The sequence below is a fragment of the Bacteroides finegoldii DSM 17565 genome, assembly GCF_000156195.1.
Taxonomy (GTDB): domain Bacteria; phylum Bacteroidota; class Bacteroidia; order Bacteroidales; family Bacteroidaceae; genus Bacteroides; species Bacteroides finegoldii.
This window is the reverse complement of the sequence record NZ_GG688328.1, coordinates 118,448-172,384: the sequence shown is the minus strand read 5'-3', so window position 1 is coordinate 172,384 and position 53,937 is coordinate 118,448. Positions and strand designations below refer to the sequence as shown.

The following is a 53,937-nucleotide window of genomic DNA, read 5'->3' as shown; positions in this document are numbered from 1 at the left end:
CTTTGGTACCGGTGATTCTCTTGGTATAATTCCATATAAGCTTGATCATCGCCCGTTCTTTTCCGCTCGGGCTATAAACCTTGTATAATTTCCTAAGCAATTCCATAATTCTTATTTTTTGTGGGTTAAACATTTATTTCATTCATCTCGTATGCATAAGGCAGTCCTGTTTCCTCATCTATCCCGTCATAAAGCATGTCATTCAATTTATGAAGTTCTCCCGTTTCCAGCAGTCTTTGTGCCGACTCTACGGATATTGTCTTTCTTTCATATTCACAGAGGATATTGTTCCATACCTGGTATATGGTTATGCTTTCTGTATGCTCATAGTATTCCTCATCATAATCGGAATAATGCCAGTTTTCCTGCTTGTATGCCTGTTCCGCTTTCTTCCGACATTCTTCACAGCAATAGTACTCTTTCGTTATGTCCGAATAAAGATTATCCTCTTCCAGAAAATACCCGCTACATTCCAGACATTCTATAACATCCGACTCATGATGGTATTCCCCGAGTTTTTCTATCCATATGAATTCGTCCAGATTTTCCACGTCACAGTAATACTCGCATCCGTGGCAATATACGGGACGTGTTTCATAGCAGTGGTATCCATGAAAATCATCGTATTCCTCCTCACCATTCAGAGAACCGTCAGTAATATCAAGTGCGATGTCACCACTTCCGTAATTATCTGCTGTCCCCTCGGATTGATTGTACCATTTGAATGAATCCTGATAACTTAGGGTGTCATTCCAGTCCAGGTCACATTCTATCCTGAATTTTCTGTCCGACAATGAATTCTCCTCAAGGTCAACAAAAGCCCTTGTATCACCCGCACCTGCACCTACCTTTTTGTAGCCGTCAATGTATCCCCCTTTGATCAGGGCATCTATTAAGGCACGCTTCAGGATATCATTTTCATTACTGGCATATTGTCTTTCCGCCAGTCTCCATATTTTTCCGTCCTGGTCCGTAACCCTGTTGTAGATGACACATCTTGCAGTCACCTTTCCTTTTTCATTGGTCAGGTATGCGGCGCTTGCATCGACCGATTCTGTATAGAAATAATGCAGTTTCCTGTCCACCATGCAGGAATAAAAATCTCCCACGCAAGAGGAGGATGAGTATATCTTCTCGAAATTCTTGTCCACACATAACCTGTTTTTAGGGAGTCGCCCCGTTGTATAAGTCTGCCAGTCCGCCGAGAACTCCTCACACAGATAGGTCACTACCTGTTCAGGAAGGGTTTTACCGAATTCAGTTTCCAATATGAGCGAGCGGTAGAGTTTTCCCGCTTTCATTTTAAACGTTTTTCCTCCGTTTTCATGGTTAATGTAGCGGATTGACCTGGTATCCCCGTCCTTACATAGCCCTTTCATATCGTCCGTTTCAAAATTCCTAGAGTAAAAGAATTCTCCGTCCAACTCCAGAACATAACGTAATGACATATCTGAGTGCCCGCTTATAATTATTGCCCGTGTAATGGTCTTCTTCAGTTCCGCCATTGAGGAAATATGAAGCAGTGTATAATTGTTTGTCTCTATTGCTTCATGTAGCAATCTCCTGTTCCTGATATATGCCAGCAGTATTCTGTTCTTTCTGCTGCATACTCCGTTTCCATGCTTGACAATTCCAAACATGTCCTTGAATTCTTCGTAATTTTTAAATTTGTAGTATAACATAATCTTTCTTGTTTTAAAATGTTGGTAAATAAAAAAGGAGGACACCACGTTAATTGTGATATCCTCCTCAGATACAATTCCGGTATGTTTCAACCGTTTCTCAAATGAATGGAATGTGTAGTTCCTCCAACACTTCCATTAACTTTTTTGCACCTTCTTTGGATGCTTCATTTCTTAGGTCCGTCCTTCTTTGAGGATCTGCATACACCTTCAATATCTCTACAATAGTCCTGAATAACGTCTGTTGTAGAGTTTTGTGAAATGTTGTTGTTGCAAGGGCGAATCGTTTTTCGTTCCACCCGTAATCATTCAAGGCTCTTGCCAGTTCCTGTGCCGCCTTGAACTCCCTGCTGTTTTCAAGTTCAAATCTTTCCACATTTCTTTCTGATTTGTTTTTAGTTAAAATATAGTTGTATTGACCGGCCATTTTTCCGCGTCAGTATCAATGAGCTGGTGTACATATTTATCTGACGGATGCACCTTTTCGACTTTTAAAGTGGCTGCAATATAATTTGTTGCTTGTACCGTCAGCGAGGGCATCATTTCTATGAAGTTCTTGTAAGTTTCCCCCTCTTCGGTAATTAAACTGTATTTGATTATATCAAAAGTGTAATGTGCCATACTTTATTCCTTTATATTTTATTCAGGACCATTCCCGCTTTACTCACCGGTGTGCTCCGTCCGTTCATTTTCTTTCTTTTGCAGTTGAAGTTTTACCTTCTCCGCATCAAATTCATAATTCATGCATCTGTCAAAATTTCCCATCAGAAGAAGCAGGGGAAATAACATTCCGTGCCTGCAACTCCTTCCGTGCTCGTCTAATGCTGATTTACAGGTGTCACATTGATATATGTCCTGTATACATGCTACGCTCATATATTTTCTCCTTTCTTTTTTTAGTTAAATTTCTGATAACAAAAAAGAGGATACCACCTTTCTTCCCTGGTGATACCCTCTTCGGATATGTAGTTCAAATCATATTTCTTCCGGTCATTCTATAAACCAGGAATATGCTTCGTCCCTGTGATTCAATGCTTCTGTCAGTCCTACCGAAATTTCCGTCGCATTTACACTACGTCCTAGAAATGAATCGAGATAGCTGTTTTTGTTTGCTCCTGTTATAAGGTTGTAGAACATCCACATGCTCAGTTCACCGTTATTCCCGGCAAAGTTCTCATCGTGGATATATTGTTTTGCTACATTGTTGATCTGACTGTCCGTAATAAGCAGTCTCGGTAGCATCCTCTGTTGGTGCTGGGGGAGGTAGTTATACAGCCTCATTCTTCCCAGTATCTGGCAGAACTGTTTTTCACTCAGCATTGTATCACCCAGCGATTGCATCAGGTGAATATGTTTTGCTACATTATATTGTCCGAACAAGTCCAGGGTAAATTGATATAGCCCCCTCGAACTTGTTGCTTTGATTTCTTCCTTGTACCCGTCCGTTGATAAACACTGGTTGGTACAGGCCAGATTGAGAAATCCGACAGCGATATTGAATTTCTGCGCTGTCATTTTTCCGCTCAGATTATCCCTTGCATAGCTTTTACAGCCTGTGATGCATAGGTTCAGTCGATTTCCGTTTACATTCCGGCTGATGCTCGGAATCTCTATGTTGAAAATCATCCTTTCATAATACATTGTCTTGTCTGATTCCAATAGTTGATCCACTCTTTTGTTGATTGCTTCCGGTATTCTTCCCCTGACAATGTGTGATGTTCTTATTTCCGGGGTACAAATCGTTTCCCCGTGATAAAAATCTCTGGCCGCCTCATAGACTGATTCTATGAAACTCTGATGTGATATGCATACCTCGTTGTCCTTGGCAAAGGTAGGTATGATACAATCGTTCTTGAGATGATCCAAAGTCACCTCTGTTGTATTCGCTTCAATGAATGGTGAGCGTTTTGCCGGTTGTTCCGTAATGATAACCGCTTCTTCCACGTCCTGCTTCCATTCGTTTGCTTTTGCCGCCCTTTGTGTGGATGGCAATAATAAATTGGTTGTTTCCATATTGTAACTTATTTTAATTGGTTGATAAATAAATTCCGATAAAAGAAAAAGCCAAGAGGGTTATTTCTTTGCTTTTACAAATATTCCTCTTAGCTTCTTTATTCCCTTGAGTACTGCTGTCGTAACTTCAAGGATTGTGATTATAACGTCCTGTGCTTTATTGTATTCCATTTATAAGACGCTCTATTAGTTTTCAGTTGCTACGTTAACTGTATCAACTTTAGCGGCAGCATCTTTTTCTTCCTCTTTTTGCCGCCATACTTTTCAACAAGCTCTACGATAACCGAGCTTGCCACGATAATCTCAGCCACATTAGCCGCGATTCTGATTCCTTTCATTAATTTTCCCATTGTTCTTTTGATTTTAAATTGTTAGTATTCTATTTTATTGTTCTCTTATATATTATTCTCATATATAAGGGTTTGAGGGGGAATGGGAATGGTGGGGAAGAAAAAAATAAAGAGCCGTTATCAAGACTCATCGTTCTGACTTAGCTCTTCGACAGATCCACATGCTTTCATTACCAAGACTAGAGCTGTGATAATTACTTGCATCGTTTCTATCCCTCGAATTGAATGTTTCAACCATCTTCTGCAATTGAATTCAACCCGGAAATTTGTTTATTATAATGCCTGAAGCTGACGCACTTCTTCATTCCAAGTGCTGTTAATGCCTCAAGCTTTTCTCATATATAAGGGTTTCAGGGTTTTAAGGAGGGAATTTGTTAGTAAATAATCTGCATATTAATAAAAATGATACTTAGAAGAAATAATTATAGATGAATATTAAAAATAAAATAAATATACGACATTTTTAGTTATCAGGTTTTGATATAAAAGATCTGTTTTTTGCTATCTTTGGGCCAGATATATTAAATATATGGGATGTTGGGAAAATACAAACACCATGTTCATTGAAATAAGATAATTTATTGTATATATAATTTGTTTGTGATGTCTATTAAAGCATTATACGTAAAAGAAGTATTTGATACTAAATGTGGTAGTAGAAGATATAATTATGGGGTGGCTACATTTTTAGCAAAGCCTGAATTGATTATTCCTACTACAGGAGAACATGATTATAGAACATGTGAATGTTGCCAAAAGAACAGGTTGCAAATTCTTGAAAATCTAAAAAACAAGATGGAAAAATTTCCATTCTGTTGTGCGCATCATAAAAAGTTATTGACCTTGAAAGAGTTTGATAAGAGGGATTATTATAATGCTGATGTAATGTGTGCTGATAAGGTGATTTTTTGTTATCAGCATATTTTAAATAATCAATATAGGACAGATTGGAGAAGTGATATTGAGAACTATTTGGAGTATGCAATAAATAGCTTTGGTTTATTTCCAGAGGGTTATGGAGCACCTTTATTTATTGGCGAATTTCTTGATTATCTATCTCAACTAATAAAAGGGAACTCAGATATAAAGCAGGAAATCCGTTCTTTTATCAATTCATATATAACTGATTTAAAAAAGCCCATAAAATCTGTTACTAAAAATCCAATAAATTTTTTATTGTCTAAATATGATGTATGGCTTAAATCTTTTCCGTTCGATTTTCCTGAATTTCAAAATGCAAAAAAGTATTTTGAACAACGTTCTCCCATAATGTTTACAGAATCAGCTTATAACCCCTACACACAATTAACGAAAGCACATTTAATAACAGAAAAAGATTTGGTTAATTATTTATTAGGTTGTACCCAAGCGCTAATTAAGAAGATTGATCTCCGTAGTTTAGAGCAGAACCCAATTCTCCTACAATATCAAAAACTTATAATAGACAAATCTTATCAAATTGAAAATGAAGAATTGTTTGAGTCTTATAGTAAGGAGGAGTTACGGTATATTGGCTTAATAAAAAAATGGTTAAAGATTCAACAACATTATATTGAGCAAACAAAATCAGTATTAGACTTTAATAAGACCATCTCCCAAGGGGATACTTATGATACATCTTATTCAGAAGCTATGCATAGGATAAAATTCTTCAAAAACTTTATAGAAGATAAAGATGGATATAAATTATTTAATAGGAATGATGGTAAATGTAAAGAAATGGATGTTCAGTTGAGTTTTAAGTTAGTTTGGTATAAGACAAAATTTGCAGTTGATAGTGAAGTCGGAAATGGCAGAGGTGTTGTTGATTTTATAATTTCTAAAGGTGCTAATGATAAGACACTGATAGAATTTAAACTTGCTTCAAATTCAAAATTAGAAGCTAATTTGCTACATCAACTACCTGTTTATGAAAAGGCCAATAATACAAATAAATCTATAGAAGTTATTTTATATTTTAATGAACAAGAAAAGAAGAAAGTGGATAGAGTTCTAAAAAAATAGATTCCCTTAATAAAGAGAATATGATAATAATTGATTGTATGAATTGTAAACTATCAGCATCTAATATAAGATAAACAAATGTTAGCTTATGGTAAATAATCTACAACTGTTTAGTGATAATCCTCTAAGAGTCATCTATAAACCTTCAGAACTACTTGGGATGTTTACATCTTATCTGTCTAAACAAGATGTAAATTTAAAAATAATATATCTTCGTGGAATATATTTAAAGAACCCTAAACACGACCCGCGTTGGATATATAGATATGATATTTTAAGAGATGAAGATACGCAAACAGAAATCACTCTTCAAATTTCGCAAAAACTATGTAGTGAGTTGAAAGATGGCAACCTTGTCACAGTAGGTGGAGTCTTAGGAAAAAGGGTACAAAACAATAGTCATATTCAGCTAATGTTAGTTGTTAGTCGCGTAGAGATAGTGCAAGAACAAGTTGTTGATGAAGAAGAACAGAAGCGTATAGAATTTCGTCGAAAGAAAGTTCAAATAGGATATAAAAATATAGATGGAGTTTTAGAACAAAAGCTATTTATTGATGAAAGGCCTAGGGTTGCTTTAGTTTTTGCTGCTACTTCCATAACTATGTCCGATTTCAATGCTGGTATTAATGCTGCAAAAAGTGCTATCGATTTTTACGAACAACGTGTAAATTTTGCTAACACAAAGGAGTTGACTGCTCTTTTAAAAGAACTTGATCAACAAAAATATGATGTTATTGCTCTTGTTCGTGGAGGCGGTGGTGGTATTGAGAGTCTCGATGAGCTGGATGTCTTAGACATGATAGTGGAAATGCAAACTCCAATTATCGCTGCAATTGGTCACGTTGAAGAGAAGTTGTTTATAAAGCAGATTGTGGATAAGGAAGCCCCAACTCCAAATGGTTTAGGACAATACTTTTCAGATTTGGTTGAAACTGTTAGTGAAAAGAAAAATAAATCTCGTGCTGTTTTAACAGAGCAAATAAAAAAGCAGTTTCAAGAGCAACTCATAGCAGCTCAGAGGCAAAATAAGGAATTACAAGAGAAGTTAGTTTTCCTTACTAAAGCTCAGGAGGCTGCTCAGAGATTACATAAAGAACAAGTAGAAGTTGCCCATAGACAGAATCAAGAACTGCAAAAGAAACTTGTAGGAATAAGTAAAGCTAACGAGGCTGCTCAGAAACTACATAAAGAACAAGTAGAAGTTGCCCATAAACAGAATCAAGAACTGCAAAAGAAACTTGCAGGAATAAGTAAAGCTAACGAGGATATCCAAAAAGCTCACGTAGAGCAAATAAATAAGCAATCTAAGGAATTTAATGCTAGTTTGAAAATGATGCAAGAGATCAATGATAATCTAAACAAGTCTCTTCAAAAATTGACTGCTCAAAATACACAGGCTACAAAAGACTTAAATGAAGCGAAAGAAAGAGCGAGGGAATTACAAAGGCAGCTTGAAGGGGCTAGGTTAAAAACTAATAAAGGATGTTTGAGTATGGTCGTAACTATTATAACTATATTAGGAGTGGCTTGTTATGCTATATGTTTGATTCTATAGAAGTTGAACTTATGGGATTGTTAGAGAAATCTTATTGAAATAACTTTTAAATACAAAAAGATTAATTATCAATTTATTACTGAATTGTACATGTATAAATAATCATAGAGATTCTTATTTTGTTGTATTGATAATAGTAAGATACATATAAATAAAAAAGAGTATAATTCTTGTATATTATTGGGGAGAATAAATTAATCTATGGAATAGTTTCATTTGAAACTTTATGTTTCGAAAACTATCTGCTTCTTTGTTTATCTAATGCATTTTGTTTACCTTTGTGTCTAACAATATGTTAAGTTGAAGAATATGAACAATAATAATCAGATAATTCGTTTTGACTGGGCAATGAAGAGACTGCTCCGGAATAAGGCAAACTTTAGCGTACTTGAAGGTTTGTTGACTACGTTGCTGGGTGAGAGGATCGTTATCCAAAAACTCCTTGAAAGTGAAAGTAATCAGGAGGACGAATTTGACAAGTATAATCGTGTAGATATGCTTGCCGAAGATTCTAAAGGTGAGCTTGTTTTGATAGAGGTGCAGAACAACAATGAGTATGCCTACTTTCAGCGAATGTTGTTCGGTACTTCTAAATTAGTGACTGAATATATCAATAGAGGAGAGAGTTATGACAAAGTACGTAAAGTTTATAGCGTCAATATTGTCTATTTCTCATTAGGGCACGGAACAGACTTCGTATATCATGGAAAGACAGAATTCAGGGGTATTCATCAAGGGGATATTTTAGAACTGACTCCTTTCCAGAAGCAGACATTTAAAGTAGATACAGTTAGTCAGTTATATCCTGAATACTATATCCTGAAAGTGAATGGCTTTAATCAGGTAGCCAAGAGTCCATTGGAAGAATGGATTTACTATTTGAATACAGGTGAGATCCCTTCTAGTGCTACAGCTCCCGGACTTGAAGAGGCACGTGAAAGACTAAAACTCGATAGTATGACGAAAGATGAATTGGCGGCTTATTATCGTCACTTGGATAATATTGTGATACTCCGAGATAATATTTATACAGAACGAGAAGAAGGAAGAGCAGAAGGTCTTGAGGAAGGATTGAATAAAGGGAAAGAAGAAGGAGTAAGAGAAGCCAATTTGAATAATGCTCGTAACCTGAAAAAGCTGGGAGTAGCAATTGATATAATTTCACAAGCTACTGGATTGTCTAAAGAAGAAATAGAAAAGTTATAGTGTAAACTTGAATATGTTATTGATTGAGGGGATATACGGCTTACTGTGTATTCCCTTTTTTATTGTTATTGGGATAGGGATGATAGGAGCGAAAAGGAGGACTTTTAGTGTAATTTGTTGGGAGGAGGGGATAAGTTGAGTTAAAGTAATATAAATATAGTGCTTTTTAGTGGGGGAGTAGAATGAGGGAGTAAGACTGTATATTGAAAATAATATTATTGATAATCAGTGGTTTAAATCTCGTGTAAGTGGAGCGTATCGGACTCGAACCGATCACCTTAACACTGCCAGTGTTACGCTCTAGCCAGATGAGCTAACGCCCCTTTTTTCTCTTATATGATAACGTTTGTAAACGAATCTCTTTTGTTGCCGCAAATATAATGCAATATTCTGAAATAATTGCTATGTTTGCGGTAAATAATCTATTAGAAGGAAAAATATGTTGATTTATAACACCACTTTTCAAGTGGACGATGATGTTCACGATAATTTTTTGATTTGGATAAAAGAATCTTATATTCCCGAGGTACAGAAGCACGGAGCGCTGAAAACACCACGTATTTGTCGTATATTGAGCCATCGGGAAGATGGGAGCGCCTATTCTTTACAGTGGGAAGTAGAGAGTAGTGGATTGTTGCACCGCTGGCATTTGGAACAAGGGATACGATTGAATGACGAACTGACTAAGATATTTAAGGATAAGGTAATCGGATTTCCCACATTGATGGAGGTGATAGAGTGATTCAACCGGTAAAAGAGAAGATAATTCTGGGGATAGACCCCGGTACGACAATCATGGGATATGGAGTGCTGAGAATAAAAGGAACCAAACCAGAAATGATTGCTATGGGGATTATCGACTTGCGTAAGTTTGCCAATCATTACTTGAAATTGCGCCATATCCATGAGCGGGTGCTGAGTATTATTGAAAGCTATTTGCCTGATGAACTGGCTATTGAAGCTCCTTTCTTCGGCAAAAATGTTCAGTCTATGTTGAAATTGGGACGTGCGCAAGGAGTAGCGATGGCAGCAGCGTTAAGTCGTGATATACCGATCATCGAATATGCCCCGTTGAAGATAAAGATGGCTATTACCGGAAACGGACAAGCATCGGAGGAGCAGGTGGCGGATATGTTGCAGAGAATGCTTCATTTCTCAAAAGCGGATATGCCCACTTTTATGGATGCGACCGACGGTCTGGCTGCCGCCTATTGCCATTTCCTGCAAATGGGACGGCCTGCTGTAGAGAAGGGATATAGTAGCTGGAAGGATTTTATAGCGAAGAATCCGGATAAAGTGAAGTAAACTTTAACAATAAATCAGATTACGAAAAATAGTATCATAGGAGAGCTTGAGATGAAGATAGGAATTAATTCAATAATAGGAGTGACTACAGTGGCAACAGTGATGAGTTGTTCTTCTGCGAAAAAGGAATATGCTTCCTTCGAGTTGTATCCCGTCCGTACGGGAAGCCTTATGGAAATGGAATATACTCCGGAAGCTACGAAATTCACCCTTTGGTCACCGACAGCAGAAGAAGTGCGCCTGATGCTTTATGATGAAGGTGAAGGAGGTCATGCTTATGAAACAGTGAAGATGGAACTTGGAGAGGATGGAACTTGGGCAACTGTGGTTAACAAGAATTTGCTCAATAAGTTCTATACTTTCAATGTGAAAATCAATGATAAATGGCAAGGGGATACTCCGGGAATTAATGCTCATGCTGTCGGGGTGAATGGAAAACGTGCCGCTATTATCGATTGGAAAGCAACGAACCCGGAAGGATGGGAGAATGATCAACGTCCTCCGCTGAAATCTCCTGCCGATATGATTATCTACGAAATGCATCATCGTGATTTTTCGGTCGATTCTACTTCCGGAATAAAGAATAAAGGAAAGTTCCTTGCTTTGACCGAGCATGGAACGATGAACTCGGATAAATTGCTGACAGGAATCGACCATCTGATAGAGTTGGGTGTGACGCATGTGCATCTTCTTCCTTCCTATGATTATGCTTCCGTAGATGAAACAAAATTGGATGAAAATCAGTACAATTGGGGATATGACCCGTTGAATTACAATGTTCCGGACGGCTCATATTCAACAGATCCTTATCAACCCGCCACTCGCGTGAAAGAATTCAAGCAAATGGTACAGGCGTTGCATAAAGCCGGCATCCGGGTGATTCTGGATGTGGTTTACAATCATACGTTTAATACGGCGGAGAGTAATTTTGAACGTACAGTACCCGGTTATTTTTATCGTCAGAAAGAAGACGGGACATTGGCGAACGGTTCGGGTTGTGGAAATGAAACGGCTAGTGAACGTCCTATGATGCGTAAGTTTATGATAGAATCCGTGCTTTACTGGATGAAGGAATATCATATCGATGGTTTTCGCTTCGATTTGATGGGAGTGCATGATATTGAAACGATGAACGAGATTCGGAAGGCAGTGGATGAAGTGGACTCTACTGTTTGTGTTTACGGAGAAGGATGGGCTGCTGAAACGCCTCAATATCCTGTTGATTCTTTGGCTATGAAAAAGAATGTGGCGTATATGCCCGGAATTGCAGTCTTTTCGGACGAATTTCGTGACGGACTTTGCGGTTCTGTTTGGGAGAAAGGTAAGGGAGCTTTTCTTGCCGGAGTGCCGGGAGGGGAGAACAGCGTTAAGTTTGGTATTGTGGGAGCTATCGAACATCCGCAAGTACGCTATGATTCGGTGAATTACAGTCGGCAAGCCTGGGCCGGACAGCCTACCCAAATGATTAGTTACGTTTCCTGCCATGACGGTTTATGCCTTGTTGATCGCTTGAAAGCAAGTATGCCAGAAGCTACTCCCGAGCAACTGGTCCGGCTTGATAAGCTTGCGCAGACGGTAGTCTTCACTTCGCAAGGTATTCCTTTTATCTATGCAGGAGAAGAAGTGATGCGCGATAAACAAGGGGTGGATAATAGTTATAAGAGTCCGGATGCAGTCAATGCTATCGATTGGCGACGCAAGACGATGAACGGAGATGTTTTCATGTATTATAAGAGGCTCATAGATCTGCGTAAGTCCCATCCCGCTTTCCGTATGGGAGATGCGGAAAAGGTTCGGAAGCATCTGGAGTTTCTTCCAGTGGAAGGACAAAACCTGATTGCATTCCGCCTGAAGGATCACGCGAACGGAGATAGTTGGGAAGATATTATCGTGGCCTTTAATTCCCGTATGACCCCTGCGCGTTTGGCAGTGCCTGCCGGAAAGTATACAGTGGTGTGTAAAGACGGGGTGATAGATGTTCGCGGACTGGGAACACAGACGGGAACGGAAGTGATTATTCCCGGCCAATCGGCTTTGATTATGTATCGGTAGCCAGCTTTTTCAGCTTGAATGTAACATAACAACAACTATTTGTAACATATGCATACGATGATGTAACAGACGGGAAACAATCTGAATCGTAATTCTTCGGTGGAGGGCAAGAAACTTCTTAAGTTTGCAACGTGATAGTCGGCAAGATTCGTCATTTTTTCTAACTATCGCGAAATAACTAAGAAGTAAAAGAAAAGACAGAATGAAATGGACTCTACAATGAAAATGAATGACGCTAAAGGTTTCTACAAGCTCTCCTGACTCCAGCGTATAGGATTCGGCTCCGGTGATTTGGCGCAAAACCTTAATCTATCAGACCGTATGTATGTATTTGCTGATTTTTTATACGAATGTATATGGTCTCAAACCGGAGGTGGCAGCCGTGATGTTCCTTATCGTCAGGATAGTGGATGTCATTTGGGATCCTCTTGTAGGGGCTTTTGTTGATAAGCACAATCCTAAACTCGGCAAATACCGTTCATACCTTATATTGGGAGGGATTCCATTGACAGATATTTTCTACAAAGCGGGTATGGCTCTTGGAGGTGTGGTGCCGGGACTTGTCATGGCATTTGTCGGATTTGATCAGACTAATGAGGTGCCACAATCACCTTTTGCCGAACAGGGGATACTGTGGCTTGTAGCTGTTATTCCTGCCTTGCTGCTTCTGGTGGCTATGTTCATTATATCTAAGTATGGACTAGAGGACGATGTGATTGATAACATCAATAGAGAGATAAAATTACGCCACAAAGGGGGCGAATAAATAAAAGAATATTTACTTAAAAATTGTTGTATATAAAAACAAACGGATCAATATTTTTTTGCTTGTGATGGCGGCATTTCTTACTTATGGTGGTGAAGTAGCTTTTGCGCAAAACAATTCCGTTGGCTTTTCAATATGCACATGAGGCTGATCCGGATTCTTGGCGTAATGATTGGCCGATGGCTGGGCGTAACTATTATATCTATTTTGGTGGATTGTGGGGCGGTCAACTCCAACGTTACAGGAATAATAAGGCGTTGGAATCTGCCATTTTGCCGGAAGGTACAGAAGAAGCCTTGCCCACACGTGTAGCCCGTTTGAGAGAGGACATGATGGAGTTTGCCGAAGAACCACGCGGTGGTGATAATCGATAAAAATGGGAAACCGTTGACAGCCGGAGATACGGCCGCTGTTTTTTTGAAGCTTCGTGGATGCACAAGTATAACGGGAGATATTATTTCTCTTATTCTACGGGAGATACCCATTTGCTTTGTTATGCGATAGGTGATAATCCATACGGACCATTCACTTATCAGGGAGTCATTCAGACTCCGGTAGTAGGATGGACTACACATCATGCCATTGTTGAATTCAAAGGAAAGTGGTATTTGTTCCATCACGATTGTGTGCCATCAGGAGGGAAAACTTGGTTGCGCAGCATGAAGGTTTGCGAACTGCAATATGATGCGGACGGGAAAATCATTACTATTGACGGAATGGATGAATAACCCCGTTGGATAAACAAATCGGTTGTATGAATGGAAAAATGTTCGTGATAGGTCTTGTTTTGCTGTAAAATTGTTACCTTTGCGGTCGATAATTAAACAGAATATAAGAATATGAGTCAAAATACATTTAGCATGGCGGGGGGCGTAGCACGCAACCCGCTTGTGCGTTTAGCCAAACCCATCACGTCAACTATCGGAGCGAATGAACATATAGCTATTGTAGGTCCTAATGGTGGTGGTAAAAGTCTTTTTGTAGATACTTTGATAGGAAAATATCCTTTGCGTGAGGGAACGATTGAATATGATTTTTCTCCTTCGGCCACTCAGACTGTTTATGATAATGTGAAATATATTGCTTTCCGTGATACTTATGGGGCAGCCGATACCAATTACTACTATCAGCAGCGTTGGAATGCTCATGATCAGGATGAAGTGCCGGATGTTCGTGATATGTTGGGCGAAATCAAAGACGACAAGCTGAAAAATGAATTGTTTGAACTTTTCCATATCGAACCTCTTCTTGACAAAAAGATAATTTTACTTTCCAGTGGTGAACTACGTAAGTTCCAACTCACTAAAACTCTGTTGACAGCACCTCGTGTGCTGATTATGGATAATCCGTTCATCGGTTTGGATGCACCTACCCGCGAATTATTGTTCTCCTTGCTTGAGCGTTTGATAAAGATGTCGTCGGTGCAGATCGTCTTAGTCCTTTCTATGCTGGATGATATACCTTCGTTTATTACTCATGTCATTCCTGTGGATAAGATGGAGGTCTTTCCTAAAATGGCACGTGAGGCTTATCTGAAAGCTTTTCATGACAGAGATACGGTTGATTCTTTTGAGGAGTTGCAGAAACGGATTATCAATTTGGCTTATGACGGAAATACCTACGACTCGGGTGAAGTCGTGAAATTGAATAAGGTGAGTATTCGTTATGATGACCGTACTATCCTGAAAGAATTGGACTGGACAGTTCGTCGTGGTGAGAAGTGGGCATTAAGTGGGGAAAACGGAGCGGGTAAATCGACTTTATTGAGTCTGGTTTGTGCAGATAATCCGCAGTCGTATGCCTGTGATATCAGTCTTTTCGGGCGGAAAAGAGGAACGGGAGAAAGTATTTGGGAGATCAAGAAACATATCGGTTATGTCAGTCCGGAGATGCATCGTGCCTATCTCAAGAATTTGCCGACTATTGAGATTGTGGCCAGTGGTTTGCACGACAGTATCGGTCTGTATAAACGTCCTCAACCGGAACAGATGGCTATCTGTGAGTGGTGGATGGGTATATTCGGTATTGCAGATTTAAAAGATAAACCATTCCTGCAACTATCCAGTGGAGAACAACGTTTGGCCTTGCTGGCAAGAGCTTTCGTCAAAGACCCGGAACTGCTGATTCTGGATGAACCGCTTCATGGATTGGATACCTATAATCGTCGCCGGGTAAAGAAAGTGATTGAGGCTTTCTGCCGACGCAAAGATAAGACGATGATTATGGTGACACATTATGAATCGGAACTTCCCGATACAATTACAAACCGTATTTTCTTAACGAGAAACCGATGAAAGAATAAAATCAGCATTTTAGGTATTGGCAACTCCTTCTTCTTTGGTGAACTTTGTAGCGAAACAAACTGTTCTATATATAACTAAAGAAGAAAGGAGACCAATAAAAATGAGAAAAATAGTATTGCTTCGTCATGGAGAAAGTGCTTGGAATAAAGAAAACCGCTTTACGGGTTGGACAGATGTCGATCTGACCGAAAAAGGAATTGCCGAAGCTGAGAAAGCAGGCGAGACATTGAAGGAGTATGGCTTCAATTTCGATAAAGCCTATACCTCTTACTTGAAAAGAGCTGTCAAGACGCTGAATTGTGTACTTGATAAAATGGATCTCGACTGGCTACCTGTTGAAAAAAACTGGAGTCTGAACGAAAAGCATTATGGCGATTTGCAAGGATTGAATAAAGCGGAAACTGCCGGGAAATATGGTGAAGAACAAGTGCTGATCTGGCGTCGTAGCTATGATATTGCCCCTAATCCGCTTTCGGAAAGTGACTTGCGGAATGCGCGTTTTGACTACCGTTATCATGAAGTTCCAGATGCCGAACTTCCCCGTACCGAATCATTGAAAGATACCATTGAACGTATTATGCCTTATTGGGAATCGGATATATTTCCCAACCTGAAAACAGCCCATACTTTATTGGTTGTGGCTCATGGTAACAGTCTGCGAGGTATCATCAAACATCTGAAACATATTTCTGATGAGGAAATTGTAAAACTGAATCTGCCTACTGCCGTTCCTTATGTATTCGAGTTTGACGAGAACCTGAATGTCTCTAATGATTATTTTCTTGGAAATGCGGAAGAAATCAAAAAAAATGATGGAAGCGGTAGCCAATCAAGGAAAGAAAAAATAAAGTGTTGTATATTAAAAAAAGTAAAGTTATGAGTAAAGTAATTGATTTGTTAGGAGATAAAGCCGGATATTATCTGGATCACACTTGTAAGACGATTGATAAGTCTTTGATTTATGTGCCTTCTCCCGATACGATAGATAAAATATGGGTTGATTCCGACCGTAATATAAAAGTGCTGAACAGCTTGCAAGCTATTCTCGGACATGGACGTTTGGCTAATTCCGGTTATGTATCCATTCTTCCTGTCGATCAGGATATTGAACATACTGCCGGAGCGTCTTTTGCTCCGAATCCTATCTACTTCGATCCGGAGAATATTGTAAAATTGGCTATTGAAGGCGGTTGTAATGCGGTCGCTTCTACATTCGGCATTTTGGGAGCGGTGGCACGCAAATATGCCCATAAAATTCCGTTTGTGGTTAAACTGAATCATAATGAATTGCTGACCTATCCTAATTCGTATGATCAGGTGATGTTCGGCACAGTGAAAGAAGCATGGAATATGGGAGCTACGGCTGTCGGCGCTACTATCTATTTCGGTTCGGAACAAAGTCGTCGCCAATTGGTGGAAATCGCTGAGGCTTTCGAGTATGCTCACGAATTGGGGATGGCCACTATCCTGTGGTGTTATCTGCGTAATAGTGATTTTAAGAAAGATGGTGTGGATTATCATGCTGCTGCCGACTTGACCGGACAGGCTGACCGTCTCGGAGTTACGATCAAAGCAGATATTGTCAAACAAAAACTTCCTACGAATAATGGTGGTTTCAAAGCAATTGGTTTCGGTAAGACGGATGAACGTATGTACACCCGACTGGCTTCGGAACATCCGATTGACCTTTGTCGTTATCAGGTTGCCAATGGTTATATGGGGCGTGTCGGTTTAATCAATTCCGGTGGTGAGTCGCACGGAGCTTCCGACTTACGTGATGCGGTTATTACAGCCGTAATCAATAAGCGTGCCGGAGGTATGGGGTTGATTAGCGGACGTAAAGCGTTCCAAAAATCGATGAATAAAGGTGTCGAATTATTGAATGCTATCCAGGATGTTTATCTTGATCCGGCAATTACTATTGCCTGATTCCTGATTATAGGAAAGTGAATATTCCGGTGACTGTGTCAACAGTCGGTGAATATTCACTTTTTTCGTTTCTCTTTGTATTGTGTGGGAGTTTCCCCTGTATATTGTTTGAAGGCTGTACTGAAATAACGTGAAGTGGTGAAGCCGACCTTCTCAGCTATTTCTGTAAATGTCATATCCGTTCCGGTAATGTATGCTATTGCTTTCTCCATTCTGAACTTATTGATATAATCATTAGCCCCCATATCGGTCAGGGCTTTCAACTTATTGTAAAGTGAAGCCCGGCTCATACCGATTTCTTTGCAGATAAAGGCTATATCCAAACTGCTGTTGTCCAGATTTTCTTGAATGATCTTATTCAACTTGAGCAGGAAGGTCTCGTCTGCCTGGCTGAACGTACTTTCTTCCGGTGCAGGGATTACTCCGGCATTTAGGTATCTTTTCTTGGTAGACTCACGGTTTTTCAATCGGTTACAAATGATTTCCATAAGCATTTCTATTTCAAAAGGCTTTGTTAGATAGGCGTCCGCTCCATTCTTGTAACCGCTTAATTGACTTTGCTGGTCGTCTCTTGCCGTCAGCAGAATAATAGGGATATGGCTGATTGTGATATCTTCCTTGATACTTTTGCAGAGTTCATATCCATTCATTCTAGGCATCATTACATCGCTGACAATTATGTCCGGAGTGTGACTTCTGATAAGTTGAAGGGCTTCTGCGCCATCCGAAGCTATCACTACCCGTTTAAAGTATTCTCCCAACGATTTTTTCAGGAAATCTGTTAAATCCGGATTGTCGTCTACAACTAAAACTGTATATGGAGTTGTATCGAAATCATCATTGCCGGGTGCTTGTTCATGGCTGTCGTTACTCATCAGTTCGTTCAGATAGGCTTTTGGTTGACAGATGATTTCTTCTGATTCTCGTCTCAACGGCAATTCAATGAAGAAAGTCGCACCTGCTTCCTGATTGTCGTATGCGCCAATGGAACCACCTTGCAATTCAACCAGAATCTTTGAATAAGACAGTCCGATTCCTGTTCCGTTTTGTTCTCCCGTGCCTTGATAGAAGCGTGTGAAAAGTTTTTGTGTGTTGACTTGTTTCAAACCGCTTCCTTGGTCAGTGATAGAAATACGTACTCTGTCTTTTTCAGGAAGCAATTCTGATATAATAGTGATTTCCGTATTCTCCGGGCTGTGTTTCAATGCATTGATAAGCAAGTTACTCAAAATAATTTCGCATTTGTCTTTATCGAAACTTACCGTTTCTATTTGCGGATCCAATTGATATCGGATACGTACGTTCTTGGCTTCTCCTTCACTGATGAAATCCTGTGAGATGTGTTCTATCCATTGGTTGAGGAAGTGAGGCTGTATCTGTATTTTACTTTCGCCCACTTCCATCTTTCGTACGTCAAGTACCATATTAATCAGGTTCTTCATCCGTTGTGACTGCCTGTAAATCGCCTTTATAGGAAGATATTGCGGCTCTTCGGGAGAAAGTGATTTCAATATCCGGCTAAGTGGGGCGTGTATCAATGTCAACGGTGTGCGTAGTTCGTGGCTGATATTAATGAGGAAACGTACTTTTTCTTCGTATACCTGTTGCTCATGCTCTTTCATCGCCCATTTTAACTTTTCTTCTTTGCGCTTCAAAGTCCTTCTGAAAGTCTCGATAATAACGACAGTAATGAGAATCGCACAGCTAAGGATGAACCACCATGTGCGGTACCAGGGAGGAAGAATAGTCAATGCCAATACTTGCTGATTGGGAATCCAACTACCATCTTTTGCTGTGCAGGACGCTGTGATTTTATAACTTCCCGGAGGAAGTGAACGTATAACCAATTCAGGGTTGTATGATTCTATTTGTTGGTCGTTCAGTCCTTCTATTTGATATCGGTATACTTTCTGTCGGAAGATGTCTTTTTCTTTTGACATGATCCGAATGATTATATTGCTGTTCCAAGGAGCGGAAATACTCGTTGGATTATTGTTTAGCTTATCATTGACGGACTCACCATTGATGATGACATCCGATAGTTGAAGTTGGGGTATTTCGGTAGTGATTAAGGGTAGGGTACTATTGATGTGTAATAATCCTTTCACTCCGCCCATATAGATATTGCCTTGTGAACTTAACAAACAGGGTTTGGATAGGTACTCGTTTTGAATGACACCGTCCGATTCGCCGAAAAGCACAAATTTCTGTTCTTTGATTAGCCAGGCGAACAGCATATTATTGGTTCCTATCCATACTTTTCCTTGTTGGTCACACACAATCGATGTGACTTCCGAGAAAAGGGAGGTAGATATGGGAGTTTGTATTTTTTCATCGGGATTATAATGAAACAGCCCGTAATTATTTCCTATCCAGAAATGCCCATGTTCATCTAATGAAACAGAATTGATAATAGTGTCCTTGTGGCATTGATACAGAACTTCCAATCGGTTGGTGCGGTTATCCAACCGATAAATGTGCTTTATGTCGTTCAGATAAGTATAATTCCCATAATTTGTTATTGGTAAGAAAGTGCCGATAATGTCCAGTCCTTCTTGTTCGGTTGCAATATTGAAAGTGTGTTTCTTCAAGTCATATTGATAGACATGGTCTCCAAGTAACAGAATGCTATGAGGGTTATTGGAAAATAAATTGACTGTCTTTCCCCGCTTTCCGAGACGCATGGAAGTTTCCGAATCTATAATCATGAATGGCGTTTTCTTGCCTGTTGTCGGGTTGAATACGAATATTCCTTTTGAGAAAATGGAAACTAACAGATTGCCGGAAGTGAATGGACAAATGGAAGCGATTTTGTCTTCCCAAGTGGATGAGTAATGGGTGAATTTCTCTGTGATAGGATTAAAGAGATTAATACCTCCACCGTCTGTGCCCACCCAGATGCGGTCGTTCGATTCCTGATAAAGACTGAGTACGGTATTATTACTTAATCCACGATTGCTGCCCGTCAGGACTTCCGTATAGGTTTTCATGGAAACTTCCCGGATATTGATCAATCCGTTGCGGATACTTCCTGCCCACATATTATTATTCCTATCATTGTAGAGACAAAAGATAGAGGTGGCGGGAAGTGAATAGTTATCACCTCCGGGAATGTGTTCCAACAAGGATAAACGTCCTGTTTCAGGTTCAAGGATATTGATACCGCCTCCGTCTGTTCCTATCCATATTTTTCCTTCCCGTTCGGCAAGACTTAAAACGACGTTGTTACTTAGGTCGGAATTGTGAGTAGTATAGGCTTTTACCAGTTCTCCGTTATGGGTGAAGCATTTTATTCCTTCATTGTAAGGGGCGATCCATATTCTGTTTTGTGAATCGATCAGCATATTCATGATTTCCTTTCCGCAATCGAAAGGCGGAAGGCGATGCTTTCCCGTTTTCAGATCCAGTAAAGCAAGACCTTGCCACCGGCTGCAACAAAGAACAGTATGTTCGTTCCATAGGCTTAGTAAAGAGATATTAAAATTATTCCCTTTATTCAACTTTTGCAGAAGGCGAAGAGAAGAATCCCGATAACTATAAAAGTATACTTTGTCTTTAGAACCAAACAATACCCCGTCTTTGGTCAGGCAGGTTGAATAGGCGATAATAGGATTACCTTTTTCATCCGTAGGTAAGAAGAAGTCATCACTTTGACGTTGATAGCGGGCTATTCCTTTGTCGGTCAGAATCCAAATATTGCTCATTTCATCTTCTGCAATCTGATGGATTAAGTTATTGGGAATCGAATGAGGATTGTTTGGGGAATAGACGTACTTCTTTAGCTCATGTCCGTCATATCGGCTTATTCCAGCCTTCGTTCCTATCCATACAAATCCCTGTTTGTCTGTCAGGATACATCTCACGGCTGAAGTCACCCCATCTTTTAAGGAGAGCTGTTTATAGTAATAATGGCTGGCTTTTAGGGGCGTGACACCGGTAAACTGCATAATAGCTGTCAAACATAGTAGGACAAAGATTTTTATTCTCATGAGATTAGGTCAGTTAAATGAAAGCAAAGGTAGTATTATTTGTTTATAATTCCTATCTTTGCTCGAAAATATGTAACTATGATTACCGAAGAACTGCAGAAACTTTATCAGTCATATACGGGAGTTCCCGCTGAGAATATAACAGAATTACCTTCCTCCGGCTCCAATCGCCGTTATTTCCGGCTGACAGGAGCACAAACACTGATTGGAGTATATGGAACTTCTGTTGATGAGAATGAAGCTTTTTTTTATATGGCGGAACATTTTCGCAAAAATGGGCTTCCTGTTCCCGAAGTACACATTGTGTCGGAAGATAAAATGTATTATCTGCAAGAGGATTTAGGAGATACTTTACTTTTTCATGTCATTGAGAAAGGACGTGCTACCAGTGTATTTTCCGAAGAAGAGAAAGAGTTGCTTCGTAAAACGATCCGTCTGTTGCCTGCCATTCAGTTTGCCGGAGCTGACGGATTTGATTTTTCCCGTTGTTATCCCCAATCGGAATTCAATCAGCGTTCCATACTTTGGGATTTGAATTATTTCAAATATTGTTTCCTTAAAGCTACCGGAATGGAGTTTCAGGAAGATAAGCTGGAGGATGATTTCCAGAAAATGAGTGATGTTTTGCTTCGTAGTTCTTCCGCTACTTTTATGTATCGTGATTTTCAGAGTCGCAATGTGATGATAAAGGATGGAACCCCTTGGCTTATTGACTTTCAAGGAGGACGAAAAGGGCCGTTTTATTATGATATTGCTTCTTTCTTGTGGCAAGCCAAAGCAAAATATCCTGATAGCCTTCGGAAAGAATTGTTACAGGAATATATAGAGGCTCTTCGCAAATATCAACCGATCGATGAGTCTTATTTTTATAGTCAGCTCCGTCATTTTGTGCTTTTCCGTACTTTGCAGGTGTTAGGGGCATACGGTTTTCGCGGCTATTTCGAGAAAAAGCCTCATTTTATCCAGAGTGTTCCATACGCTATCGCAAATTTGCGCGAGTTGCTTAAAGAGGAATATCCGGAATACCCGTATCTCTGCAAAATGTTACGTGAATTGACCGGACTGAAACAGTTTACAGATGATTTGGAGAAGCGTCAACTGACGGTCAAGGTAATGAGCTTTGCCTATAAAAAAGGTATTCCTGATGATCCGACAGGTAATGGTGGAGGTTTTGTTTTCGATTGTCGTGCAGTGAATAATCCAGGAAAATACGAACGTTATAAGGCTTTTACCGGATTGGATGAGCCCGTGATAACTTTCCTGGAAGAAGACGGTGAGATTCTTCGTTTTCTCGACCATGTTTACGCTTTGGTGGATGCTTCCGTCAAACGTTATATGGAACGCGGATTCAGTAATTTGTCGGTTTGCTTCGGTTGTACCGGAGGACAGCACCGTTCCGTTTATTCAGCGCAGCATTTGGCGGAACGTCTGAATAGAGAGTTTGGGGTTAAAGTAGAATTAGTACATCGCGAACAGAATATAAAACATACATTTGAAGCAACTATATAGAAGATCGTTATGAGAGCAATGATATTTGCGGCCGGTTTGGGAAGTCGGTTGAAACCGCTGACGGATACTATGCCTAAAGCTCTTGTTCCCGTAGCCGGGCGTCCCATGCTGGAGCACGTTATTTTAAAGCTGAAAGCATTCGGCTTTACCGAAATTGTAATTAATATTCATCATTTTGGCGAGCAAATACTTGAATTCCTGAAAGTGAATGACAATTTTGGACTTACTATCCACATTTCCGATGAACGTGATGTGCTACTTGATACAGGGGGAGGAATTCGGAAAGCCAGTTCTTTTTTTGAGAACTCCGATGAGCCTTTTCTTGTACACAATGTAGACATTCTTTCAAATGTGGATCTGAAAGAACTTTATGATTATCATTTGCAGACTGATGGTTTGGCTACTTTATTGGTAAGCCAACGTAAAACTTCACGTTATCTGCTTCTCGATGCGGAGAAGAGACTTTGCGGATGGATAAACAAAGATACAGGTCAAGTGAAACCCGAAGGTCTTCACTATGAACAATCATTATTCCAAGAATATGCGTTCAGTGGCATTCATGTACTTTCACCTGCTATATTCCAATTAATGGAAGTTCCCCTGTGGGAAGGAAAGTTCTCTATTATGGATTTTTATCTCTTCACTTGTCGACAAACGAACTTCTTTGGTTATCCGGTGGAAAATCTGCAACTTATTGATATTGGTAAACCGGAAACACTTGCTAAGGCAGAGGAGTTTATAAGGTCTCTCGGCAAGTAATATTGTTCGCTGGGACGAATAACATGAGCCTGGTTAATTTAGTTTTTGTATTTGTTTGGGATTCCAACATATTTCTTTTACCTTTGTTATAATGAAAACAGAAATAGAAAAAGGAGGCGAACAAAATGGCAAGTAATTATATTCGTTTCGATTGGACGATGAAACGCTTATTGCGTAATAAAGCTAATTTTGCCGTACTAGAAGGTTTTTTGACTACCCTTTTAGGGGAATCAATCCTTATTCAGAAATTATTGGAGAGTGAAAGTAATTAAGAAGATGAGTACGATAAATATAATCGTGTGGATTTACTTGCTAAAAATTCTAAAGGTGAGCTTATTTTAATAGAAGTTCAAAACAATAATGAATATGCTTATTTCCAACGTACGTTATTTGGAACATCTAAGTTGGTTCCGAATACATAAATCGTGGAGAAGGTTACGACAAAGTTCGTAAGGTGTATAGCGTTAATATCGTTTATTTCTCTTTAGGTAGCGGTAAAGATGTTGTATATCATGGTAAAACGGAATTTCGCGGAATTCATCAGGGGGATGTTTTAGAACTGATTTCATTCCAAAAACAAACTTTCAAAGTGGATACTGTCAGCCAACTTTATCCGGAATATTATATATTGAAAGTGAATGATTTCAATCAAGTAGCAAGAAGTCCGCTTGAAAAATGGATTTACTATCTGAATACAGGAGATATTTCCGATAACGCTACTGCACCGGGATTGAACGAGACACGCCAGCGATTAAATTTGGATCGGATGACAAAGGAAGAACTCAATGCTTATTATAGACATTTGGATAATATTGTTATTTTGAGAGATAATATATTTACAGAACGTGCGGAAGGACGTGCAGAGGGACGTGCCGAAGGGGAAAGAAATAAGCAAATTGAGATTGCGCGTAATTTAAAGAAGGCAGGGGTTTCAATAGATGTTATTTTACAATCTTCGGGATTGACAGTAGATGAAATAGAGAAGTTATAAAAGTATTACTAAAAGTAGAAATAAAAAAAGAAAAGGCGGGAATGCTCAAAAAGGGTATTTTTGCCTTTCCTATTTTGTTTTATATGCATATCCAAAAATGTCTAAACAACTCGTATTATCCGATGAAATGGACGATTTTAGACAAAATTGGAAGAATCGTAGCTAAAATAGGACACATACAATCTTGAATCTTCTATACATTTGTAGCGGAGAATGACGATAGGAAGTCATTCCTATTATTAAAAGGTAATCTTAATTATTAAACTTATGAGAAGCAAATTCCTATTTTTTTGTCTCTTCCTCTTTGGAATGTTGACAGCTTGTAAAGACACAAAATGGGTGGATGTTCCAGCTGGCACTCCTCCTGAAGGTTCAGTTGTTGGAAAACCGGGTGATAACGAAGAACCGGATGAACCGGACCAAACAGAAAAATCATTTATTAATTGTTCTTATATACGTGGTGATTTTTTTGAGATAAATCGAATTTCCGGAGCAAGTATGGGTGCTTGTAATGATTTGATTTATCTGACAGCTCGTCCTTATGCTGACGGTGATTTGACATTTGATCTGCCGGTGAATGACGCAGAACTTACAGGAGCATCATATATGTCTTCTTATGAAGGTCGTAATGGAGTGGTGAAATTTGATGGTGCCGGGAAAATGAATGGTGGAGATGGTTTACTTCATTCCCCGGATGGGGCTTACAAGAAGTTTACATTTGGTACTTATCTATATATAACTGAATGGGTAGATGGTGCTTATTTATTTAATAAGGTAAACAATAACTCTACCATTATATCTTTCCAACTTGGTGCAACTGAAGGAATTTTAAGATTTACTATTGGAAATTCTACGACAACTGTTGTCAATGATAATTTAAAGTCTGGTGCTTGGCATTATGTAGCGATAACTTATAGTGGAGGAAAGGCTAAATTATATGTAGACACTAATAATATTCCTACAGAATTTACAGGTTCTCTTCCTGCTGAAATTCCTAATACTCGTGCAGATTTCTTTCTTGGAGAGAAACTCAAAGGATATTTGGATGAGACATTCGTTAGCAGTTTGGAAGTAGGTACGTTGGGTAGGAATCCTATCTCTTTTGATACTGATATTTGGAATAATACAAAAACACTTGCTTATTGGAAATATGATGATTCTGCACAGCTCGGAAAAGATTCTCATACTTGGGTCATTCGTTTGGAACAAATACGTGCCACATTAAATGGACAAGTAGGAGACCGAAAACTACGTTTGGGTATCGCTGGTGGTGAATGGTTGAAGATGGTTAGTAATGAAACTGCACGCACTAACTTTGCTAATAATGTTAAGAATGTTTTGGATAAGTATAATATGGATGGGGTCGATCTTGACTTTGAATGGGCTTATTCCCCTAGTGAATTAACTAATTACAGCAAGGCCATAGTAAAACTGCGCGGCGTATTAGGAAAAAATGTGTTTTTTACGGTTTCTTTGCATCCGGTTTCTTATAAGATAACTTCTGAAGCAATTGCTGCTGTTGATTTTATCTCTTTCCAATGCTATGGACCTCAGGCGGCTCTTTTTTCTTTCGAACGTTTCAAATCAGACGGTCAAACTGCTGTTGAATATGGAATTCCTCAAAATAAATTGGTGATGGGAGTACCTTTTTATGGAACTACTGGAACAGCCGGTGAACAAGTTGCTTATTGTGATCTGATAAATAAAGGTAATCTTACTAACACTTCTGTGGATGAATGGATGTATAATGGAAAGAACTATACATTCAATAGTCAGAATACAATTCGCCAAAAAACACAGTATGTGTGTGAGAATGGTTTCGGTGGAATAATGAGTTGGGATTTGGCTACGGACGTAGATGTGACAAATGATAAGTCTTTGTTGAAAGTTGTGAAAGAAGAGTTTGATTACTATGCTAATCCTGCCGTAGAATAACAGTATAATCTAAATTAGTAAATATAATATTATGGAAAAAAAGAAGTTCGTGAAAAAACAGGGACGGGTTGTTCTTTTTCTGATACTCCTGTTATTGTTTCCTCTTGGTGCATTAGCACAACAAAAGATGATAAAAGGACAGGTCGTGGATGATAGTGGTGAGGCGATTATTGGTGCAACGGTCATGGTAAAAGGCAACACTGGAGGAACGATTACTGATATTGACGGTAATTTTTCAATTCAGGGAAAAGTTGGAAGTATACTTTCTATTACATACGTTGGATACGCTTCGATGCAAGTAAAGGTTACTAAATTGGAAGGAAATAAATATGTGATGAAAGAAGATGCCAAAGTATTGGATGAAGTGGTAGTTGTGGGTATGGATACACAAAAAAGAAATACGATTACAGCAGCTGTTGCTACGTTGAAAGATGATGCCATTGTCAATCGTCCTGTTACAGATGTCACAAGTGCCTTGCAGGGTAATATTGCAGGCTTAAATTTTGCTACGGACGCAGTGGGAGGTGGTGTCGGTGGTGAAACCGGTGCAGATATTAAATTTAGTATTCGTGGTATTGGTTCTATCAATGGTGGAGAGCCATACGTATTGGTAGATGGAGTAGAGCAGAGTATGCAGAATGTGAATCCTGCCGATATTGCTAGTATCAGTGTTTTGAAAGATGCTTCCGCTTCTGCTGTATATGGTGCACGTGCAGCTTATGGAGTAGTATTGGTTACCACAAAAAGTGGTAAAAAGGAGAGGGCTAGTGTCACCTATCGTGGAACAGTTGGTTTCAGTTCACCTATTAATATGCCAAAGATGATGAACTCGTTGGAATACGCTATGTATAATAATCAGCAATATGATAATGGTGGAGCGTCTTCCGGTTTACAGAGAATTCCGGATAAAACTATTGAAAAAATTAAAGGTTTTATGCAGAATCCTTATTCAGCAGAATTTCCGGGTATTGAGGCTAATACTTCCGGTGATGATTGGGCAGGAGCCTATTATAATCAGTATGGCAATACTGATTGGTTTGATTATTATTTTAAAGATAAGTCTATCCGTCATTCTCATAACTTAAGTGTACAGGGTGGTTCTGACAAGGTAAACTACTATATTGGTATGGGATATACTTATCAAGAGGGTTTGCTGGATCAAGTGCAGGATGATTTGAGTAAGTACAATTTGAATACCAAATTACAGATGAAGACCAATAATTGGTTACGATTTAATTTGAATAATAATATTACTTTGCAGATGATTAAACGTCCGATGGCGAATCAGACGATTCTATATAATAAGATTGGTAGCCATCGTCCTACTCAGGTTACTCAGTTGCCTGTTGATTCAGAATACAATTTGCCGAGCTGGAATGAAATGTTATATTTGAAAAATTCTCATTATCAGAGGAACCGTATTTCAGATGCATTGTCACTTTCTGCAACAGTAACTCCATTGGAGGGATGGGATATCACCGGAGAAATGAAAATCCGTTTTGATATAGAAAATAACGATCTGATAATGGAAAATAACCAGAAGTATGAAACTCCTGTGGGTACTTTTAAACCGGGTGATGCTACTAATCAAAGACAAGGATTTGCTTATCCTGGTATTAGCTGGAAGAATATGTATTTCGGATCTTATACTCGTGGGAGTATGTTCAATTATTACTTATCACCTAATGTTTCGAGTTCATATACTCATCAATGGGGAGATCACTTCTTCAAGGCAATGGCAGGCTACCAAATGGAATTAAAAGAAGATTCACAGGAATATATGTACAAAGATGGTATGCTGAGTAATGATATTTACTCATTTGACAACGCCAGTGGAAATGTAATAGCAGGTGAAGCCCGTTCACATTGGTCCACTATGGGATTTTATGCCCGTTTGAATTGGAACTACAATAATATTTATTTTTTGGAGTTCAGTGGACGTTATGATGGTTCTTCCCGTTTTGCTGCGGGGCATCGTTGGGGATTCTTCCCATCATTCTCTGCCGGTTATGATATTGCTCGCACGCCTTATTTCCAAAAAATGGCACTGCCTGTATCTCAGTTGAAGGTACGTGTTTCTTATGGTCGTTTAGGAAACCAAAATGGAGCGGGCTTATATGATTATATCGCTCAGATGCCCTTAGATGCACAGGGTACTAATGCTTGGTTATTACCGGGTATCTCTTCTTCCACAGCTTCCAAAGGTACGATTGCACAAACTCCGAAAATGATTAGTCCTTATATTACTTGGGAGAAAGTGGATAATGCTAACTTAGGTTTTGATTTGATGTTGTTTAAGAACCGTTTGTCAATTACTGCTGATTTATATCAACGTACAACACGTGACATGATTGGTCCGGCAGAATCAATACCAAGTATCAGTGGTATCGCTTCGGAAGATCGTGCAAAAGTGAATAATGCAACTTTGCGTAATCGTGGATGGGAACTTTCTGTCAGTTGGAATGATAAATTGAAATGTGGTTTCAGTTATGGAGTTGGTTTCAACGTTTTTAACTATAAGGCTGTAGTGACCAAATACAATAATCCGGAAGGTATTATTTATAATAACCATACAGGATTGGCTGCTAATAAAGGTTATTATGAAGGTATGGATCTCGGTGAAATTTGGGGATATCGTGCTGATGATCTCTTTTTGTCGAATCGTGAAATTGATGATTATCTGAGAAAAGTTGATCTGACAGCGTTCAAATCAAATGATCTTTGGCGTCGTGGTGACTTGAAATATATAGATACTAATGGTGACGGTAGAGTAGATGGTGGTAAAGGTACTTTGTCAGACCACGGAGATCTGCAGGTTATTGGAAATACTACTCCTAAATATTCTTTCGGTATTAATTTGAATCTTGGATATAAGGGTTTCGAAGTATCTACCTTGTTACAAGGTGTGGCAAAAAGAGATTTCCCGATTGCTGGAAGTAACTATATGTTTGGTGGAAATAACTATAACTTTAAAGAACATCTTGATTATTTCAGTACAGAGAACCCAAATGGATATTTGCCTCGTTTGACTGGTTGGAAAGATGATAAGGATTTTTTAGTGAATACTGGATACAATACGACACGTTATTTGTTAAATGCTGCTTATATGCGTATGAAAAATTTAACAGTGGCTTATACATTTAATAAAAAACAGTTGAAACATATTGGTATCAGCAATCTAAAAGTGTATGTAACTTGCGACAACTTGTTTACTATAACAAAGTTGCCGAAACAGTTTGATCCTGAAACACTGAACCAGGTAAATATGTCGGCGGGTGGTGATGCTAAGAATACGGCTCCGGGTTTAACTTCTCCGATGAAGCAAAATGGTAATGGTATGGTATATCCGATGAACCGTAACTTCGTGTTCGGACTTGATTTTACATTTTAATTAGATAATGATGATGAAAAAATTATATATATTATTTGCGGTAGGGGCAAGTGTTATGATGTCGGCGTGTTCCGATTTTCTAGATAGAGAACCCATGACAACCCCCAATAGTGAAACATTCTTGTCCAATGCAAGTGCAGTGAACAATTATATTAATGGTTTGTATATAGCACTTCCTTCTTTTGGTACTTATGACATGGGAGTCCGTGGAGAAGAAAAGAATAGTGACAATATCGTGGCGGAGGTTTATGATAAACGTCTTAATGGAGAGCTGTTGGAGACAGGAGGAGGTACTGCCGAATGGCAGAACGGATACCAAAATCTACGTAATGTAAATTATTTTTTTGAATATTATAAAGTTCCAGAAGCAGAGGAAACAAAGGATGTGCTGTCACTGAAAGGGGAAGCTTATTTTTTCCGTGCTTATTGGCATTTTTACTTACTAACTAGATTTGGTAGTATTCCTGTAATGGATAAATTTTGGGATGGAAACGCTACAGTTGCAGGTTTGCAAATTCCCCCACGCGATCGTTCGGCAGTGGCACAGTTTATTATTGATGATTTGAAGACGGCTAAGAATTTGCTTTATTCACGTAGTCAGTATAAAGGCTTGAGGATTTGCAAAGAAGCTGCTATCATCATGGCCATGAGAGTGGCGCTTTATGAGGGTACATGGGAAAAGTATCATAAGGGAACAGATTTTGCAGCCGCAGAGGATAAATCTACAGATCTTTTAGGACAAGTGTTGACACTAGGTGACGAATTGTTTGCTATGGGACTTTCTTTAAATACAAAAGATAATGATAAGAAATTTGTATCTAAAGAAGATGCTTATGCACACTTGTTTAATTCGAAAGATTTGTCGGATATGACAGAGGTCGTTTTTTGGAAAAAGTATTCGATAGCAGATGGAGTGACTCATAATTTGAGTAGTAACTTAGGTGCTGGTTATGTGGACAACAGTGGAGCGGCTGGTTTAGCTCAATCATTGATTGATAATTATCTGAATGCTGATGGAAGCTTTATTGATCCTAACGATGAAATTTATAAGGATTTCAATCTTACATTTAAAGAACGTGATGCTCGTTTGTTAGCGACAGTTATGCATTCAGGCTGTAAATTTAAGTCTACATCTCCTGAGTCTAAGTCAAAAGCTATGTTTGTGGATGAATATTCGGATGAAAATAAACAGAAAGTTCGTCCTCCTTATCTAACAGAAAGTGGTCCGGCACGTAATGCAACTGGTTATCATATTCGCATGAGTATTGATACAACTTATGTCAGTGGCCAGGGTGAGACCTCACTTCCGATAATTCGTTATGCAGAAGCTTTGTTAGCTTATGCGGAAGCTGCAGAAGAATTAGATAAATGTGATCCAAATGTATTGGAAAGGACATTGAAACCTTTGCGTGAACGTGCGGGAGTGACCTATACTGCTCCTGCTGAAATTGATCCTAATTTTACCGATTTTGGTTATCCAATCTCTGCCAAATTGCAGGAAATTCGTAGGGAAAGACGGTCGGAACTAGCTTTACAAGGATTCCGTTTGGATGACTTGATGCGTTGGAGAGCTCACAAATTGATTCAGGGAAAACGTGGAACAGGGGCATATTTTGGAGCAGATGGTGTGTTATATAAAGCATTTGATCCTAAAACAGCTGTAGATTTGAAAACTATTTTAACTACGGATGGTTGGCTTGATCCACAGAAAGAGGTTCTTCCACGAGGCTATCAGTTTGATTCTAACCGTGATTATCTGCTGCCAATTCCTCCGAGTGAATTGTCACTGAATCACGAATTGGAACAAAATCCGGGATGGCAGAGGAAATAAGAGAATAGAACAATATTTATTGATGATAATTAGATAAATAAAGATATGAAGAACATATTATATAGAATGCTTCCAATATGCTTGTTTACTATAGGTTTGACAGGTTGTGAAGATGAAACAAAATATCGTCCTTTGCCGGAAGCAGTGCCGTTGACTATGAGCATTAATGAAAAGGCATTTGTGATGGGAGAAAATCTGAAAGTAAATATCAATGTGGATGCTGATGCAGATGGGAATGAGATGGTAGCTAACGAGGACTTTGATATTTACTTTACGGCTAAAGCTGGTACTGAAGATGTATCGGGTGTATTTGAACCATTTAGCGGTATTGTTACGTTTCCAAAAGGTGAAAAACAAATTCAGGTGGATTTTCCAGTGAAGAAATCCGGATTGACGGGGAGTACTGCGATGGAGTTTGTTGCTTTCGCGCGTGGTTATAAAATGGCAAATTCGAGTCAAGCAATTAAAGTATCCGATTATTATCGGATATCAATGTCATTAGAGAATAACACGGAGAATGTGGTGACTGAAGGTGGAAAGTTTGTATTGGTTGCTAAAATTGATAAACCAAGTTCTGTTCCTCTTGAAATAACAGTTACTCCAAAAGAAGGGGAAGAAGACTTGTATGAGAACTTACCTCCTACTTTAACGATTCCTGCCGGAAGAACTTCGGTAAAAAGTGCCGCTGTTACTATTAAACAGGATTATGAAATGACAGGAGATTTACAGTTAGTATTGAATTTACAAAGTAATTCTCCTATAAATCCGATGACAGAATCTATACTGACTATTACAATGACTGATTTGGAATCTATAGCTGATCCTAATTTGTATGATATAACAAAAGTATATGAGAATCCAAACATTATGTTTATTTCTTATGATGATGATTGGTTTACTGGACAAGAAACTGTTAAGATCACAGAAGGTATGGCACATCCAAATGCGGAATTAGGTAACCAGTGGAAGTTTGATTATGCTATTGAGTTCCATAATAATGCAATATCTGGGGATTATTTAAAATTAGGTAATGCAACAGATGCTAATAGACAGCCTGTATTGAATATTAATTGGACAAAATATGCTCAGGTTACAAATGAAGGAGAACTGAATATATGTGTTGGTGTAGAAGGTACTAACTATGGGACGGCGGCAATACATTGCTGTAAGTCTTTAGCTCAAATGTGGGCTCAGAATGTTACTCGCATCTATCCAGGTATGCGTATTGAAGTGAAAGTCCGCTTAGGAGGCAATAGGACTGGATTTGTACCAATGATAGAAGTGAAAAACCCATCGACAGCTACTACGAGTAAAGAGGCTAAACAATCAATATGTATCCTTAAGAATGTTTCTGGAACTGCAATCACACAGTCTGTTAGGGGAGAAACAATTAGTGATGTGAAAAGTGTTGTAACAGCTATTCCTAAAGTAGAAGATTATAATATCTATTGGATGGAATTAGTAGATGAAAATACAATAAAATTAGGTATTAATGGTTCTACTACTTTAGAAGTATCAAAAGATATGCTAAATTCATGGCCTTTTACAAAAGCCTCAACAGGTACTTCAGTGGGAGCGAAGGGACTTTATTTAATAATGCGATGGGATTTATTTGGAGAAAGCAATACTATTTCTCCTGACCTTCCTGCGGGCTGGGATACGGAGCTAAAATCAATTGATCCTACAAAATATGCAACCGAAGGTCCGAGAATGATTATAGACTGGATTCGTTTCTATGTCAATGATAATTATAAACGTGAATCTAACGAGCTGGTAAATAGGGACTATAAGGAAACGATTCCTGGAAAGTATTATCCTTTCTACTAATATTTTTCAAACCATCTTTAATAACTTAAGATCAATCTTATACTGTAAAATTGTTGTAGGTGAGTGATACATTTTCGGTATATGGACTACATTGAAAAATATTGGATTTTAATTGATGATTTGTGGAAGTGAAGATAGGGATCCCTCCCTATCTTTGCTTTCTCAATCTAACACAAATTTATTATGGAAAATCTGCAATCAAACTTATTCTATTCTTTAGCGGGAGTAGCTACCCTTGCTTCTTTTGCTTCATGCACCGGTAAACAAAAGCCTGCTGAACAGCCTCCCCTGAACATTGTCTATATCATGACAGACGACCATACGGCTCAGATGATGAGCTGTTATGATACTCGCTATATGGAAACACCGAATCTTGACCGTATTGCTGCCGATGGCGTCCGTTTTACTCAAAGTTTTGTAGCCAATTCGTTAAGTGGTCCCAGCCGTGCCTGTATGATAACGGGTAAACATAGCTGTGCCAATAAATTCTATGATAATACGACTTGTGTTTTCGATAGTTCCCAACAAACCTTTCCAAAACTTTTGCAGAAAGCCGGTTATCAGACTGCATTGGTAGGAAAATGGCATTTGGAGAGTTTGCCGTCAGGATTTGATTATTGGGAAATCGTTCCGGGACAAGGAGATTATTATAATCCGGATTTCATCACACAAAAAAATGATACGATTCAGAAACATGGATATATCACCAATCTTATAACGGACAATGCCATTGATTGGATGGAACACAAGCGAAACCCGGAGAAACCTTTCTGCTTGTTGATTCATCACAAGGCTATTCATCGTAATTGGATGGCGGATACTTGTAATCTGGCTTTGTACGAAGATAAAACTTTCCCATTGCCGGATAATTTCTTTGACGACTATGAAGGACGTCCTGCAGCGGCTGCTCAGGAAATGAGTGTCGTGAAAGATATGGATATGATCTACGACCTTAAAATGTTGCGGTCGGATAAAAATTCACGCCTGAAATCTCTTTATGAGAAATTTTTGGGACGGATGGACGAGGGACAACGTGCCGCATGGGATAAATTCTATGCTCCGATTATAGAAGATTTCTATAAGCAAAATCTGCAAGGAAAGGAACTTGCCAACTGGAAATTCCAGCGTTATATGCGTGATTATATGAAAACTGTGAAATCTCTTGATGATAATGTAGGTCGTGTGCTCGACTATCTGAAAGAAAAAGGACTGTTGGATAATACTCTTGTTGTCTATACCTCCGACCAGGGATTCTATATGGGCGAACATGGCTGGTTCGATAAGCGCTTTATGTATGAAGAGTCCATGCGTACTCCTTTGATAATGCGTCTACCGAAAGGATTCGATCGTAGAGGAGATATTACTGAAATGGTACAGAACATAGATTATGCACCGACTTTCCTCGAATTGGCAGGAGTGGAGATACCATCGGATATTCAAGGAGTTTCGTTGGTTCCTTTATTGAAAGGAAAACAGCCGGAAAACTGGAGAAAAGCCCTTTATTATCATTTCTATGAATATCCGGCAGAACACATGGTAAAACGCCATTATGGAGTGCGTACAGAACGTTATAAACTGATTCATTTTTACAATGACATTAATTGGTGGGAACTGTATGACATGAAGACGGATCCGAGCGAAATGCACAACCTTTACGGACAACCTGAATATGAATCCGTAGTGAACGAACTGAAAGAAGAATTGCAAAAGTTGCAAGAACAATACAATGATCCTGTTCGCTTTTCACCGGACAGAGACAAAGAATAAATAAAATACATCAGCATGATTAAATATATCTTTATCTTATTGATAGGTTTTTTACTACCAGTTACGACGGGATGTACTGATACTAACTTGACACATGACATACCCTTGGTTCCACGTCCGGCACATTTGGTGCCGGGCAGTGGCAACTATCTCTTCTCAGACAAAACTGTATTTGTGGTGGAGAATGAGGAACAGGCGGCTGTGGCAGCCAGTCTTATTTCCCGATTTACCAATGCAGCCGGTTTTACTCCCAAGTTGGTTGTGGGCGCTACGGAAAAGGGGGATGTTCGGTTTGTAACGGATGCTTCTTTAAAGAGCGAAGCATATTCATTGGAAGTTTCTCCAGAGGAAATTATCGTTAAGGCTTCCGGTGATAAGGGATTCTTTTATGCTTTGCAAACTATCCGGCAATTACTTCCCGCATCTATCGAAAGAGAAAGTCTGTCGGATAAAAAAGAGAAGTGGAGCATTCCTGTCATGAATGTTCAGGATGAACCCCGTTTTGAGTACCGTGCCTTGTTACTGGATGCATCACGTTTTTTTATTCCTAAAGAGAACGTTTTGCGTATCATTGACTGTATGTCGATGTTGAAGATAAATAAACTGCATTTCCATCTGACAGATGACAACGGCTGGCGCATAGAAATAAAGAAGTATCCTCGTTTGACTGAGGTTGGCGCATGGAGAGTGGATCGTATGGACGTTCCGTTTCCGGCCCGACGTAATCCGAAATCCGGAGAACCGACTCCGATAGGAGGTTTCTATTCGCAAAAAGATATAAAGGAAATGGTAGCTTATGCGGCCGAACGCCAGATCGAGATTGTGCCGGAGATAGATATGCCTGCCCATAGCAACGCTGCATTGACGGCTTATCCGAAATTGGCTTGTCCGGTAGTGAAGGACTATATCGGTGTATTGCCCGGTTTGGGAGGACGAAACTCAGAAATCATCTTTTGTGCCGGAAATGACAGTGTTTTCACTTTTTTGCAGAATGTGATGGATGAGATTATGGAGTTATTCCCTTCCCGTTATATCCATATCGGAGGCGATGAAGCTCAAAAGACACATTGGAAAAAATGTCCGTTGTGTCAGACTCGTATGAAGAAAGAAGGCTTGGCTAATGAAGAAGACCTTCAAGGCTATTTTATGCAGCGGATAAGTGACTATGTACGTAGTAAAGGTCGTGAAGTGATTGGTTGGGATGAACTGACTAACAGTAGTTTCTTGCCGGAAGGCTCTATTATTCTTGGTTGGCAGGGATATGGCAAGGCTGCACTGAAAGCTGCGGAAAAGGGACACCGTTTCATTATGACTCCGGCACGTATCATGTATCTGATTCGTTATCAAGGGCCGCAATGGTTCGAACCTTTGACATATTTCGGCAATAATACATTGAAAGATGTATATGACTATGAACCGGTACAAAAAGACTGGAAACCGGAATATGCTTCATTGCTGATGGGGGTACAAGGTTCTATGTGGACGGAATTCTGCAATAAACCGGAAGATGTGGATTATCTTTTGTTCCCTCGTCTGGTAGCGGTGGCGGAAGTAGCGTGGACACAACCGGAAAAGAAAGATTGGGCTTCGTTCCTGCAAGCTATGGACCGGTATAACGGGCATATTGCAGAAAAAGGTATTGTCTATGCCCGTTCGATGTACAATATTCAGCATAAAGTAACACCGGAAAATGGTGGGTTGAAGTTAAATCTGGAATGTATTCGTCCCGATGTAGAGATTCGCTATACTATTGATGGCAGTGAACCTGTGGCAAATTCTTCTGTGTATTCAGACTCACTGATTGTAACAGGGACTCAACTCATTAAATGTGCTACCTTTGCAGAAGGTGTGCAGATGGGAAAGACGCTTGTATTGCCGATTACGTGGAACAAAGCGACTGCTAAGACGATACTTGGAAATAAACAGAATGAGATGCTTATGCTCAATGGTGTTCGTGGAAGCCTGAAACAGACTGACTTTGAATGGTGCTGTTGGGACAAGAACGACCTTATTTCTTTTACCATAGATTTGCAGCAGAAGGAAAAAATGAATACTTTTACAATCGGTTGTATCACGAACTATGGTATGGGCGTACATAAACCGAAATCAATACGTATAGCTGTATCAGACGATAATAAATCTTATCGTGACGTAACCGGATTGAACTACACTCCTGAAGAAATATTCCGTGAAGGCACCTATATTGAAGACCTTTCTATGGATATGAAAGGAACGGAGGCAAGGTATATTCGTGTAACGGTGAATGGAGCGGGGGAATGTCCTGCCGACCATGTTCGTCCGGGACAGGAATCGAGAGTATATTTTGATGAGATCATTATTGAATAGTACAACATAGTCATAACAATAACCATGAAGAACCTGAAGAAACGAACTTTTTTACTCTTATTGGCAGGACTGACTGCTACTGTTTTTGCTTCGGCACAGAAACAGCCGTTGCCCGAATGGCAAAGCCAGTATGCTGTAGGACTGAATAAACTCGCTCCTCACACTTATGTATGGCCTTATGCCAATGCTTCCGATATTGAGAAGCCGGGAGGCTATGAGCAATCTCCTTATTATATGTCTTTGAACGGGAAATGGAAGTTCCATTGGGTGAAGAACCCGGACAACCGTCCGAAAGACTTTTATCAACCTTTTTATTATACAGGAGGTTGGGCTGACATCAATGTGCCCGGAAATTGGGAACGGCAGGGATACGGAACAGCTATCTACGTCAATGAGACGTATGAGTTCGATGATAAGATGTTCAATTTCAAGAAGAATCCGCCGTTAGTGCCTCATGCCGAAAATGAAGTCGGTTCGTATCGCCGTACTTTCAAAGTGCCTGCCGATTGGAAAGGACGTAGGGTAGTACTTTGCTGCGAGGGGGTAATCTCTTTTTATTATGTATGGGTGAACGGTAAATTGCTCGGATATAATCAAGGTTCGAAAACTGCGGCTGAATGGGATATTACAGAGGTATTGACCGAAGGAGAGAACGTAGTAGCTTTGGAAGTCTACCGTTGGAGTTCGGGTGCTTATCTGGAATGTCAGGATATGTGGCGTTTGAGCGGTATCGAGCGGGATGTGTATCTTTACAGTACACCAAAACAATATATCGCCGACTACAAACTGAATGCCTCTTTGGATAAGGAAACGTACAAAGACGGACTTTTCGGACTTGAAGTGACGGTAGAAGGTCCGTCTTCTACGGCAAGCTCGATTGCTTATACACTGAAGGATACCTTCGGCAAAGCCGTTCTGAAGGATGTTATCAATATCAAATCCCGTGGATTGAGTAATTTTATAGCATTTGAAGAGAAGAAGATTCCTAATGTAAAACCGTGGAGTGCCGAATATCCTAATTTGTACACACTGGTGCTTGAGCTGAAAGACGCACAAGGGAAAGTAACCGAACTGACCGGTTGTGAAGTCGGTTTCCGTACTTCGGAAATCAAGAACGGGCGTTTTTGTATCAACGGTGTGCCGGTATTGGTAAAGGGGACTAACCGTCACGAACATTCCCAATTGGGACGTACCGTAAGTAAGGAACTGATGGAACTGGATATTAAGCTGATGAAAGAGCATAATATCAACCTGGTACGCAATTCTCATTATCCTACTCATCCTTATTGGTATCAGCTTTGCGACCGTTACGGATTGTATATGATTGATGAGGCTAACATCGAATCACATGGAATGGGCTACGGTCCTGCTTCTCTTGCTAAAGACAGCACTTGGCTGACTGCGCACATGGACCGTACACATCGTATGTACGAGCGTTCGAAGAATCATCCCGCTATTGTTATCTGGTCATTGGGCAATGAGGCCGGAAACGGTATCAACTTTGAACGTACATACGATTGGCTGAAATCGGTGGACAAGACTCGTCCTGTTCAATATGAACGTGCCGAACTGAATTACAATACGGATATTTATTGCCGTATGTACCGTAGTGTAGATGAGATAAAAGCGTATGTAGCGAAAAAGGATATTTACCGTCCCTTCATCCTTTGCGAATATTTGCACGCGATGGGTAACAGTTGTGGTGGATTGAAAGACTATTGGGATGTTTTTGAAAACGAACCAATGGCACAAGGCGGTAATGTTTGGGACTGGGTGGATCAGTCTTTCCGTGAAATAGACAAGAACGGCAAATGGTATTGGACGTATGGCGGTGATTACGGACCGGAAGGAATACCGAGCTTCGGCAACTTCTGCTGTAACGGTTTGGTGAATGCCGACCGTCAGCCACATCCCCATCTGCTCGAAGTGAAGAAAGTGTATCAGAATATAAAAGCAACTCTGCTGAGTCCGAAGAACATGAAACTTCGTATCAAGAACTGGTACGACTTCTCTAACCTGAACGAATATGAACTTCATTGGAATGTGACGGCTGATACTGGAGAGAAAATTGCAGAAGGTACGAAAGTATTAGACTGTGAACCACACGCTACCATAGACGTGTCGTTAGGAAATGTGATTCTGCCGAAGACAGTCCGTGAGGCTTATCTGAATATTAGTTGGACACGTAGGGAAGCTTCTCCGATGATAGCCGAAGATTGGGAAGTGGCATACGATCAGTTTGTTATTGTCGGCAATAAGAATTATACGGGCTATCGTCCGCAAAAAGCGGGTGAGACGGCTTTCACGGTGGATAAAGAAACGGGAGCGCTTACTTCTCTTGCTTTGGATGGTAAGGAACTGTTGGCTACTCCGATCACTCTTAGTCTTTTCCGTCCGGCTACGGATAATGATAACCGTGACAAGAACGGAGCTCGCTTGTGGCGTAAAGCGGGATTGGATAATCTGACTCAAAAGGTGACCTCATTGAAAGAAGGGAAGAATACGACAACTGCGACTATCGAGCTTCTTAATGCAAAAGGTCAGAAAGTGGGAACTGCCGACTTTATCTATATGCTTGATAAGAACGGTGCATTAAAGATACGTACTACTTTCCAATCGGATACTGCGATTGTCAAGTCTATGGCACGTCTGGGACTGACTTTCCGTGTGGCGGATACTTACGATCAAGTTTCTTATCTGGGACGTGGTGACAATGAAACGTATGCTGACCGTGGCCAGTCTGGTAAAATTGGCTTATATCAGACAACACCCGAACGGATGTTCCACTATTATGTCACTCCGCAATCTACCGGTAACCGTACAGATGTGCGTTGGACGAAATTCACCGATCGTTCCGGTGAAGGAATCTTTGTCGATTCAAATCGTCCTTTCCAGTTTAGCATAGTTCCTTTCTCGGATGTATTATTGGAGAAAGCCCGTCATATTAATGAGTTGGAACGTGACGGACTGGTGACTGTGCATTTGGATGCAGAGCAGGCTGGCGTAGGAACAGCTACTTGTGGTCCCGGAGTATTGCCTCAGTATTTGGTTCCGTTAAAAAAACAGAGTTTTGAATTCACTCTTTATCCGGTGAAGTCGGCAGGACAGGCGCAGAAAAAAGAGAATTATTATGTGAAACATCTTGAGTTTCCTCAAAATGCGACTTTGGAGCAAAAGGTAGATATGGCTGCGCGATTAATCCCTACTCCCCAGCAGTTGTCTTGGCAACAAATGGAGTTGACTGCTTTTCTCCATTTTGGTATCAATACCTTTACCGGACGTGAATGGGGAGATGGAAAAGAAGATCCGGCGCTGTTTAATCCATCCGAACTGAATGCGGAACAATGGGTTCGTACTCTTAAAGAAGCTGGTTTCAAGATGGTGCTGTTGACGGCAAAACATCATGATGGATTTTGTCTTTGGCCTACGGCTACCACCAAACATTCCGTAGCTTCTTCTCCTTGGAAAAAAGGACAAGGCGATGTAGTAAGGGAATTGCGTAAGGCTTGCGATAAATATGATATGAAGTTTGGCGTTTATCTTTCTCCTTGGGATCGTAACGCGGAATGTTATGGAGATTCTCCCCGATATAACGACTTCTTTATCCGCCAATTGACAGAGTTACTTTCCAATTATGGGGAGGTACACGAAGTTTGGTTTGACGGAGCGAATGGGGAGGGACCGAACGGAAGGAAGCAGGTATATGACTGGGAAGCTTTCTATAAAACGATTCAACGTCTGCAACCGAAGGCTGTGATGGCAATAATGGGCGATGATGTGCGTTGGGTTGGTAATGAAAAAGGTTTGGGACGTGAAACTGAATGGAGTGCGACGGTGCTTACTCCGGGCATTTACACCCGTTCGGAGGAGAATAACAAACGTTTGGGCGTATTCAGCAAAGCGAAAGATTTGGGAAGCCGTTCGATGTTGGCGGAGGCTACGGAACTTTTCTGGTATCCGTCGGAAGTGGATGTTTCTATTCGTCCGGGATGGTTCTATCATGCGGAAGAAGATACGAAAGTGAAGTCGTTGAAACATTTGTCGGATATCTATTTCCAATCGGTAGGATATAACTCAGTACTTTTATTGAATATTCCTCCTGACCGCAGAGGTCTGATTCACGAGGCCGATGTGAAGCGACTGAAAGATTTTGCTGCTTACCGGAAAAGAGTGTTTGCAGACAATCGTGTAGTGAAAGGTCGGAAAGAGTGGAATGCGGTTTCGGGAAGTGAGAAGATTTATTCTTTGAAATCGGAATCGGAAATCAATGTGGTAATGCTTCAGGAAGATATCGCTAAAGGACAACGGGTTGAATCCTTTGCCATAGAGGTGTTGACCGAACAGGGATGGCAGGAAGTCGGACAGGGTACTACTGTAGGTTACAAACGTTTGCTGCGTTTTCCGGCAGTAAAGGCCAGTCAACTGAAAGTGAAAATCAATGAATGCCGGTTGTCGGCTCATATCAGTCAGGTCGGCGCGTTCTATGCAACACCGTTGCAGGAAGATAATCAGACGGAAAGTTGGAATGACTTACCTCGTAAAGAATGGAAACAGGTGGCTGCTTCTCCGTTGACGATTGACTTGGGAAAGATGGTGCAGCTGTCAGCCTTTACATACGCTCCCTTGAAGGCGGAAGCAAAACCGACAATGGCTTTTCAGTATAAGTTCTATGTAAGTACGGATGGGGAGAGTTGGGCGGAGGTGCCGACCAATGGTGAGTTTAGCAATATCATGCACAATCCTCTGCCGCAAACGGTTACTTTCAACAAAGGCGTACAGGCGCGTTTCATCAAACTGGAGGCTACAACGCCTGCTGCCACCACTGCTAAAGTAGAAATGAATGAGATCGGAGTCACAGTAGCTCCTTAATACAGATAACCTATTATTTCAGAACATAAGATGAAAAAAGAATATTATTATGGTATATTGCCTTTGGCTTTAACCTCTTGTCTGGTTTCTCAGACATCTGCTCAGGAAAGACAGATAAACCGTCCGAATGTAGTCTTTATTTATGCCGATGACATAGGCTATGGTGATTTGAGTTGCAATGGAGCGAAGACGATTCACACTCCTAATGTAGAGCGTTTGGCAAAGATGGGAGTACGTTTTACAAATGCGCATAGTGCTGCCGCTACAAGTACGCCTTCCCGTTATGCTATGCTGACCGGTGAATACGCTTGGCGTAAGGAAGGAACGGGAATTGCAGACGGAGATGCCGCGTCTATCATTCGTCCGGAACGTTATACAATGGCGGATATGTTCAAAGAGGCAGGATATAGTACGGGGGTGGTAGGTAAATGGCATTTGGGACTTGGCGACAAGGGAGGTGAACAGGATTGGAACAAGCCTTTGAAACCGGGCACAAATGATATCGGGTTTGATTATTCATTTATCATGGCCGCTACCGGTGACCGTGTGCCGTGTGTTTTTGTGGAAAACGACCGGGTGATTAATCTTGATCCGAATGATCCGATTCAGGTAAGTTATAAAAAGAACTTTCCGGGTGAACCTACCGGGAAAGACAATCCGGAACTGCTGAAAATGCATCCTTCCCATGGTCACAATCAAAGTATTGTTAACGGTATCTCACGTATCGGATATATGAAAGGTGGAAAATCCGCTCTTTGGCAAGATGATAAGATTGCGGAAACTTTAACCGGGAAAGCGATATCTTTTATTGAAGGACACAAGGATGCTCCCTTCTTTTTGTATTTCGCCACTCAGGATGCACACGTTCCTCGTGTGCCGTCTCCTCAGTTTGTAGGCAAAAGCAGTATGGGACCTCGTGGAGATTGTCTTCTTGAGTTTGACTGGTCGGTAGGACAAGTGCTGGATGCATTGGAACGCTTGGGACTGGATAAAAATACATTAGTGATTTTGTCTAGTGATAACGGGCCGGTAGTGGATGACGGTTATAAGGATCAGGCGGTAGAATTACTGGGCGATCATAAACCCGGAGGTGTTTATCGTGGAGGAAAATACAGTGCTTACGAAGCCGGTACACGTGTGCCGTGTATTTGGAGTTGGCAGGGAGTGATTCGTCCCGGTACCGTTTCGGATGCGTTGCTTTGTCAGATAGACTGGTTTGCTACTTTTGCGCAAATGATGAATTTCCGTTTGCCGGAAGGGGCTGCTCCAGATAGTGAACCGTTACTGAATGCATGGACAGGTAAAGAAAAGAAAGGGCGGGAATGGCTGGTACTTCAGAATGCACAGAATAATCTGTCGGTGACGGATGGACGGTGGAAATACCTGCGTCCCGGAAAAGGTCCTGCATATAACAAAAATGTCAATATTGAATTGGGCAACAGCATGAAACCTCAACTTTATGATATAAAGAAAGATCCGGCTGAAAAGAATAACGTAGCAGAGAAGAATCCGAAAATAGTGACGAAAATGTCGGAACAATTGGAAAAGATAGTAGACGGCCGTTATGGCTTGCCTTTGTAAAAGAATGCTTAGAGAGTAGCAGTGTAGACCGGTGTCTTGATTCTTTATGAGTCGGATGCCGGTCTTTTTTTTTATTTTCTAAACCAAATGTATATCCAGACTGTTATTTCTTAAAAAAGACAGAAGTTATGCTCGTAGTAGATTTAGGAAAGTGGATGAATAAAATCCTGATAGATTGGGGGATAGATCCGGAAGTTGCCGACCGTTTTGATGAAACTATTATTGCTATATTGATGATAGCGATTGCTGTCGGCTTGAATTATCTCTGCCAGGCGATTCTCATAGGAGGAATGAAACAGTATACCCGGCTAAAGCCGCATAAATGGAATACACTGCTGATGAAGCGTAAAGTGTTCCATCATCTGATTCATACTGTTCCGGCTTTTCTTGTCTATGCTCTTTTGCCAATGGCATTTGTTCGTGGAAAAGAGTTATTGCTGATTTCACAGAAAGCGTGTACCATTTATATAATCTTTTCACTGTTGTTGGCTATCAATGGTATCCTGCTGATGATTATGGATATTTACGATGGTAAAGAATCTATGAAGAACCGGCCTATGAAAGGATTTATTCAAGTCTTGCAGGTCGTTCTTTTCTTTGTGGGCGGAATTGTCATCATCGCTATTATTGTAAATAAATCTCCTGCCAGTCTGTTTGCAGGATTGGGAGCGTCGGCAGCTATCCTGATGTTGGTATTCAAGGATTCTATTTTGGGCTTTGTGGCGGGCATTCAGCTTTCTGCCAATGATATGGTACGTCCGGGCGACTGGGTTACGCTGCCTTCGGGGGAAGCCAATGGTACGGTGCAGGAAATTACGTTGAATACGGTTAAGATTCAGAATTTTGATAATACAATTTCTACGGTTCCGCCTTATACATTAGTGAGCACGCCATTTCAGAATTGGCGGGGAATGACGGAGTCGGGAGGACGGAGGGTCATGAAGAACATTACCTTAGATCTGACTACTTTACAGTTCTGTACACCGGAAATGCTGGACCGTTACCGGAAGGAGATTCCCTTGATGGCAGACTATCAGCCAGAAGAAGGGACGGTTCCGACCAATTCCCAAGTATATAGGGTATATATTGAACGCTATTTGTGCAGCTTGCCTGTAGTGAACCAAGATCTGGATTTGATTATCAGCCAAAAAGAGGCTACGATGTACGGAGTGCCTATTCAGGTTTACTTCTTTTCCCGAAATAAAATCTGGAAAGAGTACGAACGTATCCAATCGGATATCTTTGACCATTTGCTGGCAATGGTTCCCAAGTTTGACTTAAAGGTTTATCAGTATTCGGACTGAATGGAATACGTCACGTTAATGCCGTGGTCATGCCACGTTAGTGTCACGACTGTGCCACTCCGTTAGCACTGTTATGCCAATGCGATGTCACTATTGTGCCAACGTGGTGGCACTAAACTACTTCCTGTGGTTGTGTGAGCTTTGTCAGGGGAGTACTAGTTCGAAGTCTGTATAGATGGGAAGGTGGTCGCTGAACCCTCCTTGATATTTCATTCCTTTATAGGTGCGAAAAGGTTCTTTACCTCCATACTTTTTGTCGTCGGTCAACAAAAAAGGAAGTTGGCAGACTTTCGCTTTTTCCTCATGAGTGAAGAAATTACCGGAAGTGTTGAGCAATGTACCGGATACAATTAAATGGTCAAGCAATCCCCATTCCCCATGATATTTATATGAACCGAAGTTGGCAGTCTTTGCTTTTCGGGCAAGCAGATGATAGAGCTTTAACGGGGATAGGGATGAGGGTGAGGTAGCAGGATGGATTGCTATATCCAAACTATCGGAACGGATAGGAGGAGCTTCCGCTTCGAGTATTTTCCGAATTGATTTATTGTTGGGATAATCATTGAAGTCGCCCATGATGATGACTTGAGGATGGAGGCGGGTATGCAGGACGCTATCCACTTCTGTGCGTAAAATTTGAGCGGCATGGAGTCGATAAGGCTCGGATTCTTTTGCTCCGCCTGAGCGGCTTGGAAGATGGCAGACGAATACATCTAATGTATCTCCGGTCAGCAGCAGACCGTTGACGTGCAGCAAATCTCTTGTCGGGCGATGTTGCCTGAACACAGGAATGGAAATAGAGCGGGAGGATAAGAGTTTGAATAAATCCCGTTGGTAAATAAGAGCCACATCGATACCTCTCAGATCAGGAGAGTCAGTCATTACATAACGATAATCGAGCTCTTGCAAAGGCGAACGGCGGGTGAGGTCACGGAGTACTGTGTCGTTCTCTACTTCGCAGAGACCTATGAGTGCTGGAGGATTCCATTCACCGATAGCAGTGATGACACGTGCGATATCACTCAGTTTCTTTTTATATCTGTTGTAATTCCAATGGCGTATGGCATTGGGAAGAAACTCGTAATCGTTCTTCAGACTGTCATGGCGGGTATCGAACAGGTTTTCTGTATTCCAGCAGGCAACACGGAACTGGATATTTTCTTGTGCCGGTACGCTCCATGAACAGATAACAAACAAGAGTATGGTAACAGCTACTCTTGTTTCACTGTTACCATACTTTAGTTGTCGCAGACTTATCCGTCTTTTATTTTTTAGCAGGGACATGTACCAGAATATCCAACAAATGTTTCCAGAACTTTTCTACGGTAGGGATAAGCATCCGTTCGTCCGGAGAGTGTACTCCCGTCAATGTCGGTCCGAAGGAAATCATGTCCAGTGTGGGATATTTATCGAGGAACAGGCCACATTCGAGTCCTGCGTGAATTGCTTTCACTTTGGCTTCTACACCGAACAGGCGTTTGTAAGATTCGGCTGCTACTTCGAGAATGGGTGAATGCGGATTGGGCTTCCATCCCGGATAACCTTCACCGAAAGTGACTTCCGCTCCAGCCAGTCTGAACACGGCACGTACGGTATTTGCCATATCGTTGCGTGCGGACAATATAGAACTACGTTGGCTGGTTTCAATACGGATGATATGGTCGGGTTTCATCTTCACCGAAGCAAGGTTCGTGGATGTTTCTACCAGTCCCGGAATGTCCTGACTCATTGCATATACTCCGTGAGGAGCCGCATACAGTGCTTTCAACAGGCGGTCGGTGGTATCTTGGTCGATAGCTGTCTGGCGGGGAGTCTCTGATTCGAGAACCAATTTCAAATCCGGTTCTACAACTGACAGCTCATCTTCCATTTCACTGGCGAAGATGTTCAGTTCGGTGCGTACGTCATGTTTTGCATCTTCGGGAACTGCACAGATGGCATAAGCTTCACGAGGGATGGCATTGCGCAGATTTCCACCGTTGATTTCGCAAAGGTACAAATCGTGGTTGTTGGCTATGCGGGTAAGGAAACGGTTCAAGATTTTGTTGGCATTGCCTCGTCCCAGATGGATATCTCCTCCAGAGTGGCCTCCTTTCAGTCCTTTTACTTCTACTTTGAAGAAGAAATATCCGGCAGGTACTTCGATTTCTTTATACGTAAATTCTGCTACGGAGTCAATACCACCGGCACATCCGATAAAGATTTCCCCTTCATCCTCAGAGTCGAGATTCAAAAGGATATCTCCGCTCATAAAACCTTCTTTCAGGGCAAATGCTCCGGTCAGTCCGGTTTCTTCATCTACGGTGAACAGACATTCCAGCGGTCCGTGTTCTATGCTGTCATCGGCAAGGATAGCCAGCTCCGTAGCCACACCGATACCATTGTCAGCTCCGAGTGTAGTTCCTTTGGCTTTCAGCCATTCACCGTCTATTTCTGTTTCGATTGGATCGGTGAGGAAGTCGTGTTGAACATCATTGTTTTTCTCACATACCATGTCAATGTGCGATTGCAGTACTACAGTTTGCAGGTTTTCCTTTCCGGGAGTGGCAGGCTTTTTAATCAGTACGTTGCCCGCTTCGTCCACTTTGGTCTCAAGATTATGTTTAGCTCCGAACGCCTTTAGGTAGGCAATCATTTTCTCTTCCTTCTTCGAAGGGCGCGGTACTTGGCAGATTTCTTCAAAATACTTGAATACGCCGGCCGGCTTTAGGTCTTTTTTTTCCATGTTGTTTCTTTATTATAATAAGGAATAGAAGGGCGGTTTTAGCTTCTTCTATTGCTAAATATGGTTAATTTGATTGACTTATCTGAACTCATATCTCATTAAAGCCTATCTTTGCATTCACAAAATTAATAGAAATGGTTGAGACTATACTGATAACTTTGTTAATAGTTGCTATTTCCCTGGTTTTATTGGGGGTGAAAGTATTCTTTACGAAGGGCGGGAAGTTCCCGAATGGTCATGTGAGTGGGAATAAGGCGTTGCGTAAAAAGGGAATCGGGTGTGCTCAGTCTCAGGATCGTGAGGCACAGAAGAAGCCGCGCTTTTCTATTGATGAGTTAGAAAAGGCCTTGAATGATAGTATGAATTAAATTTATTAAAAACAATACTTATTAATTATGAATAGAATGAACTACCTCATGAACGGTTTGGCTGCTCTTGCGTTTATCGTTTTATTTTCACAATGCGCTGGCAAAACTGATAATCAAACTGCTACAACTCCCGTTCAGGCAAATGCTGAATTGTCAGGAATGAAAATTGCTTATGTCGAAATAGACTCGCTGTTGGCCAAATACAATTTTTGTATTGACTTGAATGAGGCTATGGTGAAGAAAAGCGAGAATGTTCGTATGACATTGAATCAGAAAGCTAACTCCTTGAATAAGGAAAAGCAGGACTTCCAGAAGAAAGTGGAAAACAATGCTTTCCTATCACAAGATAGAGCACAGCAGGAATATAACCGTCTGGTAAAGTTGGAACAAGACTTGCAAGAGCTGAGCAATAAGCTTCAGAATGGCTTGATGGAAGAGAACAATAAGAATAGCTTGCAGTTCCGTGATTCTATCAACGCATTCCTGAAAGAATATAATAAGACTCACGGATATAGCTTGATTTTCAGCAACACCGGTTTCGATAATCTGCTTTATGCTGATAGCGCGTTTAATATTACAGAAGAAATCGTAAACGGATTGAATGCCCGATATTCACCGGTAAAGAAATAGATCATTTTTTTATTGCATATTTTAATTTTTTGCCTGTCCGGTACTGTAAGTCCGGATGGGTTTTTTTGTGCGTGAAAACAAGGAAACGGAATGGTCAGGGAGCTTCCGTTATATATTGTTTCATGCCTTCTGTGTAATAAGTCTCGAATTTTCCTTTTTCTCCACTATATATAAAGTAAGCATCAATCTTGGGATGCGCTTTACAGAAAGCCTCCGCTTCTTCAAGCCCCATCACCATAAATGAGGTAGCCAAAGCGTCGGCTGTCATACAATCTTCCGCTATCACAGTAGCGGACAGAATGTTATGCTGCACAGGATAGCCCGTTCTCGGATCAATGGTATGGGCATATTTCTTTCCGTCTTTGTAATAGAAGTTGCGGTAGTTTCCGGAAGTAGCCATACCGAGATCGGTTACTTTGAGTACCGTCTGTATATCTTGTTTTACAGAGAGAGAATCATCGATAGGCTTGTTGATTCCGATACGCCAACGGTCGTTTTTAGGATTGAATCCTTTTACCACCACTTCGCCACCTATATCTATCATATAGTTCTTGATTCCTTTTCTATCCAATAGACGGGCGACTACATCCACTGAGTATCCCTTAGCTACAGCACTACAACTCAACATAATACGCGGATCTTGTTTGATAATCTTTTCGTTCTCAAGTTTTACTTTGTCATATCCGGTGATTTGCAACAAACTATCTATCATTACGGAATCCGGGAAAGTGCCTTTCTTGAATCCGAATCCCCACGCATTGGCGAGCGGGGCTATCGTTATGTCAAAAGCTCCTTGGGTCTCGCGGGAGATCTCCATAGAACGGTTGAAGCATTTTTGGAAAAAAGTATCTGTCACTATTTCTTCGTTACGATTGACACGACTGATGACGGAACTGTCATTGAAGGGTGACAGTGACAAGTCGAATCGTTTTAACTCCGCTTCGATTTCCGGTTTTAAGTCACCGTCATATTGATAAGTGATATTGTAAATGGTTCCGAACACCAGACCGGTAATACTGTTGTAGTTTGCTTGTTGATTGTGTCTGGCCAATATCCAGATAGTTGCCAGAATTAGGAAAGCCAGCCAAAGGAAACTCTTTTTTGTCTTCATACGTTCTTCTATTTAATAAGAAAACTCTTTTTTATTGGAAAAATAGATGCTCAATTAATATTTTAATTCCGATAATTACCAGAATGATACCTCCCCATAACTCAGCTTTTAACTTTCGGGCAAGGCCGCAGCCACATTGAATGCCGAAAATAAGCCCGATTAATGACAGGACGAATGAAACAAATCCTATGATGAGGATAGGAGAAAGGATATCACTGTAATCCTGAATACCTAAAAAGGCGAATGAAATACCGACTGCCAATGCATCGATACTTGTTGCTACCGCCATGGTCAGTACTACCTTCAGGCTTGCCGGGTTGAACAGTTGGCAACATTCTTCTTCTTTAAAGGATTCCCAAATCATTCGGCCTCCCAGAAAGGCAAGAATTCCGAAAGCGATCCAATGATCTATACTTTCTATAAGATGACTGAAGGTTTTTACACACATCCATCCGATAAGTGGCATGATGGCTTGAAAAAGTCCGAAAGCAAAGGCCATGATTAGCATTGGTCTCCATCGGGTACGTTTCAAAATAATGCCGCTTGCAATGGATACGGCGAAACAATCCATCGCCAGACCTATTGCAAGCAACCAAATCTCTAGTCCTGTCATTGTATTCTAAAGAGGCAATTTATAGATGAGGGAATAGGTGATTCCCATATTATTTGATTTATATTTACCGTAACCCGGCACATACCACGGAGCGCCATACTCTCCGATAGAAGCTTTTGTCTTGTATTTCATGCGTACCGACCACCCCATATTAAAGTTCTTGTAAATACGTACTTTAACGCCTAAGACGATTTCCAACCATTGCACTGAGCCTTTCATGCCCAAATGGCTGAAAGGAACACTCCCTCCCCAATAATCGTCTTCTAAGCTGGGATTGCCAATTACATCTCCCCAAATAGGATCATTTGCTGGCAGGGTTGATACATCATATTTGAAAGAACTGAATGCATAACGAAGTCCGGCATATAAATAACTGTTTTTCTCTTTTTTCTTTGCCATCGTGTTGTAGTCTACGCCGATACGGAAAAAAGGGGCAGCTTTGCTTTTGTAGTGTATACCCGTTTCGCTCCAGGTGTCTGTTCCTCCCATGCCAAATTCAAAAGTAGGGATGAATTTGTTTTTAAGGTTGACACCAATGCTGACTTCTGAACTCATGAAGTCTCCTCCTAAGATTTTGCTTCCTATGCCGTATAAATCCACACCGATATACGTCCCGTTATAAAACGGAATCGTATCTATCTCGACAGTCTCTTTTTTCTTCAGGTCTCTTTTGGGTGTATGAGTAGGACGCTGCTGTTGTGCCAGTAACGGAAGACCGATACAAAAGAGTAGAAGCAGACTAATCAGGCGTAACCGGTGTGCGGTCGCGATAGTTAAAGAATATCTGTAAATTCTCAATTTCATTTGAATTGGCTTCTTTATTTCGTAATTCGATAGACGTTATTTTCTCCGTACTGTTTTTTCTGTTGCCGAATGCAGCACTGATGATGTTTTGTTTCATCATGTAACCGCATTCCATAGACTGAAAATAGGGAGTGCTCTCTTGTACGATATATACTGTATCTACATCCTCTGGATTGAGTACCGGATTATATTGGAAGATAAATACGGTGGAATCGCTGGTATAGCGCAACGGCAACATCACTGTATGTACATCTTTCTCATTGTTGAGAATAATGGAGTCTGTTCCCATTGCTCTGACTGTCAGCGAGTCGAGTGTGTCATTGAGTACGGCGTTATCATTATCCGGATCGTTGGTTTTGAACGTGCAATACATCATGGGACGTCCTGCCATAGAACAATCATTTTCGTCCGAACATGAACTGTGGATACCGATAGCGGCACCAACGATTATCAATAGGAAAAAGATACGAACTAAATTCTTCATAGTCAAGTATTGAATGTGAATCAAATTTTCTTTTCTATCTGGTAGTTATTCCGTTCCGGTGCGTTACGCGAGATTAATTCGCCAAGAAATCCGGCAAGGAATAATTGTGTACCTATAATCATTGCCGTAAGTGACAAATAAAAATAGGGAGAGTCGGTCACTAGTCTATATGATAGATTGTTGTACATTGCGTATAGCTTACTACTACCTACAATGATAACGGAAATCATTCCGATGAGAAACATCAGCGATCCTAACAAGCCGAAAAAATGCATCGGCTTGATTCCGAATTTGGAAAGGAACCAGAGTGAGAGTAAATCCAGATAACCGTTCACGAAGCGGTTAAGTCCGAATTTGGTTGTACCGTATTTGCGGGCTTGATGATGCACCACTTTTTCACCGATTTTCTTGAATCCGGCGTTCTTTGCCAGATAAGGTATATAACGGTGCATCTCACCGTACACTTCGATATGTTTTACGACCTCTCTGCGATACGCTTTCAGTCCGCAGTTGAAGTCGTGCAGGTTTTTAATACCTGAAACTTTGCGTGCCGTTGCATTAAACAGTTTGGTGGGAAGTGTCTTTGACAGAGGATCATATCTTTTTTGTTTCCAGCCGGAAACCAAGTCGTAACCGTCTTCGGTTATCATCCGGTAGAGTTCAGGTATTTCGTCCGGACTGTCCTGTAAATCTGCGTCCATCGTTATAACCACGTCTCCCTGCGCTTCTGCGAATCCACAGTAAAGTGCGGGTGATTTGCCGTAGTTGCGACGGAACTTGATACCTCTTACATGCTCCGATTGGGATTTTAGCTTTTCTATCACTTCCCATGAACGGTCCGTACTTCCGTCATTAACGAAAATCACCTCAAATGAGAATCCGTTGGCTTGCATTACCCGTTCTATCCAAGCGTAGAGTTCGGGTAGTGACTCTTCTTCATTGAATAATGGGACTACAACTGATATATCCATTTCTTTAATTACTAGTTACGAATTACAAATTACAATCAACTCGGCTCATTGTTTCCGGGTTTCGCTTTTTTCATTACCATTAATCCGGTAGGGATGGCAAGGATACTTCCGAAAAATACGTCCGATGACAGCATTTGCATGGTAATGTCGATAGCGCTGAGCGAGTTTATTTTATCTGCATCAAACATATCTTTCATAAGTTCTTTGTTTTCTTGCAAAGCGGGACTTTGCTCTATCGCTTGGTTCCAAAAATCAGCAAGGGCGTTGAAGATAAAGCCGTGATCTATAAACTGGAAGTATATGTAATGTGCTACGGCTACCAATAGGGAAGCGAACATATACATAAATATAGTGAAAAGAACAGCGTGTGAGAATTGTATAGCTCCTCCGCATACTTTGTCGCGATAGATTTTTACGTAATAATAACCTATGATTGGCACGGCTAGCGTTAGAATAACATATAGCAATTGGAAAAAAGGTATAGCAAACATCAATGGAAGTAGTATGAATTTCAATATCCAATAAGCTCCCATATATGTGCCAAAATGCATGGCGTATTTCTGTAAATAGCTTTTGTTCTCTGTCATCTTCATTTATAAATTGCGCACAAAGGTACAAATAATATCGGTTGATAGAGGGAATATGGTTGTTAAAGTTAATAAAGCAATAAAAGTTGCTAGTAGAGATTTTTTTTGTACCTTTAATTGCTTGAAATGTAGTCTGTTAGTTGTTTTACTTGAAAAAAGTTGTTCGTATCTATTGCAGAATCCGTAAAAATGCCTACCTTTGCAACCGCAAAACGGGTAAGTCCTATACGGCCAGCTCCCTTCGAATCCTCCAGGGCTTGATCGCAGCAAAGGTAGTTGGTTGTAGCGGCGCGATATAGATAGCTTACCCACCCCCGCCTCTTTAGCTCAGTTGGCCAGAGCACGTGATTTGTAATCTCGGGGTCGTTGGTTCGAATCCG

At 40.6% G+C, this 53,937-nt stretch carries 37 protein-coding genes, 1 tRNA gene and 5 pseudogenes; 26 read left to right on the top strand and 17 right to left on the bottom strand.

Annotated elements, in window-relative coordinates; all coding sequences use genetic code 11:
* Positions 1 to 125 precede the first annotated feature (125 nt).
* The 6 genes from BACFIN_RS05200 to BACFIN_RS23045 all read right to left on the bottom strand — a co-directional run bounded on the left by BACFIN_RS05200 (position 126) and on the right by BACFIN_RS23045 (position 4,033).
* Positions 126 to 1,682: a hypothetical protein gene (locus BACFIN_RS05200; RefSeq protein ID WP_007756227.1), complete on the bottom strand. Its 1,557-nt coding sequence runs from the start codon at positions 1,680 to 1,682 to the stop codon at positions 126 to 128.
* A gap of 100 nt (positions 1,683 to 1,782) precedes the next feature.
* The gene (locus BACFIN_RS05205) at positions 1,783 to 2,058 is read right to left on the bottom strand and encodes a hypothetical protein (RefSeq protein WP_032839836.1); all 276 of its coding nucleotides are present in this window, start codon (positions 2,056 to 2,058) and stop codon (positions 1,783 to 1,785) included.
* 23 nt (positions 2,059 to 2,081) lie between these two features.
* Positions 2,082 to 2,303: a hypothetical protein gene (locus tag BACFIN_RS05210; protein ID WP_007756225.1), complete on the bottom strand. Its 222-nt coding sequence runs from the start codon at positions 2,301 to 2,303 to the stop codon at positions 2,082 to 2,084.
* 39 nt (positions 2,304 to 2,342) lie between these two features.
* Positions 2,343 to 2,558: a hypothetical protein gene (locus BACFIN_RS05215; protein WP_007756221.1), complete on the bottom strand. Its 216-nt coding sequence runs from the start codon at positions 2,556 to 2,558 to the stop codon at positions 2,343 to 2,345.
* A 114-nt stretch (positions 2,559 to 2,672) separates the two neighbouring features.
* Positions 2,673 to 3,695, bottom strand: coding sequence for a DUF3871 family protein (locus BACFIN_RS05220; RefSeq protein WP_007756219.1), 1,023 nt, complete (start codon positions 3,693 to 3,695; stop codon positions 2,673 to 2,675).
* Positions 3,696 to 3,895: 200 nt separating this feature from the next.
* Positions 3,896 to 4,033, bottom strand: coding sequence for a hypothetical protein (locus BACFIN_RS23045; RefSeq protein ID WP_198134585.1), 138 nt, complete (start codon positions 4,031 to 4,033; stop codon positions 3,896 to 3,898).
* A 615-nt stretch (positions 4,034 to 4,648) separates the two neighbouring features.
* On the opposite strand from BACFIN_RS23045, the gene BACFIN_RS21290 reads away from it, so the two are divergent.
* The 3 genes from BACFIN_RS21290 (at position 4,649) to BACFIN_RS05230 (ending at position 8,810) form a co-directional block, all read left to right on the top strand.
* Entirely contained in the window at positions 4,649 to 6,049 is a 1,401-nt protein-coding gene (locus BACFIN_RS21290; RefSeq protein WP_007756213.1) for a hypothetical protein, read from the top strand.
* Positions 6,050 to 6,137: 88 nt separating this feature from the next.
* On the top strand, positions 6,138 to 7,604 hold the full coding sequence (locus tag BACFIN_RS05225; protein WP_007756210.1) for an exodeoxyribonuclease VII large subunit: 1,467 nt from the start codon (positions 6,138 to 6,140) through the stop codon (positions 7,602 to 7,604).
* Between the two features lie 309 nt (positions 7,605 to 7,913).
* A complete protein-coding gene (locus BACFIN_RS05230) occupies positions 7,914 to 8,810 on the top strand; it encodes a PD-(D/E)XK nuclease family transposase (RefSeq protein ID WP_007756207.1) in 897 nt (298 codons plus the stop codon).
* 249 nt (positions 8,811 to 9,059) lie between these two features.
* Here BACFIN_RS05230 and BACFIN_RS05235 read toward each other — a convergent pair.
* A tRNA-Ala gene (locus tag BACFIN_RS05235) sits at positions 9,060 to 9,133 on the bottom strand.
* Between the two features lie 116 nt (positions 9,134 to 9,249).
* Here BACFIN_RS05235 and BACFIN_RS05240 point away from each other — a divergent pair.
* The 8 genes and pseudogenes from BACFIN_RS05240 (at position 9,250) to BACFIN_RS05270 (ending at position 17,165) form a co-directional block, all read left to right on the top strand.
* A complete protein-coding gene (locus BACFIN_RS05240) occupies positions 9,250 to 9,552 on the top strand; it encodes a DUF4286 family protein (protein ID WP_007756204.1) in 303 nt (100 codons plus the stop codon).
* A complete protein-coding gene (gene ruvC / locus BACFIN_RS05245) occupies positions 9,549 to 10,115 on the top strand; it encodes a crossover junction endodeoxyribonuclease RuvC (RefSeq protein WP_007756194.1) in 567 nt (188 codons plus the stop codon). Before BACFIN_RS05240 ends, ruvC begins: the two co-directional genes overlap by 4 nt.
* Positions 10,116 to 10,166: 51 nt before the next feature.
* Complete coding sequence (gene pulA, locus BACFIN_RS05250; RefSeq protein WP_007756193.1) at positions 10,167 to 12,167, top strand: type I pullulanase; 2,001 nt, start codon at positions 10,167 to 10,169, stop codon at positions 12,165 to 12,167.
* A 270-nt stretch (positions 12,168 to 12,437) separates the two neighbouring features.
* Positions 12,438 to 12,933 (top strand): annotated as a pseudogene (locus tag BACFIN_RS05255) (MFS transporter).
* 188 nt (positions 12,934 to 13,121) lie between these two features.
* Positions 13,122 to 13,661, top strand: a pseudogene (locus BACFIN_RS20950) (family 43 glycosylhydrolase); the annotation flags it as partial.
* Between the two features lie 111 nt (positions 13,662 to 13,772).
* Complete coding sequence (locus BACFIN_RS05260; RefSeq protein ID WP_007756183.1) at positions 13,773 to 15,227, top strand: ATP-binding cassette domain-containing protein; 1,455 nt, start codon at positions 13,773 to 13,775, stop codon at positions 15,225 to 15,227.
* A 109-nt stretch (positions 15,228 to 15,336) separates the two neighbouring features.
* Positions 15,337 to 16,084: pseudogene (gene gpmA / locus BACFIN_RS20945) on the top strand (2,3-diphosphoglycerate-dependent phosphoglycerate mutase).
* A gap of 28 nt (positions 16,085 to 16,112) precedes the next feature.
* A complete protein-coding gene (locus tag BACFIN_RS05270) occupies positions 16,113 to 17,165 on the top strand; it encodes a class I fructose-bisphosphate aldolase (RefSeq protein WP_007756176.1) in 1,053 nt (350 codons plus the stop codon).
* A gap of 56 nt (positions 17,166 to 17,221) precedes the next feature.
* Here the strand turns inward: BACFIN_RS05270 and BACFIN_RS05275 are convergent, their stop codons facing one another.
* Positions 17,222 to 21,154 (bottom strand): hybrid sensor histidine kinase/response regulator transcription factor, encoded by a 3,933-nt coding sequence (locus tag BACFIN_RS05275; RefSeq protein WP_007756175.1) that lies wholly within the window; start codon positions 21,152 to 21,154, stop codon positions 17,222 to 17,224.
* 78 nt (positions 21,155 to 21,232) lie between these two features.
* Between BACFIN_RS05275 and BACFIN_RS05280 the strand changes: the two genes are divergently transcribed.
* From BACFIN_RS05280 to BACFIN_RS05330, 13 genes and pseudogenes are all read left to right on the top strand, one after another.
* The gene (locus BACFIN_RS05280) at positions 21,233 to 22,663 is read left to right on the top strand and encodes a RapZ C-terminal domain-containing protein (protein ID WP_007756172.1); all 1,431 of its coding nucleotides are present in this window, start codon (positions 21,233 to 21,235) and stop codon (positions 22,661 to 22,663) included.
* Positions 22,664 to 22,672: 9 nt separating this feature from the next.
* A complete protein-coding gene (locus BACFIN_RS05285; RefSeq protein ID WP_007756170.1) occupies positions 22,673 to 23,422 on the top strand; it encodes a nucleotidyltransferase family protein in 750 nt (249 codons plus the stop codon).
* 91 nt (positions 23,423 to 23,513) lie between these two features.
* A pseudogene (locus BACFIN_RS20940) lies at positions 23,514 to 24,413 on the top strand (Rpn family recombination-promoting nuclease/putative transposase).
* 267 nt (positions 24,414 to 24,680) lie between these two features.
* Positions 24,681 to 26,348, top strand: coding sequence for a glycosyl hydrolase family 18 protein (locus BACFIN_RS05290; protein ID WP_007756158.1), 1,668 nt, complete (start codon positions 24,681 to 24,683; stop codon positions 26,346 to 26,348).
* 31 nt (positions 26,349 to 26,379) lie between these two features.
* Complete coding sequence (locus tag BACFIN_RS05295) at positions 26,380 to 29,739, top strand: SusC/RagA family TonB-linked outer membrane protein (RefSeq protein ID WP_007756155.1); 3,360 nt, start codon at positions 26,380 to 26,382, stop codon at positions 29,737 to 29,739.
* Between the two features lie 13 nt (positions 29,740 to 29,752).
* Positions 29,753 to 31,570, top strand: a complete 1,818-nt coding sequence (locus tag BACFIN_RS05300) for a RagB/SusD family nutrient uptake outer membrane protein (RefSeq protein ID WP_032839828.1) — start codon at positions 29,753 to 29,755, stop codon at positions 31,568 to 31,570.
* Between the two features lie 45 nt (positions 31,571 to 31,615).
* Entirely contained in the window at positions 31,616 to 33,397 is a 1,782-nt protein-coding gene (locus BACFIN_RS05305; protein ID WP_007756147.1) for a DUF5006 domain-containing protein, read from the top strand.
* 183 nt (positions 33,398 to 33,580) lie between these two features.
* Positions 33,581 to 35,164 carry a sulfatase family protein gene (locus tag BACFIN_RS05310; RefSeq protein WP_007756144.1) on the top strand — a complete coding sequence of 528 codons (1,584 nt, stop codon included), beginning with the start codon at positions 33,581 to 33,583 and terminating at the stop codon, positions 35,162 to 35,164.
* Between the two features lie 15 nt (positions 35,165 to 35,179).
* The gene (locus BACFIN_RS05315) at positions 35,180 to 37,510 is read left to right on the top strand and encodes a glycoside hydrolase family 20 protein (RefSeq protein WP_007756142.1); all 2,331 of its coding nucleotides are present in this window, start codon (positions 35,180 to 35,182) and stop codon (positions 37,508 to 37,510) included.
* A 24-nt stretch (positions 37,511 to 37,534) separates the two neighbouring features.
* Positions 37,535 to 40,606: pseudogene (locus tag BACFIN_RS23990) on the top strand (glycoside hydrolase family 2 TIM barrel-domain containing protein); the annotation flags it as partial.
* The gene (locus BACFIN_RS23985) at positions 40,601 to 42,379 is read left to right on the top strand and encodes an alpha-L-fucosidase (protein ID WP_449374805.1); all 1,779 of its coding nucleotides are present in this window, start codon (positions 40,601 to 40,603) and stop codon (positions 42,377 to 42,379) included. The pseudogene BACFIN_RS23990 and the gene BACFIN_RS23985, both read left to right, overlap by 6 nt.
* Positions 42,380 to 42,409: 30 nt before the next feature.
* Positions 42,410 to 43,960 (top strand): sulfatase-like hydrolase/transferase, encoded by a 1,551-nt coding sequence (locus tag BACFIN_RS05325; protein ID WP_007756138.1) that lies wholly within the window; start codon positions 42,410 to 42,412, stop codon positions 43,958 to 43,960.
* A 128-nt stretch (positions 43,961 to 44,088) separates the two neighbouring features.
* The gene (locus tag BACFIN_RS05330; RefSeq protein ID WP_007756137.1) at positions 44,089 to 45,264 is read left to right on the top strand and encodes a mechanosensitive ion channel family protein; all 1,176 of its coding nucleotides are present in this window, start codon (positions 44,089 to 44,091) and stop codon (positions 45,262 to 45,264) included.
* A 144-nt stretch (positions 45,265 to 45,408) separates the two neighbouring features.
* Here BACFIN_RS05330 and BACFIN_RS05335 read toward each other — a convergent pair whose 3' ends face one another.
* Positions 45,409 to 46,548: an endonuclease/exonuclease/phosphatase family protein gene (locus BACFIN_RS05335; RefSeq protein ID WP_007756135.1), complete on the bottom strand. Its 1,140-nt coding sequence runs from the start codon at positions 46,546 to 46,548 to the stop codon at positions 45,409 to 45,411.
* Positions 46,529 to 47,989, bottom strand: coding sequence for an aminoacyl-histidine dipeptidase (locus tag BACFIN_RS05340; protein ID WP_007756133.1), 1,461 nt, complete (start codon positions 47,987 to 47,989; stop codon positions 46,529 to 46,531). Before BACFIN_RS05340 ends, BACFIN_RS05335 begins: the two co-directional genes overlap by 20 nt.
* Before the next feature lie 134 nt (positions 47,990 to 48,123).
* On the opposite strand from BACFIN_RS05340, the gene BACFIN_RS05345 reads away from it, so the two are divergent.
* Entirely contained in the window at positions 48,124 to 48,357 is a 234-nt protein-coding gene (locus BACFIN_RS05345; protein WP_005678489.1) for a hypothetical protein, read from the top strand.
* A 27-nt stretch (positions 48,358 to 48,384) separates the two neighbouring features.
* The gene (locus BACFIN_RS05350; RefSeq protein WP_007756131.1) at positions 48,385 to 48,987 is read left to right on the top strand and encodes an OmpH family outer membrane protein; all 603 of its coding nucleotides are present in this window, start codon (positions 48,385 to 48,387) and stop codon (positions 48,985 to 48,987) included.
* A gap of 94 nt (positions 48,988 to 49,081) precedes the next feature.
* Here BACFIN_RS05350 and BACFIN_RS05355 read toward each other — a convergent pair whose 3' ends face one another.
* From BACFIN_RS05355 to BACFIN_RS23410, 7 genes are all read right to left on the bottom strand, one after another.
* Positions 49,082 to 50,098 (bottom strand): FAD:protein FMN transferase, encoded by a 1,017-nt coding sequence (locus tag BACFIN_RS05355; protein ID WP_007756130.1) that lies wholly within the window; start codon positions 50,096 to 50,098, stop codon positions 49,082 to 49,084.
* Positions 50,099 to 50,129: 31 nt separating this feature from the next.
* Entirely contained in the window at positions 50,130 to 50,711 is a 582-nt protein-coding gene (locus tag BACFIN_RS05360) for a manganese efflux pump MntP (RefSeq protein WP_007756129.1), read from the bottom strand.
* 6 nt (positions 50,712 to 50,717) lie between these two features.
* Positions 50,718 to 51,515: a DUF6048 family protein gene (locus BACFIN_RS0220115; protein ID WP_032839827.1), complete on the bottom strand. Its 798-nt coding sequence runs from the start codon at positions 51,513 to 51,515 to the stop codon at positions 50,718 to 50,720.
* Positions 51,451 to 51,999, bottom strand: coding sequence for a DUF6452 family protein (locus tag BACFIN_RS05365; RefSeq protein WP_007756125.1), 549 nt, complete (start codon positions 51,997 to 51,999; stop codon positions 51,451 to 51,453). Before BACFIN_RS05365 ends, BACFIN_RS0220115 begins: the two co-directional genes overlap by 65 nt.
* A 20-nt stretch (positions 52,000 to 52,019) precedes the next feature.
* Positions 52,020 to 52,970: a glycosyltransferase family 2 protein gene (locus tag BACFIN_RS05370; RefSeq protein WP_007756124.1), complete on the bottom strand. Its 951-nt coding sequence runs from the start codon at positions 52,968 to 52,970 to the stop codon at positions 52,020 to 52,022.
* A gap of 35 nt (positions 52,971 to 53,005) precedes the next feature.
* Positions 53,006 to 53,563, bottom strand: a complete 558-nt coding sequence (locus BACFIN_RS05375) for a DUF4199 domain-containing protein (protein WP_007756123.1) — start codon at positions 53,561 to 53,563, stop codon at positions 53,006 to 53,008.
* Positions 53,564 to 53,670: 107 nt separating this feature from the next.
* On the bottom strand, positions 53,671 to 53,937 hold a 267-nt coding region (locus BACFIN_RS23410; RefSeq protein ID WP_232281662.1), incomplete at its 5' end, for a hypothetical protein.

Bases quoted from the DNA above. Each gene is read 5' to 3' on its own strand.
- BACFIN_RS05375 (WP_007756123.1), bottom strand. From the start codon at position 53,563: ATGAAGATGACAGAGAACAAAAGCTATTTACAGAAATACGCCATGCAT.
- BACFIN_RS21290 (WP_007756213.1), top strand. From the start codon at position 4,649: ATGTCTATTAAAGCATTATACGTAAAAGAAGTATTTGATACTAAATGT.
- BACFIN_RS05215 (WP_007756221.1), bottom strand. From the start codon at position 2,558: ATGAGCGTAGCATGTATACAGGACATATATCAATGTGACACCTGTAAA.
- BACFIN_RS05290 (WP_007756158.1), top strand. From the start codon at position 24,681: ATGAGAAGCAAATTCCTATTTTTTTGTCTCTTCCTCTTTGGAATGTTG.
- BACFIN_RS05370 (WP_007756124.1), bottom strand. From the start codon at position 52,970: ATGGATATATCAGTTGTAGTCCCATTATTCAATGAAGAAGAGTCACTA.
- BACFIN_RS0220115 (WP_032839827.1), bottom strand. From the start codon at position 51,515: ATGAAATTGAGAATTTACAGATATTCTTTAACTATCGCGACCGCACAC.
- BACFIN_RS05225 (WP_007756210.1), top strand. From the start codon at position 6,138: ATGGTAAATAATCTACAACTGTTTAGTGATAATCCTCTAAGAGTCATC.
- BACFIN_RS05230 (WP_007756207.1), top strand. From the start codon at position 7,914: ATGAACAATAATAATCAGATAATTCGTTTTGACTGGGCAATGAAGAGA.
- BACFIN_RS05260 (WP_007756183.1), top strand. From the start codon at position 13,773: ATGAGTCAAAATACATTTAGCATGGCGGGGGGCGTAGCACGCAACCCG.
- BACFIN_RS05360 (WP_007756129.1), bottom strand. From the start codon at position 50,711: ATGACAGGACTAGAGATTTGGTTGCTTGCAATAGGTCTGGCGATGGAT.
- BACFIN_RS05355 (WP_007756130.1), bottom strand. From the start codon at position 50,098: ATGAAGACAAAAAAGAGTTTCCTTTGGCTGGCTTTCCTAATTCTGGCA.
- BACFIN_RS05220 (WP_007756219.1), bottom strand. From the start codon at position 3,695: ATGGAAACAACCAATTTATTATTGCCATCCACACAAAGGGCGGCAAAA.
- BACFIN_RS05300 (WP_032839828.1), top strand. From the start codon at position 29,753: ATGAAAAAATTATATATATTATTTGCGGTAGGGGCAAGTGTTATGATG.
- BACFIN_RS23045 (WP_198134585.1), bottom strand. From the start codon at position 4,033: ATGAAAGGAATCAGAATCGCGGCTAATGTGGCTGAGATTATCGTGGCA.
- BACFIN_RS05285 (WP_007756170.1), top strand. From the start codon at position 22,673: ATGAGAGCAATGATATTTGCGGCCGGTTTGGGAAGTCGGTTGAAACCG.
- BACFIN_RS05350 (WP_007756131.1), top strand. From the start codon at position 48,385: ATGAATAGAATGAACTACCTCATGAACGGTTTGGCTGCTCTTGCGTTT.
- BACFIN_RS05210 (WP_007756225.1), bottom strand. From the start codon at position 2,303: ATGGCACATTACACTTTTGATATAATCAAATACAGTTTAATTACCGAA.
- BACFIN_RS05310 (WP_007756144.1), top strand. From the start codon at position 33,581: ATGGAAAATCTGCAATCAAACTTATTCTATTCTTTAGCGGGAGTAGCT.
- BACFIN_RS05200 (WP_007756227.1), bottom strand. From the start codon at position 1,682: ATGTTATACTACAAATTTAAAAATTACGAAGAATTCAAGGACATGTTT.
- BACFIN_RS05270 (WP_007756176.1), top strand. From the start codon at position 16,113: ATGAGTAAAGTAATTGATTTGTTAGGAGATAAAGCCGGATATTATCTG.
- BACFIN_RS05295 (WP_007756155.1), top strand. From the start codon at position 26,380: ATGGAAAAAAAGAAGTTCGTGAAAAAACAGGGACGGGTTGTTCTTTTT.
- BACFIN_RS05365 (WP_007756125.1), bottom strand. From the start codon at position 51,999: ATGAAGAATTTAGTTCGTATCTTTTTCCTATTGATAATCGTTGGTGCC.
- BACFIN_RS05240 (WP_007756204.1), top strand. From the start codon at position 9,250: ATGTTGATTTATAACACCACTTTTCAAGTGGACGATGATGTTCACGAT.
- BACFIN_RS05280 (WP_007756172.1), top strand. From the start codon at position 21,233: ATGATTACCGAAGAACTGCAGAAACTTTATCAGTCATATACGGGAGTT.
- BACFIN_RS05315 (WP_007756142.1), top strand. From the start codon at position 35,180: ATGATTAAATATATCTTTATCTTATTGATAGGTTTTTTACTACCAGTT.
- pulA (WP_007756193.1), top strand. From the start codon at position 10,167: ATGAAGATAGGAATTAATTCAATAATAGGAGTGACTACAGTGGCAACA.
- BACFIN_RS05345 (WP_005678489.1), top strand. From the start codon at position 48,124: ATGGTTGAGACTATACTGATAACTTTGTTAATAGTTGCTATTTCCCTG.
- BACFIN_RS05275 (WP_007756175.1), bottom strand. From the start codon at position 21,154: ATGAGAATAAAAATCTTTGTCCTACTATGTTTGACAGCTATTATGCAG.
- BACFIN_RS05330 (WP_007756137.1), top strand. From the start codon at position 44,089: ATGCTCGTAGTAGATTTAGGAAAGTGGATGAATAAAATCCTGATAGAT.
- BACFIN_RS05335 (WP_007756135.1), bottom strand. From the start codon at position 46,548: ATGTCCCTGCTAAAAAATAAAAGACGGATAAGTCTGCGACAACTAAAG.
- BACFIN_RS05305 (WP_007756147.1), top strand. From the start codon at position 31,616: ATGAAGAACATATTATATAGAATGCTTCCAATATGCTTGTTTACTATA.
- BACFIN_RS05340 (WP_007756133.1), bottom strand. From the start codon at position 47,989: ATGGAAAAAAAAGACCTAAAGCCGGCCGGCGTATTCAAGTATTTTGAA.
- BACFIN_RS05325 (WP_007756138.1), top strand. From the start codon at position 42,410: ATGAAAAAAGAATATTATTATGGTATATTGCCTTTGGCTTTAACCTCT.